Here is a 57,671-nt window from a genome sequence, read left to right as displayed (position 1 = left end):
GCGGACCTGCGGGCCGACCTGGGCGTCAGGGACGCGGCGGGCCTGGCGTGGCCGCGCTCCCGCACCGTGGTGGCGGCGCGCGCCGCCGGGGCGGCGCCCCCGGCGCAGTCCGTGTACCCGGACATCAGGGACACCGAGGGCCTGGCGCGTTCCTGCGCGGAGGGGCGCGCCCTCGGCTTCCTGGGCAGGGCCGCCATCCACCCGCGCCAGCTCCCGGTGATCGAGGAGGCGTTCCTGCCGACGGAGGAGGAGGTGGCGGCGGCCCGCGAGGTCGTCAGGGCCGGCGCCACCGAGGCCGGGGCGCTGGCGCTGCCCGACGGCCGCTTCGTCGACGCGGCGGTCCTGGCCGGCGCCCACCGCACCCTGGCACTGGCCCGCGAACGCTAGGGCCGCGGGGCCCGAGCCCCACGAGGGCCGGGCACCGGGGGACCCGAGCCGCACAGAGACCGAACCACCCGGGGACCGGGTCCGGGGCGGGGGGCGGTCAGGCCGGAGGCTCCTCCAGGCGGGGGAAGAGGACCTTGCCCTTGGTGACGGTGGAACCGGCGGGCAGGCGGCCCCAGGTGCCCGCGTCCTGGACGCGCTGGTCGGCCAGCTCTCCCAGCGCGGGGGCCGCGCCCAGCGACTCCCACAGCGCCTGGGACGTCGACGGCATCACCGGGTGGAGCAGGACGGCGATCGCCCGCAGGGACTCGGCCGCCGTGTACAGGATCGTCGCCAGCCGGTCCCGGGCCTCGGGGGAGGTGTCCTTGGCGACCTTCCAGGGCTCCTGCTCCGTGAGGTAGCCGTTGACCTGCTTCACGAAGTCGAAGACCGCCGCGATCCCGCCCGCGAAGTCCAGCTCCTCGCCGACGCGCCGGTCGGCCTCGGCGACGGCCGTGGCCAGGCCCTCGTGCAGGGCGCGCTCCGCGTCGCCGACCGTGCCCGCCTCCGGCAGCGTGCCGCCGAAGTACCGGCCGACCATGGCCGCCACGCGCGAGGCGAGGTTGCCGTAGTCGTTGGCGAGCTCGGAGGTGTACCGGGCGGTGAAGTCCTCCCAGGAGAACGAGCCGTCGCTGCCGAACGCGATGGCGCGCAGGAAGTACCAGCGGTAGGCGTCCACGCCGAAGTGGGAGGTGAGGTCCTGCGGCTTGATGCCCGTCAGGTTCGACTTGGACATCTTCTCGCCGCCGACCATCAGCCAGCCGTTGGCGGCGATCTTGCCGGGCAGCGGCAGCCCGTTCGCCATGAGCATCGCGGGCCAGATCACCGCGTGGAAACGGAGGATGTCCTTGCCGACCAGGTGCACGTCGGCGGGGAACGTCCCCTCGAACCGCTCGGCGTCCGCGCCGTAGCCCACGGCCGTCGCGTAGTTCAGCAGGGCGTCGACCCACACGTAGATGACGTGCCGCTCGTCCCAGGGCACCGGGATGCCCCAGTCGAAGGTGGAGCGGGAGATCGACAGGTCCGTGAGGCCCTGGCGGACGAAGCTGACCACCTCGTTCCGCGCGGACTCCGGCTGGATGAACTCCGGGTGGGCCTCGTAGTGCTCCAGCAGCCGGGGGCCGTATTCGGAGAGGCGGAAGAAGTAGTTCTCCTCCTTCAGCAGCTCCACCGGCCGCTTGTGGATCGGGCAGAGCTTCTCGCCGCCCTCGCCCTCCAGCAGCTCGCCGGGGAGCTTGTACTCCTCGCAGCCGACGCAGTAGGGCCCCTCGTACCCGCCGGGGTAGATCTCGCCCTTGTCGTAGAGGGCCTGCACGAACTCCCGCACCCGGTCGGTGTGCCGCCGCTCGGTGGTGCGGATGAAGTCGTCGTTGGCGATGCCGAGGTGCTCCCACAGGGGCTTCCACGCGTCGGCCACCAGCCGGTCGCACCACTCCTGCGGGGAGACGCCGTTGGCCTCGGCCGTGCGCATGATCTTCTGACCGTGCTCGTCCGTGCCCGTGAGGTACCACACCTTCTCGCCGCGCTGGCGGTGCCAGCGCGTGAGCACGTCGCCCGCGACGGTCGTGTAGGCGTGGCCCAGATGAGGAGCGTCGTTGACGTAGTAGATGGGAGTCGAGACGTAGTACGCCTTCGCCCCCGCCGTGGATCCGGTGGCCGCCATGCCCGGGATCCTATCCGCGCGCCGCGGACAGGCGGAAACGGGCCGGGCGCCGGCGCCGCCCCCCGGCGGCGCCGACGCCCGGCGGGGACCGCCGGGGGTCAGCCCCGCGCGGCGTCTTCGAGGGCCTGGACGTCGATCTTCCTCATGCCGAGCATCGCCCGCATCACCCGCTGCGAGGCGGCGGCGTCCTCGCCGCCCAGCAGTTCGGGCAGCGCGCGCGGGACGATCTGCCAGGACAGGCCGTACCTGTCCTTCAGCCAGCCGCACTGGCTCTCCTCGCCGCCGTCGGCGGTGAGCCTGGCCCACAGCTCGTCCACCTCGGCCTGGTCCTCGCAGTCGACGTAGAGCGAGATCGCCTCGGTGAACGAGAAGTGCGGGCCGCCGTTGAGCGCGGTGTACCGCTGGCCCGCCAGCTCGAACGACACGGTCATCGCCGATCCCTCGGGACCCGGTCCCGCCTCGCCGTAGCGCTGGACCTCCAGGATGCGCGAGTCCTTGAACAGCGAGGTGTAGAAGGCCGCGGCCTCCTCGGCCTGGTGGTCGAACCACAGGAAGGTCGTGATCTTCTGCATGGTGGCCCCCTCGGGCGTCGGCGTCGGCGTCGGCGTCGGTCGGTCGGTGGGTCGGTGGGTCGCGTACAGAAGGGACCGGCCGAGGAGCGGAAACTCATCGGCCGGTCCGCTCGTGCCCGACGTCACTCGCTGGCGATGGCGCGCAGCACGTCCAGGCGCGCGGCCCGCCGCGCCGGCCGCCAGCCCGCCAGCGCCCCGGCCACCAGGGCGACCGCCGCGATGACGGCGAGCTGCGTGGGCGGCACGGTGAAGGCGCCGGTGCCCGCCGAGTCGGTGGCCCGCACCACGGCCCAGCCGAGGAACGCGCCGAGCGCCAGGCCCCCGGCGGTGCCGAACGCCGCCACCAGCACCGACTCCCAGCGGACCATGGCCCGCAGCTGGGAACGGGTCTGGCCGACCGCCCGCAGCATGCCCAGCTCCCTGGTGCGCTCGTGCACGGCCAGGGTCAGGGTGTTGGCGATGCCGAGCAGCGCGATGAGCACGGCGAGGCCGAGCAGGGCGTAGACCAGGGTGAGCATCATGTCGACACCGGCCGCCGAGGCGTCGGCGAACTCGTCCCTGGTCTGCACCTCCGGGTTGCCGTAGGCGGCCGCGGCCTCGGCGACGGCGTTCTCGCCGTCCTCCAGGGCCACGCCGTCCGCGAAGGCGACGGCGACCAGCGTGTCGGAGTCCTGGGCCGCGTGCGGGGCCCAGCCCTCGCGGGACATCACGTAGTCGCCCGCGATGTCGTCCTGCGCGTACACGGCACGGACGGTGAACGGCGCCGACTCGCCGCCGGCGAAGGTGAGTTCGGCGGTGGTGCCGAGCTCCCAGCCCCTCTCCCCGGCCGCGTCCGAGGAGACGGCGATGCCGTCGGTGCCCAGGCCGCCCAGGTCGCCGTCCACCGCGCCGAGGTCGAGGACGGTGCTCATCGCCTCCGGGTCGGTGACGGTCAGCCGCTGCCCGTCGCCCTCGATCTCGAACACGCCGCCGCCCAGGCCGAGCGCGTGCTCCACCTCGGGCAGCGCGCCCACGGCGGGGGCCAGCGCGGGGCTGAGGGCGCCGCCCTCCATGGCGAAGCCGGGCGCGCGCACCGCGACATCGCCGGCGAAGGCCCGGGAGACCGACTCGTCGAACGAGGTCTTCAGCGACGCGCCGAGCACCGTGAACAGCGAGACCACGGTCACCCCGATCATCAGCGCGGTCGCGGTGGCCGCCGTCCGCTTGGGGCTGCGCAGCGCGTTCCGCCGGGCGAGGTTCGCGGTGACGCCGCGCAGCCGTGCCGCCGGGGCGCCCAGCGCGCGGACGGCGAAGGAGGAGGCGACCGGGCCGAGCACGACGAACGCGCCGAGGGAGAGCACCGCGCCCGTCACCGTCAGCGTCAGGGAGGGACCCGAGGTGGCGCCCGCGACCGTCAGCGCGACCCCGGCCGCGGCGAGGACCGCCCCGGTGACGGCCCTGGCGCGGGAGGCGTCCGCGGTGTCGACCGCGGTCTCGCGCAGCGCCGCCAGCGGCACGGTCCTGCCGGCCCGGACGGCGGGCGCCAGCGCCGAGCCGAGGCAGACCAGCAGGCCCACCGCGAACGGCAGGACCAGCGAGGTCGTGGTGATCACCAGGTCGCCGTCGGGGAACGGGAAGCCGACCGCGGGGAAGAGCGCCTGGAGCCCGGCCGCGATGCCGAGGCCGCCCGCGAGCCCGGCCAGTGCCGCGACGGTGCCGACGGCCAGCGCCTCGGCCAGCGTCTGCGCGAGGACCTGCCGCCGGGTGGCGCCCAGGGCGCGCAGCAGGGCGTTCTCCCTGGTGCGCTGGGTGACCACGATGGCGAAGGTGTTGTAGATGCTGAAGGTGGCGACCAGCATGGCGATGCCCGCGAACGCGGTCAGTCCGGTGGTGAAGCCGCCGAGGAACTGCCCGGTGACGTCCTCCTCGCTCTCCTGGGTGAACTCCTCGCCGGTGACCGCCTCGACGCCCTCGGGCAGCACGGGCTCCAGCGCCTCGACCAGGTCGGCCTGGCCCGTTCCCCCGTCGGCGCGGATGAGGATGGACTGCGCCTGGCCGGGCTCGGGGGTGAGGTACCGCTCGGCGTCCTCGCGGGTCAGCCCGGTGAACGTGACCTGGCCCATGCCGTCCTCGCCCGCGAAGGTCGCGATGCCGGTGATGGTCACCGGGAGCGGGTCGGGGGTCAGCAGGGTGGTGGTGTCGCCGATCTCCAGGTCGCCCGACTCGGCGACGCCGCGGTTGATGACGGCCTCGCCGGAGCGTTCGGGCGCGCGGCCCTCGGCGAGGCTGTAGCCGTTGAGCTCGGGGTCCTCTATCCAGTTGCCGGCCAGGGTGGGCGGTCCGTTGGTGCCGGTCGCCTCCCCGTCGCTGCCGAGCAGGCGGCCGGAGCCCTCGATGCTGGGCGCGGCCGAGGCCACGCCGGGCAGCGCCTCGATCTCCGCCAGCAGCGCGGTGTCGACCGGCGGCCGGCTGTCCTGCCCGTCCACGGTGATGGCCTGGTCGGCGCGGACGACGGCGTCGGTGCCTCCGGTCGCGTTGCCGAACATGGTGTCGAACGCGGCGCGCAGGGTGTCGCCCATGACGAGCGTCCCGGCGAGGAACGAGACGCCGAGCAGCACGGCCACGAACGTTCCGGCGAAGCGCCGCTTGTGTCCCCGCAGGGAGGCGAGGCCGATGCGCAGACCGGCGCGGTTGCCGCTCATGACCGCGCCGCCGAGGGGCCCGTCACGAATCCGTGCATCCGCTCCAGCACGCGCTCGGCCGTCGGCTCGGCCATGCGGTCCACGAGGCGGCCGTCGGCCAGGAAGACCACCTCGTCGGCGTGGGCGGCGGCCACCGGGTCGTGCGTGACCATCACCACGGTGCGGCCCATCTCGCGGGCGGTGCGCCCGAGCAGCCGCAGCACCTCGTCGCCCGCGCGGGAGTCGAGGTTGCCCGTGGGCTCGTCGGCGAAGACCACGTCGGGGCGCCCGGCGAAGGCGCGGGCCACCGCGACGCGCTGCTGCTGGCCGCCGGAGAGCTCGCTCGGCCGGTGCGCGAGCCGGTCGCGCAGGCCGACGGTGTCGATCAGCGCGTCGATCCAGCCGGCGTCGGGGCGGGTGCCCGCGAGGTCCATGGGGAGCGTGATGTTCTCGGCGACGGTCAGCGTCGGCAGCAGGTTGAACGCCTGGAAGACGAAGCCGACGCGGTCGCGGCGCAGCAGGGTGAGGCGGCGGTCGTCCAGGCCCGTCAGCTCGGTGTCGCCGATGAACGCGCTCCCCCGGCTGAGGGTGTCGAGCCCCGCCGCGCAGTGCATGAGGGTGGACTTGCCCGAGCCGGAGGGGCCCATGATGGCGGTGAAGCGCCCGGCGGCGAACTCCACGCTGACGCCGTCGAGCGCGGTCACCTCCGTGTCGCCCGTGCCGTAGATCTTGACGGCGTCGACCACGCGGGCCGCCGCTGCGGTGCGGGGGGTCGGGGTGGTTCTCATCGAGCGGTCAGCTCCTCGGTAGCGACGAAAGTCCCATCGCTGCGAGACTCCCGTGCCCCGGCCGCCGGGTCGTCGTACGCGCAGCGGCACCCGCGCTGCTCCCCCTGGCGTACCGGGGGCGGGTCCCGGCTACTCCCCGGGTCCGCGAGGCGGCGCGGTCGCCGCGAGGGGGAGGGCGCGCAGCAGCAGGACCGAGCGTTCGGGAACGGTGATCGTCGCGCCCCCGTGGTGCACGGTCCCGGGGGGCGTCCGCTGGTCCTCGCGCGAGGTGTCCACCAGCAGCGCGTAGGCGTCGGCCCAGGGCTGCGCGGGGAGCGGGAAGTCCAGGGGCTCCGCTCCGGCGTGCAGGATCACCAGGAAGCTGTCGTCGGTCACCGGCCGGCCCTTGGCGTCACGCTGCGGGATGTCCCTGCCCGACAGGAACATGCCCAGCGTGGCGCTGGGGGCGTACCAGTCCCCCTCGGTCATCTCCTGGCCCGTCGCGGTGAACCAGCCCAGGTCCCTTATCCCTTCGGGCCCCTGGCGGCGGCCGGAGAAGAACGCGCGCCTGCGCAGGACCGGATGGTCGCCGCGCAGGGCGATCAGGCGCCGGACGAGGTCGAGCAGGGACGCCCAGGCGGGGTCCTCGCGCAGGGACCAGTCGATCCAGCTGATCTCGTTGTCCTGGCAGTAGGCGTTGTTGTTGCCGCCCTGGGTGCGGCCCATCTCGTCGCCCGCGACCAGCATGGGGACGCCGGTGGACACCAGCAGCGTGGTGAGCATGTTGCGCAGCTGGCGGCGGCGCAGGGCGTTCACCTGCTCGTCGTCGGTCTCGCCCTCCGCGCCGCAGTTCCAGGAGCGGTTGTCGTTGGTGCCGTCGCGGTTGTCCTCGCCGTTGGCCTCGTTGTGCTTGCGCTCGAAGGAGACCAGGTCGCGCAGGGTGAACCCGTCGTGCGCGGTGATGAAGTTGACCGAGGCGTAGGGGCGGCGCCCGCCCCAGGCGTAGAGGTCGCTCGACCCCGACAGCCGGTACCCGAGGTCGCGCACGTCCGGCAGGGCGCCGCGCCAGTAGTCGCGGGCGGCGTCGCGGTAACGGTCGTTCCACTCCGTCCACAGCGGGGGGAACGCGCCGACCTGGTAGCCGCCGCTGCCGATGTCCCACGGCTCGGCGATGAGCTTGACCCCGCGCAGCACCGGGTCCTGGGCGATGACGGCGAGGAACGGGGAGAGCATGTCCACGTCGTGGAAGGAGCGCGCGAGCGCCGCCGCCAGGTCGAAGCGGAAGCCGTCGACGCCCATCTCCTGGACCCAGTAGCGCAGCGAGTCGGTGATCAGCCGCAGCGCCTGCGGCTGGACGACGTGGAGCGTGTTGCCGCAGCCGGTGTAGTCGGCGTAGCGGCGCGGGTCCTGGGCCAGCCGGTAGTAGCCGGGGTTGGCGATGCCGCGCAGGGAGAGGGTGGGGCCGAACTCGCCGGCCTCGGCGGTGTGGTTGTAGACGACGTCGAGGATGACCTCGATGCCGGCCGCGTGCAGGGCGCGGACCATGCGCTTGAACTCACCGACCTGCTGGCCGCGGGTGCCCGAGGCGCTGTAGGCGGCGTGCGGCGCGAAGTACCCGATGGAGTTGTAGCCCCAGTAGTCGCGCAGGCCGCGGCGGAGCAGGTGGTCCTCGTGGGCGAACTGGTGGACCGGCAGCAGCTCGACCGCGGTGATCCCGAGGCCGGCGAGGTGCTCGACGGCGGCGGGGTGGCCGAGGCCCGCGTAGGTGCCGCGCAGCTCGGGCGGGACGCCGGGGTGGCGGGTGGTGAAGCCGCGGACGTGCAGCTCGTAGATGACCGAGTCCGCCCACGGCGTCTTGGGCCGCCGGTCGTCCGCCCAGCTCTCGGTGTCGTGGACCACCACGCCCTTGGGGACGAACGGCGCGGAGTCGCGGTCGTCGCGGACGGTGTCGGCGATGTCCTGGCGGTGGTGGTCGCGCTGGTGCCCGTAGACCTCGGGGGGCAGGCGCCCGTAGTCGCCGTCGACGGCCTGGGCGTAGGGGTCGAGCAGGAGCTTCGCCGCGTTCCACCGGGCACCCCCGGCCGGGTCCCACGGGCCGTGGACCCGGTACCCGTACCGCTGTCCCGGACGAATACCGGGCAGGAAGCCGTGGAAGATCTCATGGGTGAGCTCTTCGAGGGAACAGCGGGTCTCGCGCCCCTCGTCGTCGAAGAGGCACAGCTCGACCAGATCGGCGCCGCCCGCCCAGAGGGCGAAGTTGGTCCCCTCGATCCCGTCGGGCCCGGCGCGGAAGCGGGCGCCGAGCGGCTGCGGGCGGCCGGGCCAGACGTCGGTCCTCACACGCTCAGGTGCCTGGGACACGCGTGCCCTCCAATGGTCGCTCGCCCTGATTCTTCCCGCGGGCGGGCCCGCCCTCACGCGCTGTCGCGCGACGGTGCGGGGCCACAGACGGCATTCAATCAGTTTGGCCCGGTCGAGAGCGTTTTGTTCTGTTGCCACGGTGTCACGCGTCCGGCGGGCGGCCGTGCACCGCGACGCAACGGTGACACGGCACGGTCCTCCGCGCACCCGCGCGGTGTGATGATATGGCCCCATCAGGGGTGTGAGGGGAGAGGGACGATCGTGAGGACGCGACCGGTCTCGGTGATGGTGGGCGTGCTGATGCTGCTGGCGGTGACGGCGTGCAGCGGGAGCGGCGAGGCGGAGGAGCCGGGGGGCGAGGGCGATCCGTCGCCGAGCGCCGCCCCCGCGGTGGAGATAACCATCGCGCCCGAGGACGGGGCCACCGGCGTGGCCACCTCGGGCGCGCTGGCGGTGAGCGCCGAGCACGGCACGCTCACCGAGGTGAAGGTGACCGGGCCCGAGGGCGCCGAGGTGCCGGGCGAGCTGGCGGAGGACGGCACCGGCTGGCAGCCGGAGGAGCACCTGGCCAACGACACGGAGTACACCGTGACCGCCGTCGGCGAGAACGCCGAGGGCCGGGCGGCCACGGCGGAGGCCGGGTTCACCACGGTGCCCGCGGACGCCACGTTCACCAGCAACTGGAACCTCTCGGACGGCGCCACCGTCGGGGTGGGGATGATCCTGTCGATGACGTTCGACACGCCCATCGAGGACACGGCGGCCGTGCGGGACGCCGTCTCGGTCACCACGGAGTCGGGCACGGAGGTCCGCGGCCACTGGTTCGGCACCCAGCGGCTCGACTTCAGGCCCGAGTCGTACTGGGAGGCGGGTACCGAGGTCGACGTGCGGTTCCGCGTCCGCGGCGTGGAGGGCGCGCCCGGCGTCTACGGCACGCTGCATGAGGACCTGAGCTTCACCATCGGCCGCTCCCAGGTGACCACCGTGGACGCGGGCGCCAAGACGATGAAGGTCGTGCGCGACGGCGAGACCCTCAGGACCATCCCGGTCACCACCGGGGCCGCCGCCACGCCGACGTGGAACGGCAGGATGGTGATCACCGAGAAGCACCGCGAGACGCGGATGGACGGCGCCACGGTGGGCTTCGGCGGCGAGTACGACATCCCCGACGTCCCGCACGCCATGCGGCTGAGCACCTCGGGCACGTTCATCCACGGCAACTACTGGGCGGGCGGCGCCACGTTCGGCAGCCAGAACGTCAGCCACGGCTGCATCGGCCTCAAGGACGCCCGGGGAGCGGGCGACTCGTCCACTCCCGGAGCCTGGTTCTACGACAACTCGATCATCGGCGACGTGGTCGAGGTCATCAACTCCGACGACGACATCATCGCCCCGGACAACGGCATCAACGGCTGGAACATGGACTGGGACGAGTGGGGCGCCGGGCAGTGAACACCCGGGCCACGCACGGTCGCTAGCCTGACCCGCATGACTGTGCATCTGGAAGTGGCGGACGGCGTCGGCACGATCCGCCTCGACCGTCCGCCCATGAACGCGCTCGACGTCGCCACGCAGGACCGGCTGCGCGCACTGGCCGAGGAGGTCACCGGCCGGGACGACGTGCGGGCCGTGGTGCTGTGGGGCGGGGAGAAGGTGTTCGCGGCCGGGGCGGACATCAAGGAGATGCGGGCCATGGACCACGAGGCGATGATCGCCAGGGCCCGCGGCCTCCAGGACGCGTTCACCGCCGTGGCGAACATCCCCAAGCCGGTCGTCGCCGCCATCACCGGCTACGCGCTCGGGGGCGGCTGCGAGTTGGCGCTCTGCGCGGATGTCCGGTTCGCGGCGGACGACGCCAGGCTGGGCCAGCCGGAGATCCTGCTGGGCGTCATCCCGGGCGCCGGCGGCACCCAGCGGCTCCCCCGGCTGATCGGCCCCGGCCGGGCCAAGGACCTCATCTTCACCGGCCGGATGGTGAAGGCCGACGAGGCGCTCGCCATCGGCCTCGTGGACCGGGTCGTCCCGGCCGCCGACGTCCACGCGGAGGCCCACGCCTGGGCGGCCCGGCTCGCCGCCGGCCCCGCCACCGCCCTGCGCGCCGCCAAGGAGGCGGTGGACGCGGGACTGGAGACCGACCTCGCGACGGGCCTGACGGTCGAACGCGCCTGGTTCGCGCAGCTGTTCGCCACCGAGGACCGGGAGTACGGCATGCGCAGCTTCGTGGAGGAGGGGCCGGGCAAGGCGCGGTACTGGCCACGCGGCTGACGCTGCCGTGGGCATATGTGGACGACCGCGTCAGGAACACTCACCCCACACGGGTCAGTTACCCCGGAACCGCCCCCGAGCCAGGCATATGCGCGCCATCATGGGGGCATGCCGGATGTCGTGGAAGTGGCGGAGGACGCGCTGTCCGCGGATCCCTCCGCCGGTGAGATCCGCCTGCCCTCCCAGCCGAGCTCGGCCCGCATCGCCAGACGCCTGACGCAGCGGCAGCTCCAGCACCGGTGGATGCTGCCGCCCGAGCTGACGCAGGACGCGGTCCTGCTGGTCTCCGAGCTGGTGGGGAACGCGGTGCTGCACGCCGGGGCGCCGGCATTCGGCCTCCGGATCCGCCGCCGCCGTGGCTGGATCCGCATCGAGGTCCGCGACCCGTCCCGGGCGCTGCCCTGCCAGCTCCCGGTCTGCGCGATGGACGTCACCAGCGGACGGGGCCTCTTCCTGGTGGACACCCTGGCCGACCGGTGGGGCGTGGACCTGCTCCCCCACGGCAAGCGGACGTGGTTCGACATGCGGATCGCGCACCGCGAGCTCCGCCCCTAGGGACCGGCCGTCATGGGCGCCTGCCCGCCAGGCCCCGGCCGGCCCTGCGGCGGCGGTCGTTGCACAGGAGGCACTTGCCCCAGCCGGGAGGCAGGGGATCCTCCTGGTCCCCGTACAGCGGATCCACCGCTCCCCGCGGATGCTCGCGGCACCCCGTCGCCCCCGGCCCGCCGCTGAGGGACTGCGCCGAGGCCAGCGCCCTCCGCAACGCGTCCACCAGCACCTCGGCCTGCTCCCCCGAGGGCGGCTCCTGGTCGAAGGCGATGTCGGTCGCGGTCCGCAGGGCCGCCTGCACATCCCGCAACTGTGACTGCTGACTCATGGCCGCCAGCGTAGAAGAGGCCACTGACAGTGGCATACGACGGCGTCCGACGCGGGTCCTAGGACCGGCCCGGGACCAAAAACCCATGGGCACCGTCAGACCGGGATCGTAGGCTCGATCTGATGTCTGCCTCAGCCGGTCCCCCAGCGTCCCCTGCCCGAAAACGTTCCGTCGTCCGCTCTCTCCTCCGGCTGTGGCCTTACGTCCGCCCCGTCCGGGCCCCCGTCTTCGGCGCCGCCGGTGTGGCGATCGTAGCCGCCTCCATGGGCCTGATCATGCCCCTGATCCTCAAGTGGATCGTGGACGGCCCCGTCGCCGACGGCGACACCACCGGGCTGTGGCTGGGCGGTGGCCTGCTCCTCCTCATCGGCTACGTGGAGGCCGTCCTCTTCTGGCTGCGGCGCCGGCTGGTCGCCCGTCCCCTCGCGGGCGTCGAGGCCGGCATGCGCGCCGCGCTGTACGGGCACCTCCAGCGGCTCCCGGTCACCTTCCACGACCGCTGGCCCACCGGACAGCTCCTCTCCCGCGGCACGGGCGACCTCCAGCTGCTGCGCATGTTCCTCGCGTTCGGGCTGACGTTCCTCATCGTCAACACCGCCACCATCGTCATCGGCTTCGGCGTGCTGATGGCCCAGGACTGGCTGCTCGGGCTGGTGCTCATCGTCCCCGTGGTGCCGCTGATCGCGCTGTGCTGGCTCTTCGAGACCCGCTTCACCGTCGTGGCCCGCCGCGCGCAGGACCAGATGGGCGACCTCACCACCGTGATCGAGGAGTCGATCCTCGGCATCCGCATCATCAAGGGCTTCGGCAGGCACCGCAGCCAGGCCAGGGCGTTCCGGGCGCTCTCCCGGCAGCTCATGGAGACCGAGCTGCACAAGACGCGCCTGCTCTCCCTGATCTGGCTGGTCATCCTGGCCCTCCCCGAGCTCTTCCTCGGCATCGCCCTGGTCATCGGCGTGAACCAGGTGGCCGACGGCTCCCTCACCGCGGGCACGCTGGTGGCGTTCACCACCACCGCCATGGCGCTGCGCTGGCCGATCGAGTCGATCGGCTTCCTGCTCGCCATGTGCAACGAGTCGGCCACCGCCGCCGACCGCTTCTTCGAGGTGATGGACGCCGAGGTCACCCCCGAGACCGGCCGGGAGACGGGCGCCGCGGGCGCCGGCGGCGCCGGTGACGCGGCCCCCGACGGCCTCCGCTTCGAGAACGTGGTCTTCCGCTTCCCCGACAGCCCGCCCGGCAGCCCGCCCGTGCTCGACGGGGTCGACCTGCACGTCAGGCCGGGCGAGACCCTGGCCCTGGTCGGCGGCACGGGCAGCGGGAAGACGACGCTCATCGGCCTGGTGCCCCGGCTGCACGAGCTCACCTCGGGCCGCATCCTGCTCGACGGCACCGACATCGCCACGCTCACACGGCAGGAGGTGCGCGCCCGGGTCGCCGTCGCGTTCGAGGAGCCGACGCTGTTCTCCGCGTCGGTCAGGGAGAACGTGCTGATGGGCTCGGACGGCGCCGGCCAGGACGACCTGGCGCGCGCCCTGCGCGTCAGCCAGGCCGACGGCTTCGTCCGCGCCCTGCCGCAGGGCGTGGAGACCGAGGTCGGCGAGCAGGGCCTGAGCCTGTCCGGCGGCCAGCGCCAGCGGCTCGCGCTGGCCCGCGCGGTCGTCGGCAGGCCGGGCTTCCTGGTGCTCGACGACCCGCTCTCCGCGCTCGACGTGCACACCGAGGCGCGGGTCGAGGCGGCGCTGCGCGACGTGCTGAGCGAGACCACCGCGCTGGTCATCGCCCACCGCCCCTCCACCGTGCAGCTCGCCGACCGGGTGGCGCTGCTGTCCGGCGGACGCGTCGCCGCCATCGGCACCCACACCGAACTGCTGCACACCAACGCCGAGTACCGGCACCTGATGACAGGCGAGCAGACCGAGGTGTCCGTGTCATGACCACCACCACCCCCAAGAAGCCGAAGGACGCGGCCACGGCCCCCGGCACCGGCGCGGCGAGGGGACGGCCCGCCGCCGGGCCCGACCCCGTCACCCAGGACAGGCTGCCCGCCCCGAAGAACTCCTCGCGCACGCTCCTCTTCTCGCTGCTCCGCCCGCACCGCGGCAAGGTCGCGCTGGGCGCGCTGCTGCTGCTCACCCAGCAGGCGGCGGTGCAGGCCGTTCCGCTGCTGGTGGCGTACGCCATCGACAGCGGCGTGCCCGCCCTGCGCGACGACGACAGCGGCCCGCTGACCGCCGTGGCCATCGCCTACGTGATCTGCGCGCTGGGCGCCGGGCTGCTCCAGTTCACGTTCATCAGGGTGGCCGCCCGGATCAACCAGTCGATCCTGCTGGAGCTGCGCGGTCGCATCTACCGGCACGCGCAGGCGCTCAGCCTGGACTTCCACGACCGGTTCACCTCGGGCCGGCTGATATCCCGCTCGACCAGCGACGTCCAGTCGCTGCGCGAGCTGCTCAACGAGGGCCTCCAGGAGCTGCTGATCATCCTGGTCTCCATCGTCTACATCGGCGCGCTCCTCTTCTACCTGGACGTGGGCCTCGGCCTCGGCGCGCTGCTGTCGTTCATCCCGCTCTACTTCCTGGTGCGCAACTACCGGCGGCGGGCGGCCGAGCGGTTCGCCAGGAAGTCCACGGCGATCGCCGCGGTCATCGTGAAGTTCGCCGAGACGCTCAACGGCATCCGCCCCGTGAAGGCGTTCCGCCGCGAGAAGGCGAACGACGAGGCGTTCGGCGCGCTCAACCGGCGGCACGAGCTGGTCAACGCGGACACCAACCTGGAGATGGGCCGCTTCGTGGTGCTCTCCCGGCTGATCGCCAGCACCGCGGTCGCCGGGATCGTGCTGTGGGGCGCGCACCGGGTGACCGCGGGCGCGATGGAGATCGGCGCGCTCGCCGCCGGCGCGCTGTACATCCGGCGGCTGTACGACCCGCTGGACCGCTTCGCCATGATGCTGAACAACTACCAGTCCGCCGGCGCCTCGCTGGACAAGATCTCGGGGCTGCTCTACCAGCGGCCCGACGTGCCGGAGCCGGAGCGGCCGGTGGAGCTGCCGCCGCGCCCCGAGGCGCTTCCTGGGCGCGAGGTCGTCTTCGACGACGTGCGGTTCGCCTACCGGACGGGCGGCGAGGTGCTGCCGCGGTTCCGGCTGACGCTGGCCGCCGGCGAGACGACGGCGCTGGTCGGCGCGACGGGCGCGGGCAAGTCGACGCTGGCCAAGCTGCTGGCGCGGTTCTACGACCCGACCGAGGGCCGGGTGCTGATGGACGGCACCGACCTGCGCGAGCTGACCACCGCCGAGCTGCGGCGCGGCGTGGTGATGGTGACGCAGGAGGCGTTCCTCTTCTCCGGCACCGTCGCGGAGAACATCGCGATCGGCAGGCCGGACGCCTCCCGCGACGCGATCGAACGGGCGGCGAAGGCGATTGGCGCCCACGACTTCATCGCCTCGCTGCCTGCCGGGTACGACACGGACGTCCGCAAGCGCGGCGGCCGGATCTCGGCCGGGCAGCGGCAGCTCGTCGCGTTCGCCCGCGTGCTGCTCGCCGACCCGGCGGTGGTGCTGCTGGACGAGGCGACGTCCTCGCTGGACATCCCGGGCGAGAAGGCCGTGCAGGACGCCATGGTCACGGTGCTGCGCGGGCGCACGGCCCTGCTGATCGCGCACCGGCTCTCCACGGTCGAGATCGCCGACCGGGTGCTGGTGATGGAGGGCGGGCGCATCGTCGAGGACGGCCCGCCGGCCGAACTGATCGCGGGCACGGGCCGGTTCTCCGACCTCCACCGGGCCTGGCGCGAGAGCCTGGCCTGACGGCGGGCCCGGCGGCGCCCTCCGGCGGGCAGCGCGAGGCCCCGCCCCGATCCCGGGGCGGGGCCTCGCGCTCTCTCACCGGCAGCCCTTTCTCAACGGCTGCCCCTTCTCAACGGCTGCCCCTTCTCAACGGCTGCCCCTTCTCAACGGCTGCCCCTTCTCAACGGCTGCCCCTTCTCAACGGCTGCCCCTTCTCAACGGCTGCCCCTTCTCAACGAAAGAGCACCCCCGAGGTGTCGGCGGACTCCTCGCCCGGCAGGGCCATCAGGCCCAGCTCCGCGCGGTGGGCCAGCAGCGGGTGGGAGGGCAGCACCCGGACGGTGTAGCCGAACGGTCCCGGCCGCTGGAGCGTCAGCTCGCCGGTGAACGTCCAGCGCCCGGCCAGGTCGGGCCCGCCGTCGGGCTTGAGCTGCACATGGCCCTGGTCGGCCAGCGTGTCGTCGCTGTCCACCCGCCCGGTGACCGCCTGCACCTCGACGCCCCCGGGGTCCAGGTCGCCCAGGGCCACCCTGACCTTGAGCGAGACGGTGCCGCCCAGCGTCGGCGGCTCGGTGCCCGGCTCCACGTGCTCCACGGCGACCCGCGGCCACGCCTGCCGCACGCGGGAGGTGAACTCCGCCAGCTCGGCCGCCGCCTCCGCGGTCATCGCCCGGTGGGAGGCCGCGGCGGGGGCGTAGTAGCCGGTGACGTACTCGCGGAGCATCCGGTCGGCGAGCACCCGGGGCCCGAGCCGGTCGAGCGTGGCCCTGACCATCTCCAGCCAGCGGATGGGCAGCCCCGACCGGCTCATCCCGCGGTCGTAGAAGCAGGGCGCCACCTGCTCGTCCAGCAGCGTGTAGAGGGCGGCGGCCTCGATGCCGTCGCGGCGGTCCGGCGCGGCGGCGGCCAGCCCGTCGGCCGTGGGGATCTCCCAGCCGAAGTCCGGGTCGAACCACTCGTCCCACCAGCCGTCCCGCACCGACAGGTTGAGGCAGCCGTTGAGCGCGGCCTTCATCCCCGAGGTGCCGCACGCCTCCAGCGGGCGCAGCGGGTTGTTCAGCCAGACGTCGCACCCCGCGTACAGCGAGCGGGCCATGCCCATGCCGTAGTCGGGGAGGAAGACGATGCGGCGGCGGACCGAGGCGTCATCGGCGAAGCGCACCAGCTCCTGGATGAGCCGCTTGCCGCCGTCGTCCGCCGGGTGCGCCTTGCCCGCGACGACGATCTGCACGGGCCGCTCCGGGTGGAGCAGCAGGGCGCGCAGGCGCTCGGGGTCGTGGAGCATCAGGGTGAGCCGCTTGTAGGAGGGGACGCGGCGGGCGAACCCGATGGTCAGCACCTCCGGGTCGAGGACGTCGTCCACCCAGCCCAGCTCGGCCTGGCCCGCGCCGCGCTGCCGCCACGAGGCGCGGAGCCTGGCCCGCACCTCGTGGACCAGCTGCTCGCGCAGGGTGCGGCGCAGGTCCCACAGCTCCGCGTCGGACAGGGTCGCCGACCTGGCGCGCCGCATCGCGTCGGCGGTCCAGGTGGGGGCGTGGACGCCGTTGGTGACGGACCCGATGGGGGCCTCCTCGGCGTCGAACCCCGGCCAGAGGCCGGAGAACATGCTGCGGCTGACGTGGCCGTGGAGGACCGAGACGCCGTTGGCGCGCTGCGCGGTGCGCAGGCCGAGGACGGCCATGTTGAACTGCGTGGGCTCGCCCTCGGCCGTGGTCTCGCGGCCGAGGGCGAGCAGCGCCTCGGTGCCGAGACCGGCCAGCTCGCCGCCGTCGCCGAAATGGCGGGCCACCAGCTCCTCGGGGAACCGGTCGATGCCCGCGGGGACGGGGGTGTGGGTGGTGAAGACGGTGCCGGAGCGCACGGACCACAGGGCCGCGTCGAAGCCGACGCCCATCTCGCCCAGCTCGCGGATGCGCTCGGGGCCGAGGAACCCGGCGTGTCCCTCGTTCATGTGGCAGACCTCGGGCTCCGCGTGCCCGGTGATCCGGCAGAACGAGCGGACCGCGCGCATCCCGCCGATGCCGAGCAGCATCTCCTGGAGGAGCCGGTGCTCGCTGCCGCCGCCGTAGAGCCGGTCGGTGACGTCGCGTTCGGCCGGGCCGTTCTCCGGGTGGGAGGAGTCGAGGAGGAGCAGCGGCACCCTGCCGACCTTGACCTGCCAGACCTGCGCGGTGAGGGCGCGCCCGCCGGGGAGCGCGATCTGCACCAGGGCGCGCGAGCCGTCGGACTCGGTGAGCGGGGTGAGCGGCAGCTCGTGCGGGTCGATCACCGGGTAGTGCTCCTGCTGCCAGCCGTCGGGCGACAGGCTCTGCCGGAAGTACCCGTGCCGGTAGAGGAGGCCGACGCCGATCAGCGGCACGCCCAGGTCGCTCGCGGCCTTCAGGTGGTCGCCCGCCAGGATGCCCAGGCCCCCCGAGTACTGCGGGAGGGCGGCGGTGATGCCGAACTCCGGGGAGAAGTAGGCGATGGCGCGCGGCAGTTCGCCGCCGGCCCTGGCGTCGGCCTGCTGGTACCAGCGGGGCTCGGTCAGGTAGTCACGCAGATCGCCGATGGCCACGCCGAGGCGGCGCAGGAACCCCCGGTCGGCGGCCAGCGCGGCCAGCCGGCCGGCGGAGACGGAGCCCAGCAGCCGGACCGGGTCCTCGCCCGCGGCCTGCCAGTCGTCGGGGGCGACGGAGCGCAGCAGCTCACGGGTCTCGGGATGCCAGGACCAGCGGAGGTTGAACGCGAGCTCCTGGAGGGGACGGAGGGGGTCGGGAAGGACGGGGCGCACGGAGAATCGACGGATGGCCTTCACGTTCCGACCGTAGCCGGGGCCCGGGGGCGGGAGCGGGGGATTCCGGCCGATTCGGCTGGAATGGGCCCGCGAAACCACCCCCGGGGACTATGCGCGCCGGTGGCCGCCGCCGTCAGGGCAGCGCCGCCTCCTGCTCGGGGTCGGGCTCGTCCGCCGCGGGAGCCTGCTCGCCCAGCAGCTTCGGGGCCAGCTCCCGGGTGGGCCGGAGGGTGCCGTCGGCGATCTCGGCCGCGTAGTGGCAGGCCACCCGGTGGCCGTCGCCCATGTCCGTCAGCTCGGGGCGCTCCGTGTCGCAGCGCTCCGCCTGCCGCCAGGGGCAGCGGGTGTGGAAGCGGCAGCCGGCCGGCGGGTTCGCCGGGGACGGCAGGTCGCCGCGGAGCAGGATGCGCTCGCGGCTGTCCTCCAGCTCCGGGTCGGGAACGGGCACGGCCGACATCAGGGCCCGGGTGTAGGGGTGCCGGGGCTCGGCGTACAGGGCGTCGCTGGGGGCCTCCTCGACCAGCGAGCCGAGGTACATCACGCCGATGACGTCGGAGATGTGCCGCACCACGGCCAGGTCGTGGGCGATGACCACATAGGTCAGGCCCAGGGATTCCTGGAGCTCCTCCAGCAGGTTGAGGACCTGGGCCTGGATGGAGACGTCGAGGGCGGAGACCGGCTCGTCGCAGATGATGAGGTCGGGTTCGAGGACCAGCGCGCGGGCTATGCCGATGCGCTGCCGCTGCCCGCCGGAGAACTCGTGCGGGTAGCGGGACAGCGCGTTCGAGGGCAGGCCGACGCGGTCCAGGATCTCCAGGATCTTGGCGCGGCGCTCCTCGCGGGAGGCGCCGATGCCGTGCGCGGCCATGCCCTCGGCGAGGATCGACTCGATGTTCTGCCGGGGGTTGAGGCTGCCCAGGGGGTCCTGGAAGACCATCTGGAGGCGGCGGCGCGAGCGGCGCATCTCCTCGTCGGGCAGCGCCGCCAGGTCGGTGCCGTCGAAGACGACACGGCCCGCGGTGATGTCGTTGAGCCGCAGGATGGCGCGGCCCAGGGTCGTCTTGCCGCAGCCGGACTCCCCGACCAGGCCGTAGGTCTGGCCCGCCGTCACGGCCAGCGAGACCCCGTCGACGGCGTAGACATGGCCGACCGTGCGGTCGAACAGCACGCCGCGCTTGACCGGGAAGTGGACCTTGATGTCGTCCAGTTCGAGCAGGCTCATGCGGACGCCTCCGTCTGTGTGTCGGGCACCGCGTTCAGCACCGGGTTGACGCAGCGGACCTGGTGCGCGTCCCCGCCGTGGGGCAGGGCGGCCAGGTCGGGGGGTCCCTGGAGGCACTCCATGGTGTAGAAGTCGCAGCGGGGCGCGAAGGCGCAGCCGTCGTTCCAGGCGATGGTGTCGTTGATGGACCCGCGGATCGGGTTCAGGGGCTCGCCGCGGGGCGCGTCGAGCCGGGGGATGGACCCCAGCAGCCCGTGCGCGTAGGGGTGGGCGGGGGCGGCGAACAGCGGGCGCCGCCCGGCCGCCTCGACGACCTTGCCCGCGTAGAGCACGTTGACCTCGTCGCACAGGCCCGCGACCACGCCCAGGTCGTGGGTGATCATCAGCAGCGCGGTGCCCTGGTCGTCCACGAGCTCCTTCAGCAGTTCGAGTATCTGCGCCTGGATGGTGACGTCGAGGGCCGTGGTCGGCTCGTCGGCGATCAGCAGCCGGGGGGCGCAGGCGACGGCCATCGCGATCAGCGCGCGCTGCCGCATGCCGCCGGAGAGCTGGTGCGGGTACTCCTTGAGGCGCCGCGTCGGGTCGGGGATGCCGACCCGCTCCAGCAGGTGGGCGGCCTCGTCGCGGGCCGCCTTGCCCCGCATCCCGCGGTGCCGGGTGAGGATCTCGGTGACCTGGACGCCGATCGACACCACGGGGTTGAGGGAGGACAGCGGGTCCTGGAAGATCATCGCCATCTGGGGGCCGCGCAGGTCCCGGAGGGCCGAGCGGCCGAGTGAGAGCAGGTCGACGGGCTCGGCGTCGGCGCCCTTGGAGCGGAACAGCGCCCGCCCGCCGACGCGCACCCCGCGCCCCGGGAGCAGCCCCATCAGCGCCAGCGAGGTGACGCTCTTGCCGCAGCCCGACTCGCCGACCAGGCCGACCACCTGGCCCTCGTCCACGGAGAAGGAGACCCCGGAGACGGCGTTGACATCGCGGGTGCCACGCCCGGTGAAGGTGACCGTCAGTTCATCAACGGACAGCAGGGACATGGCGCATCAGCTCCGCAGTTTCGGGTCGAGTGCTTCCCGCATGGCCTCGCCGAGGAGGGTGAAGCCGAGGGCGGTGATGATGATGCCCAGCGCCGGGTAGACGGCCATCATCGGTTCCTGGTCGAAGAACCGCTGGGCCTGGGCGAGCATCACGCCCCACTCCGGCTGGGAGGCGTCGGGGTTGCCGAGGCCCAGGTAGGACAGCGCCGCCGCCTCGATGATGGCGGTGGCCAGGGCCAGGGTGGTCTGCACGATCACCGGGCCCAGGGAGTTGGGCAGCACGTGACCCAGCACGATGCGCCGCCGCTTGACGCCCAGGGCGCGGGCGGCCAGGACGTAGTCCGCCCCCGACTGGGCCAGCATGGAACCGCGCAGCAGCCGGGCGAAGATGGGGATCTGCACCACGCCCACCGCGATCATGACGGTGGTGAGGCTCTGCCCCAGGACGGCGGCGATGCTGACGGCCAGCAGCAGCGAGGGCAGGGCGAGGGCCATGTCGATGACGCGCATCAGCACGGTGTCCACCCGGCGGCCGGTCTTGCCGCCGAAGGCGAGGGCGGCGCCGGACAGGCCGCCGATGAGGACGCCCGTGACGAAGCCGAGCAGGGTGGCGACGACGCCGACCAGCAGCGTCTGCCGCGCGCCGACGAGCATGCGGGAGAGCTGGTCACGGCCGAGGTGGTCCAGGCCCAGCCAGTTCTCGCCGCGGGGGCCCACGAAGAGGGACTGGTTGACGCGGACCTCGTCGCGCCAGAGCTGGCCGGTGGGGTCGTGGGGGGCGATCCACGGGCCGATGATGGCCAGCAGGAGGAAGACGGCCATCACGCCGCCGCCGATCATGGCCATCTTGCTGGAACGCAGCCGGCGCAGCGCCTCCACCCACAGGCTGCCGCCGCTGGCGGTCTCCCGCTGGGCGGTGAGCTCGGCGAGGCGGTCGATCTTGTTCGCCTTGGATTTCGAGAGGTTGGTGGACATCAGTTCACCCGCACCCTGGGGTCGATGAGGCTGTAGGCGAGGTCCACCAGCAGATTGATGAGGACGTAGATGACCGCGATGAAGATGATGAAGCCCATCAGCACCGGGTAGTCGCGGCCGTCGATGGCGGTGCGGATGAACGAGCCGATGCCGTTGAACGAGAAGACCGACTCGGTGAGCACCGCGCCCGAGAGCAGGCTGCCGGTGAGCAGGCCCACGGTGGTGACGACGGGCAGCAGGGCGTTGCGCATCACGTGCCGGCCGCGGACCACGCGCTGGCGCAGGCCCTTGGACTCGGCGGTGCGCACGTAGTCCTCGTCGAGGACGTCGAGGACGCTGGCCCGGGTGATGCGGACGATGACGGCCAGCGGGATGGAGGCCAGGGCGACGCCGGGCAGGATCAGGTGCTCGATGGCGTCCAGGGAGGCGTCCCACTCGCCGGTGAGGATCCCGTCGAGGACGAAGAACCCCGTGACCTCGGTGGCGTCGATGCCGGTGGACTGCCTGCCGACGCTGGGCAGCCAGCCGAGGTTGACGGCGAAGAGCGCGCGGAGCAGGAAGGCGAGGAAGAAGACCGGGATGCAGACGCCGACCAGGGAGGCGGAGACCGCGGTGACATCCAGCCAGCCGCCCCGCCTGCGGGCGGCGAAGTAGCCCAGCGGGATGCCGACGACGATGGCGATGAGGATGCCGGTGAGGGCCAGTTCGACGGTGGCGGGGAAGCGGAGGGTGAACTCCTCCCACACCGGCTGGCCCGTGCGGACCGAGTTGCCCAGGTCCAGCTGGACGAGCCGCTCCATCCAGCGGCCGTACTGGACCCACATCGGCTGGTCGAGGCCGAGGGCCTCCTCCATCTGCCGGCGGTCGGCCTCGGTGGCGCGCTCACCGAGCAGTGCCGAGGCGGGACCACCGGGCAACCGGTGGATCCAGAGGAACAGAAGCACCGTCAAGCCCAGCAGCGTTGGTATCAGCTGGAGGAGCCGGCGCATGATGAGACGGAGCACCGAAGGGCTCCCCTTTCTCTCTTACCCTGGGCGTGTCCTCGCGTTGCACGATCGCCCGGCCACGGGGTGCCGTGGCCGGGCGGATCGATCCAGGGCCTGCTCTGTAGCGGTTACTTGAAGGAGACCTCGGCGAAGTTCTCCTGCGTCAGCGGGGAGACGGTCGGCGGGTTGACGTCGTCCGAGAAGGCGATGGACGGGGGCGAGCTGGAGATCGGCACGCCGGGCAGGTAGTCCATGACCAGCTCGTTGACCTGCTGGTACAGGGCGGTGCGGGCGGCCTCGTCGGGCTCGACCTGGGCCTGGGCCATCAGGTCGAAGAGCTCCTCGTTCTCGAAGCCCCACTCCTTGCTGTAGTCGGCGAACCAGGTGCCGAGGAAGTTGAAGCCGTCGTTGAAGTCCCCGGTCCAGCCGAGCAGGTAGATGTTGCAGCCGCCGTCGCGGGTGGTCTCGGTGTAGTCCGGGTTCCACTTGAGCGGGACGGGGTTGACCGAGATGCCCACCTCTTCGAGGTCGGCGCGCAGGAGCTCGTAGATGTCGGCCGGGGCCGGCATGTACGGCCGCGTGACCTCGGTCGGGTAGCAGAAGTTGAGCGACAGGTCCTCTTCCCCGGCGTCGGCCAGCAACTGCCTGGCGCGGTCGGGGTCGTAGTCGTAGGTCGTGACGTCCTCGGAGTACCCGGCCACCGTGTCGGGCATGAACTGGGTGGCCACGACGCCGCCCTCGGGCAGCTGGGCGTCGACGATGTTCCCGCGGTCCATGGCGTGGGCGATGGCCTGGCGGACCTCGATGTTCTCCAGCGCGGGGTTGCTCTCCTGGGTGATGCCCAGGTAGAGGATGTTGAAGACGTCGCGGACCGGGACCTCGAAGCCCTCGCCCTCCAGCGTGGAGACGTCCGCGGGCGCGACCAGGTCGTAGCCCTGGATGTCACCGGCCTGGAGTGCCTGGCGGCGGGCGCTCTCGTCGGGGATGGTGCGGAAGACCAGCTCGTCGACCCCGGGCTTCGTCTCGCCCCAGTAGTCGTCGAACGCGGCGAGGGTGACCTCGCCGTTGCCCTTGTTCCACTCGGTGATCTCGAAGGGGCCGGTGCCGGCGACCGTGCCGGCTTCCTGGCTGTAGTTGGGGAAGGTGATGTTCTCACCCTCGCCGCTGGCCGTCTCCTCCTCGTACGCCTCGATGGCGTTGGGCGAGCTGATGCCGAACGCCTGGAGCGAGAAGCCGCCGGGGTAGTTGGCCGAGGGCTCGGCCACCTCGATGACGGCGGTCAGCTCGTCGGGGGCGGAGCAGCCGACGTAGTTGGGATCGGGCGTCTCCTCGCTCTCGTTCTCCGCGAAGCCGCCGAACACCGACTGCCAGTAGTAGGAGATCGTGGTGTTCTGGTACGTGCCCGACCAGTTGTACCAGCGGTCGAAGTTCTGGCAGACGACCTCGGCCGTGAGCTCGGCGCCGTCATGGAAGGTGACGCCCTCCTCCAGCTCGAACGTCCACTCGGTGCCCGCCTCGTTGCTGCTCCAGGTGTGGGCCAGGCCGCCGGTCAGCTCGGTGCCGCCGGGCTCGTGCTCAAGGAGCGTCTCGAACGCCTGCCGGGTGACCCGGAACGTCTCACCGTCGCTGGCGAGGGAGGGGTCGAGGGACGCGGGGTCGCCGGGGGCGCCGAAGACGAACGGCTGGCCGTCGCCGGAGTCGCCCTCGTCGTCGCGCTCGCTGGCGCAGCCGGTCGCGATCAGGCCGATCGCGAGGACGGCCGCGAACATCTTCGCGGCCCGGGGTCTTGCTATGCGCATCGTCCACCTCAATGGGTCGGCGGTGGTAGGCGTTTCGGTGGACGGCACATTACTGCGCAGGTACATAGCTGTGAACCGGATACCGGACGGCGATACCGAGCTGAGACGTGCCCCATAAATAGGGATAGAACGGGCGCTACCCGTCGCTCTCGCAACGTATCCACGGACTGGGAACACCGCGGCAACCTCTCCGACCCCCTGCGGCAACAGGCAGGTGACAACCCCCACATGGACGGGAGGATCGCTGTGCGATCCGGACATCGCAAACGAATCGGGCGCCGCCCCCGCAGGCTGCTGGCCGCCGCGCTCGCCGGGGTGGTGACGGCCGCCGGGCTGACCGCCCTCGGCACCGCGTCCGCTGAGGAGACATCGCACGAGGCCCCCGCGGCCACCGCCCGGGCCGCGCCCGGCGCCTACCAGATGGACGCGCTGGGCCGCGGTCTGGTGAGCGTCGGCACCGGCGAGGGGAACCTGGTGAGCTGGCGGCTGCTGGCCACCGACCCGGACGATGTGGCGTTCCACGTCTACCGCGAGGGGACGCGGATCACCGAGGAGCCGCTCACCGGCGTCACCAACCTCCTCGACGAGGGCGCCCCCGCGGACGCCGCCTACACCGTCTCCACGGTGGCCGGCGGCGCCGAGACCCTGGACGCCGCCGAGGCGCTCCAGCTGCCCAACGCCCAGACGGACATCCCGATCGACTCGCCGGGCGGCGACTACGCCGCCAACGACGCCTCCGTCGGCGACCTCGACGGGGACGGCGAGCTGGAGATCGTGCTCAAGTGGGACCCGGCCAACGCGAAGGACAACTCGCAGGCGGGCACCACGGGGAACGTCTATCTGGACGCCTACACGCTCGGCGGCGACCGGCTGTGGCGCATCGACCTGGGCCGCAACATCCGCGCCGGCGCGCACTACACGCAGTTCCAGGTGTTCGACTACGACGGCGACGGCTCGGCCGAGGTCGCGGCCAAGACCGCGGACGGCACGGTGGACGGCACGGGCGCGGTCATCGGTAACGCGGGCGCCGACCACCGCAACGGCGACGGCTACGTCCTCGAAGGCCCCGAGTTCCTCACGATGTTCGACGGGGCGACCGGCGCCGCGGTCGACACGGTGGACTACGTGCCGGGGCGCGGCGACGTCTGCTCCTGGGGCGACTGCTACGGCAACCGCGTGGACCGCTTCCTGGCGGGCACGGCGTATCTCGACGGCCAGTCGCCCTCGTTGATCATGGCCCGTGGCTACTACACCCGCGCGGTCGTCGCCGCCTGGGACTTCGACGGCAGCTCGCTGACCCAGCGCTGGGTGTTCGACAGCGACGACGCGGGCGGCCAGTACGAGGAGCAGGGCTCCCACAGCCTGTCGGTCGGCGACGTGGACGGCGACGGCCGCGACGAGATCGTGTACGGGGCGATGGCCGTGGACGACGACGGCGACCCGCTGTGGAACGCCGACACCCGCCACGGGGACGCCCAGCACCTGGGCGACTTCGACCCCGGCAACGAGGGCCTGGAGTACTTCAAGGTCTCCGAGCGCACCGACATGCCGAGCTCCGTCTACATCGACCCGTCGAACGGCGAGGTCCTGTGGGAGACCGCGGGCGGCAGCGACAACGGCCGCGGCGTGGCGGGCGACATCTGGGACGGCAACCCGGGCGGCGAGTTCTGGTCGAACGCCGACGGCTCGCTGCGGAACACCGAGGGCGACGCCGTCGGCCGCAAGCCGGGCAGCGCCAACTTCCTCAGCTGGTGGGACGGTGACCTCACCCGGGAGCTGCTGGACGGCACGCACATCGACAAGTACGGCCCGAACGGCGACACGAGACTGCTGACCGGCTCGGGCGTGGCGTCGAACAACGGCACCAAGGCCACCCCCGCGCTCTCCGCCGACATCCTCGGCGACTGGCGCGAGGAGGTCATCTGGCGCACCTCGGACAACAGCGCGCTGCGGATCCATGCCACCGACATACCGACGGAGCACGCGATCCCGGCTCTCTTGCAGGACCGCCAATACCGCACGGCGGTCGCCTGGCAGAACACGGCATACAACCAGCCCCCGCACCCGAGCTTCGCCATCGGCCCCGGCATGGCGCCGGTCAGCCCGTCGGACCTGCGCGGCATCCCGGCGGGAGGTGCCGCGGACCAGTGAGCCCGGCGGGCGCGCCACGCCCGCCACGCCCAACGACCGGCCCCCCGTGCGACGTGTGCGCGGGGGGTCGGTCGGTGTGTTCGGTCAGGTCCCGGAAAGCCTTCAGATACGTACACGTGACAGTGAACGCCTAGCGTTGGCGCACCCCCCACCCGAGTGAACGCGGACTGGAGCGGCCATGCACGGAACGAGCCACTCAGCAGCGAAACCGATACAAAGGACGAAGCCCCTCAGTTCGAGGGAAAACCCTCGCGCCGAGGGAGACGGCCCGTCCCCGATGTTCTCAGGTGATCCCCACATGATCGGTCGAATCCCCGTTCTTGATGTCCAGCCGCGCGTTGACTGCGGGCGCCGCCCGGTCAAGGCCGTGCCGGGCGAAACGTTCCAGGTGAGTGCCACCGTCTTCCGCGAGGGCGCGGAGGCCGTCGGCGCCAATGTGGTGCTGCGCGACCCCGGCGGGCGCAGCGGGCCGTGGACCCCGATGCGCGAACTTGCGCCCGGCAGCGACCGCTGGGGCGCCGAGGTCACCCCGGACAGCGAGGGGCGGTGGACCTTCGCCGTCGAGGCGTGGGGCGACCCGGTGGCCTCCTGGCGGCGGGTGGCGCAGATCAAGATCCCGGCGGGCACCGACACCGAGGTGACCCTCGCGGAGGGCGCCGAACTGCTGCGCCAGGCCGCCGCCGGAGTCCCCAAGAGCCGGGGCAAGGAGACCGTCCTGGCCGCGGCCGGGGCCCTCGCCGACCGGACGCTCCCCGGCACCGCCCGGCTGGCCGCCGCCCTCACCACCGAGGTACGGGAGATCCTCGACGGCTTCCCGCTGCGCGAACTCCTCACCTGCTCCCGGCCGGTGCCGCTCGTCGTGGAGCGCGAACGCGCGCTGTTCGGCTCGTGGTACGAGATGTTCCCGCGCTCCGAGGGCGCCGTGGTGCGCCCCGGCGCCGCGCCCGTCTCCGGCACGCTGCGCACCGCGGCCGAGCGCCTGCCCGCGATCGCCTCCATGGGGTTCGACGTCGTCTACCTGCCGCCGGTCCACCCCATCGGCTCGGCCTTCAGGAAGGGCCCGAACGGCGGGCCGAGCGCCCGTTCCGACGACGTCGGCTCGCCGTGGGCCATCGGCTCCGAGGAGGGCGGCCACGACGCGGTCCACCCGGACCTGGGGACCGTGGACGACTTCGACGCGTTCGTCGCGGCGGCCTCCGAGGCCGGGCTGGAGGTGGCGCTCGACTTCGCCCTCCAGTGCAGCCCGGACCACCCCTGGGTCAAGAGCCACCCCGAGTGGTTCGTCCGGCGCGCGGACGGCAGCATCGCCCACGCCGAGAACCCGCCGAAGAAGTACCAGGACATCTACCCGATCTCGTTCGAGCAGGACTTCAGGGGCCTGGTCACCGAGACGCTGCGGATCCTGCGGTTCTGGATGGCGCACGGGGTGCGGATCTTCCGCGTCGACAACCCCCACACCAAGCCGGTGGTCTTCTGGGAGAAGGTCATCGCCGAGGTCAACCGCGCCGACCCGGACGTCATCTTCCTCGCCGAGGCGTTCACCAGGCCCGCGATGATGCACACCCTCGCGCAGATCGGCTTCCAGCAGTCCTACACCTATTTCACCTGGCGCAACAGCAAGGCCGAGCTCACGGAGTACCTGACGGAGCTGTCGGGGGACGCGGCCTCGTACATGCGCCCCAACTTCTTCGTCAACACGCCCGACATCCTCCACGCCTATCTCCAGCACGGCGGCAGGCCGGCGTTCGAGACCCGTGCGGTGCTGGCCTCGACGCTCTCGCCGACCTGGGGCATGTATGCGGGCTACGAGCTGTGCGAGAACCAGCCGGCGGCCCCGGGCAGCGAGGAGTACCTGGACTCCGAGAAGTACCAGCTGAGGCCCCGTGACTGGGCGGCGGCCGACGCGGCGGGGGCCGGAATCGCCCCCCTGGTGACCACGCTGAACGCACTGCGGCGCCGCCACCCCGCGCTGCGCCAGCTTCGCGATCTGCACTTTCACCGCACGGACAACGACCACATCCTGGCTTACTCCAAGCGCGCGCGGACACCTCACGCCGACTGCGTGCTGATCGTGGTCAACCTCGATCCTCACCACACCCACGAAGCGACGGTCTCGTTGGACATGGAGCAACTCACGGGGTACGGCCTCACACCCGCCCAGGAGGGCGGTGCCGAGCCCTTCCCGGTGCGCGACGAGCTCACCGGAGAGACCTACTACTGGGGCAGGGACAACTATGTACGGCTTGAGCCGGGCCGTGCGGATGCGTACGCCTCCTCGGCCCACATCTTGGCCCTGCGACCGTCCTCACAGACCGGAGGGTCACCCAACCATGAGCGTCAATGAGCCGGTCCCCGACACATTCGAGGACACGCCCGACCGCGACCGCGACCCCGAGTGGTTCAAGCGCGCGGTCTTCTACGAGGTCCTCGTCCGTTCGTTCCAGGACAGCAACGGCGACGGAATCGGCGACCTGAAAGGACTGACCGCCCGGCTGGACTATCTCCAGTGGCTGGGCGTCGACTGCCTGTGGCTGCCACCGTTCTTCAAGTCCCCGATGCGTGACGGTGGTTACGACGTATCGGACTACGCCGACGTGCACCCCCAGTTCGGGGACCTCGCCGACTTCGTCGAGTTCACGGACGCCGCGCACCAGCGCGGCATGCGGGTCATCATCGACTTCGTCATGAACCACACCAGCGATCAGCACCGCTGGTTCCAGGAGTCGCGCCAGGACCCGGACGGACCCTACGGCGACTACTACATGTGGGCGGACGACGACAAGCAGTACGCGGACGCGCGGATCATCTTCGTGGACACCGAGTCGTCCAACTGGTCCTTCGACCCCGTCCGCAAGCAGTACTACTTCCACCGCTTCTTCTCCCATCAGCCGGACCTGAACTACCGCAGTCCCGCCGTCCAGGAGGAGATCCTGTCCGCCCTGCGGTTCTGGCTCGACCTGGGCATCGACGGCTTCCGCCTGGACGCCGTGCCCTACCTCTACGCCGAGGAGGGCACGGTCTGCGAAAACCTTCCTGCGACGCACGCCCTCCTCAAACGGGTCCGCGCGGAGATCGACGCGCACTACCCCGACACGGTGCTGCTGGCCGAGGCCAACCAGTGGCCGGAGGACGTCGTCGACTACTTCGGCGACTACGAGAAGGGGGGCGACGAGTGCCACATGGCGTTCCACTTCCCCGTCATGCCGCGCATCTTCATGGCGGTGCGGCGCGAGTCCCGCTACCCCGTCTCGGAAATCCTCGCCAAGACGCCCCAGATCCCCTCGGGCTGCCAGTGGGGGATCTTCCTGCGCAACCACGACGAGCTGACCCTGGAGATGGTCACCGACGAGGAGCGCGACTACATGTACGCGGAGTACGCCAAGGATCCGCGGATGCGCGCCAACATCGGCATCCGCAGACGGCTCGCCCCGCTGCTCGACAACGACCGCAACCAGATCGAGCTCTTCACCGCGCTGCTGCTGTCGCTGCCCGGCTCCCCGATCCTCTACTACGGGGACGAGATCGGCATGGGCGACAACATCTGGCTCGGTGACCGCGACGCGGTCCGCACCCCGATGCAGTGGACCCCCGACCGGAACGCGGGCTTCTCCTCCTGCGACCCGGGCCGGCTGTTCCTGCCGACCATCATGGACCCCGTCTACGGGTACCAGGTGACCAACGTCGAGGCGGCGATGAGCTCGCCCGCCGCGCTGCTGCACTGGACGCGGCGCATGGTCGAGATCCGCAAGCAGAACCGGGCCTTCGGGCTCGGCTCCTACACGGAGCTCCCCTCGTCCAACCCGTCGGTGCTCGCGTTCCTGCGGGAACGCGGGGACGACCTGGTCATGTGCGTGAACAACTTCTCCCGGTTCTCGCAGCCGACCGAGCTGGATCTGCGCCCCTGGGCGGAACGGGTCCCGGTGGAGCTGATCGGCGGGGTGCGCTTCCCGCCCATCGGCGAACTGCCGTATCTCCTGACCCTGGCGGGACACGGCTTCTACTGGTTCCGGCTGCGTAAAGGTTCCGAGTCGTAGGGGCGCGCGCGGTGCCGACGAGGCTTACCCCCAGCCCGCTGGGGGAAGCCTCCCCTTATCCCCAAGCACTACCCAAAGCCCCCCATATGCGTTACGGGCCTCACCCGCACGGTCGTTCCTGCACGACACGTCCCGTACCGCCGGGCAACCCTCGTCTCCATCCGGGACACTTCGTCACATAATTCGTGCCCGGGGAAAGGACGCCATGTCGGACAGCTCCTCGCCCCGTACGACCCAGGTCCGGGTCCCCCTGGCCGCGGCTCCGCACGGCGGCGCCCTGCTCCGTTCCCTCACGGGCCTGCTGGCCCGCTGGCTCCCCAGGCAGCGCTGGTTCGCGGGCAAGGGCCGACCGCTCAGCGGCCTCTCCCTGACCTCGGCGACCGAGCTGCTGCCCTGCTCCGCCGCCGGCACCACTCCGGGCCTGCTGCACCTCCTCATCCGCGCCCGGCAGAGCCCGGCCTCCGGCACCCATGTGCCGCCCGCGGGCGACTGCTACCAGCTCCTCCTCGGCGTGCGGCGCGGGCTGCCGCCCTCGCTCGCCCCGGCCCTGGTCGGCCGCCCGAGCGAGGGCCCGCTGCGCGGCGCGTCCGTCTACGAGGCGCTGCACGACCCGCGGCTGGCCGGGCTGCTGCTGGAGCGGCTGCGCTCCCCCGGCCGCCTCGGCACGCTGAACTTCGACCGCGCCCCCGGCGCGAGCATCCCCTCCGGGCTGACCGCGCGCCTGCTGACCAGCGAGCAGTCCAACTCCTCCGTCATCTACGGCGACAGCCTCATCCTCAAGCTGTTCCGCAGGGTCAGCCCCGGCATCAACCCCGACCTGGAGCTGCCGATGGCCCTGGCGGCCGCCCGCTGCTCCCGGGTGCCCGCGCCCTCCGCCTGGTTCGAGGCGGTCTGGCCCGGCACCGTGACCGAGCCGCTGACGCTGGGCGTGCTCGCCCCCTTCCTCCCCGGCTCGACCGACGGCTGGCAGCTCGCCCTCCAATACCTGGGCCGCCGCGCCGACTTCACCTCCGCCGCGCACGGGCTCGGGCGCGCCACCGCCGAGGTGCACACCACGCTGGCCGCCGCCCTCCCCACCTCCGTGATGGGCCGCGCCCAGCTGGAACAGGCCGCCACCGGCATGACCGACCGGCTGGCCGAGGCGGCCGCCGCCGTTCCCGCGCTGCGCCCGTACCGCGCCGGGCTGCGCCGCTCGTTCGAGGCCCTGGCCGACTTCGCGCGGCGCGGCGGCACCTGCCCGGTGCAGCGGCTCCACGGCGACCTGCACCTCGGCCAGGTGCTGCTGACCCCGGACCCCAGGGGCCGCGGGACGCACTGGTCGGTGATCGACTTCGAGGGCGAGCCCGCCAGGCCGCTGAGCGACCGGCGCCGCCCCGGTCCCCCGGTGCGCGACATCGCCGGGATGCTCCGGTCGTTCGACTACGCGGCCGCCCAGCACCGCGCCAGCGGCTCGTGGGTCGAGGGCTGGTCGCGCGCCAGCAGGACCGCCTACTGCCGCGGCTACGCCGAGGCGTCGGGCCACGACCCCATGGACCAGCCCGAACTGCTGCGCGCCCACGAGACGGACAAGGCCGTGTACGAAGTGCTGTACGAGGCGCGGCACCGCCCCGCCTGGCTGCATGTGCCCATGGCGGCGATCCGCCGCCTGGCGGCCGCACCGGACTGACTCCGAGCCCGGACTGACTCGGACTCCCCCGATTGCCGGACCGAAAGGAAACGTTCCGTCGTGCACTCGCCCCTTCCCCCCGCAGACCGCGCCCAGTTGCTTGCCGGGGCGCACCATGATCCGCACGCGCTGCTAGGGGCGCGCGAGGTCTCCGGCGCCGTGCTGGTCCGCGTGCTGCGCCCCAACGCGCGCCGGGTCAGCGCCTCCGACCACGAGCTGACGCCGGAGGGCGACGGGTTCTTCGCCGCCACGCTGCCGCCGGGCGAGGCCGCCGACCGGCGGCTGACCGTCAGCTACCCCGACGGGACGGTGCTGGAGACGCACGACCCGTACCGTTTCCTGCCCGCGCTGGGCGAACTGGACGCGCACCTGCTCGGGGAGGGGCGGCACGAGCGGCTGTGGGAGGCGCTCGGCGCGCGGCCGATGATCCACGAGGGCGTGCCGGGGACGCGCTTCACCGTGTGGGCGCCGGGCGCGCGCGGCGTGCGCGTGGCGGGCGACTTCAACCACTGGGACGGCACCGGGCACCCGATGCGCACGCTGGGCGCGTGCGGGGTGTGGGAGCTGTTCGTCCCGGGCCTCGACCCGGGCGAGCGGTACAAGTTCGACATCTGCCGCCCGGACGGCAGCCACACGCTGCGGGCCGACCCGCTGGCCCTCCGGGCCGAGTGCCCCCCCGCCACGGCCTCGGTGGTCCACCGCAGCGAGTACACCTGGGGCGACCAGGCGTGGATGGCCAGCCGGGCCAAGCGCCCCGCGCACGCCGCGCCGATGTCCGCGTACGAGGTCCACCTGCCGTCCTGGCGCCCCGGGCTCGACTACCGGGGCCTGGCCGAGGAGCTGCCGGCGTACGTGAGTGAACTCGGCTTCACGCACGTCGAGCTGATGCCGCCGGCCGAGCACCCCTACGGCGGCTCCTGGGGGTACCAGGTCACCGGCTACTACGCGCCCACGGCGCGGCTGGGCACCCCCGACGACTTCAAGTACCTGGTCGACTCCCTGCACCGGGCGGGGATCGGCGTCCTGATGGACTGGGTGCCCGCCCACTTCCCGAAGGACGAGTGGGCGCTGGCGAAGTTCGACGGGACGGCCTGCTACGAGCACCCCGACCCGCGACGGGCCGAGCATCCGGACTGGGGGACGCTGGAGTTCGACTACGGGCGCCGCGAGGTGCGGAACTTCCTGGTCGCCAACGCCGTGTTCTGGTGCGAGGAGTACCACATCGACGGGCTGCGCGTGGACGCCGTGGCCTCGATGCTCTACCTGGACTACTCGCGGCCCGAGGGGCAGTGGACGCCCAACGCGGAGGGCGGCCGGGAGAACTGGGACGCGGTGGCGTTCCTCCAGGAGATGAACGCCACCGTCTACCGGCGCTGCCCCGGCGCGGTCACCATCGCCGAGGAGTCGACGGCCTGGGACGGTGTCACGCGGTCCACCGACCACGGCGGTCTCGGCTTCGGCTTCAAGTGGAACATGGGCTGGATGCACGACTCGCTCGACTACGCGGCCAAGGACCCGGTGCACCGGGCCTGGCACCACGGCGAGATGACGTTCTCGATGGTGTACGCCTACTCGGAGAACTACGTGCTGCCCATCTCCCACGACGAGGTGGTGCACGGCAAGCGGGCGCTGGTGTCGAAGATGCCGGGCGACTGGTGGCAGCAGCGCGCCAACCACCGGGCGTATCTGGGCTTCATGTGGTCCCACCCGGGCAAGCAACTGCTGTTCATGGGCCAGGAGTTCGCCCAGGGCGCGGAGTGGTCGGAGGAGACCGGGCCGCAGTGGTGGGTGCTCGACCCGGAGTACTCGGCGGCCGGGGACCACCGGGGGGTGCGGGACCTGGTGCGCGACCTGAACGCCCGCTACCGCTCGATCCCGGCGCTGTGGGAGCGGGACACCGACCCGTCGGGCTTCGCGTGGGTGGACGCGGACGCGGCGGCGGACAACGTCTTCGCGTTCCTGCGGTTCGCCGCCGACGGCTCCCCGCTGCTGGCCGTCAGCAACTTCTCGCCCCTCGCCCGCCACGACTACCGGCTCGGCGTGCCGGGGGACGCGCCGGACTGGGTGGAGGTCCTGAACACCGACGCCTCGGTGTACGGCGGGAGCGGCATCGTGAACCGGGAGCCGCTGAAGTCGGACCCGGCGCCCAGCCACGGCCGCGACACGAGCATCTGCCCGACGCTGCCCCCGCTGGCGACGATCTGGCTGCGCCCGGCCTGACCGCGGAACGGGGAGGGCCCCCGCCGCCCGCCCGGCCGAGGGGACGCGGGCGGCCGGGGGCGGCCGGGGGTCAGCCGACGGGCTCGCGGTAGTAGGGGTCGAGCACGTGGCCCTCGCCGCGCGCCGTGTCCCAGGTGTAGACCTCGCGGCCCTCGATGTAGACGCGCAGGGCGCGGCTCATCACGTCGAGCGGGTCGCCGGACCAGATCACCACGTCGCCGTCCAGGCCGGGCCGCAGGGCGCCGACCCGGTCGTGGAGGCCGAGGATCTCGGCCGGGTTGGCGGTGATGGTGCGCAGCGCGTGGTCGCGGTCCAGGCCCTCCTTGACGCAGAGGGTGACCTGGTGGACCAGGAAGTTGATCGGCACGACGGGGTGATCGGTGGTGATGGCCACCTTGACGCCCGCGCGGTGGAGGATGCCGGGGTTGGCCAGGGTCCGCTGCCGCAGCTCGACCTTGGAGCGGGTGGTGAACAGCGGCCCGCTGATCACCGGGACGTCGCGGCGGGCGATCTCGTCGGCGAGCAGGTGGGCCTCGGTGCCGTGGTTGATGACGACGCGGTAGCCGAACTCGTCGGCCAGCCGCAGCGCGGTGGCGATGTCGTCGGCGCGGTGGGTGTGCTGGCACCAGGGCAGCTCGCGGCTGAGGACCTTCACCAGCACCTCCATGCCGGCGTCGCGCTCGAACGGCTTGCCCTCGGCGGCGGCGTGGTCCCGCTTGGCCAGGTAGTCCTGGGCCTTGGTGAACAGGTCGCGGATCACGGCCGCCACGCCCTGGCGGGTGGAGGGGAGCTGCTTCTTCTCGCCGTAGACGCGCTTGGGGTTCTCGCCCAGCGCGCTCTTGACGCTCACCGGCTGGCGGATCAGCATCTCGTCGACCGTGCGACCCCAGCACTTGACGGCGACGGTCTGGCCGCCGACCGGGTTCCCCGAGCCCGGCTTGATGACCGCGCTGGTGACGCCGCCGGCGAGGGCGTCGGCGAAGCCGGTGTCGGCGGGGTTGATGGCGTCCAGCGCGCGCATCCTGGCGCCGTTGGGGTCGGTCATCTCGTTGGTGTCCTGGCCCGCCCAGCCCTCGGCCTCCTCGTGGACGCCGATGTGGCCGTGGGACTCGACGAAGCCGGGCAGCACCCACGCGCCTCCGGCGTCCACGACGCGGACGTCGTCCGGCACGGAGACCTCGGCGTCGGGGCCCACGGCGGCGATCGTGCCGTCGATGACGAGGACGGTGCCGCCGTCGATGGGCTCGCCGTCCATGGGAACGACATGACCGGATCTGATCGCAATGTTCATGGTCGTTGAACCTATCTCACCGTTCAGGCCCGAGCCCCGGGCGTACGCTGCGTCGATGAGCGGTGAGGCGATGATCGGCAGGGCCATGGCGCGCGAGGGCGTGGTGGGCGGCGAGGACGTCCGGGCGGCGCGGGAGCGGATCGGCGACCGGGTGCGGCCCGTGGTGCTGGCCCCGGCGGGCGAACGGCTGTGGTTCGCCCTGGAGTTCCTCCAGCACACCGGGACGTTCAAGGCGAGGGGCGCGCTGAACTTCACGACGGCGGCGCTGGAGGCGGGCGCCATGCCGGAGGCGGGCATCGCGATCGCCTCCGGCGGGAACGCGGGGCTGGCGTGCGCGTGGGCCGCGGGGCAGCGCGGGATCCCCGCGACGGTGTTCGTCCCGGAGAACGCGCCGCCCGTGAAGGTGGCGCGGCTGCGGGAACTGGGCGCCGACGTCCGGCCGGTGGGGCGCGAGTACGCGGAGGCGGCCGAGGCGTGCGACGCGTTCGTCGCCGAGCGCGGGGCGCTGGCCTCGCACGCCTACGACCACCCGCTGATCGCGGCCGGGGCGGGCACGCTGCTGGACGAGATCGTCGCGGCGCGCCCCTCGGTGACCACCGTGGTCGTCGCGGTGGGCGGCGGCGGGCTGTTCGCGGGGGTCGCGGCGGCGGCGGCAGCGCACGGCGTGCGGGTGGTGGCCGTGGAGCCCGAGCACTGCCGCGCGCTGAACGCGGCGGTGGAGGCGGGGGAGCCCGTGGACGTTCCGGTGGACTCGCTCGCGGCGGACGCGCTGGGCGCCCGCCGCGCCTCGGCCGATGCCCTGGCCTGGGCCCTGCGCCCGGGCACCCGCTCGGTCCTGGTGCCGGACGCGGCCATCGCCGCGGCCCGCCGCTCGCTGTGGAACGAGCACCGCGTCGCGGTGGAGGCGGGCGCGGCGACGGCCCTGGCGGCGCTGGAAACGGGCGCCTACGCACCGTCCCCCGAGGAGGAGGTCTGCGTGGTCCTGTGCGGGGCCAACACCGACCCCTCGGACCTCGCGGCCTGAGCGGAGGACCCGGGGCCGGGCCCGGCGGACCAGGCGAGGTGGCAGGCAGGCGGCCGGTCACGAGGAAGGCGTTGACACGGCACCCGACGCGGTCGGAGCCGCACGGCCGGCCGCGGTCGGCGGCCCGCCGCGTCCCAGCGCCGGGCGCCTACGCGCCGTCCCCCGAGGAGGAGGTCTGCGTGGTCCTGTGTGGAGCCAACACCGACCCCACGGACCTCGCGGCCTGAGCCGGGGGCCCGGGGCCGGGCCCGGCGGACCAGGCGAGGTGGCAGGCAGGCGGCCGGTGGCGAGCAAGGCGTCGACGCGGTCCGAGCCGCAGGGCCGGCCGCGGCCCGGTGACCCGCCGCGCCCGGCGCGATGCCGGGATCGGCGTGGTCGCGCCGCGCGGTCACGTCGTGGGGTCCGAGGTCTCGCCGGTGCCGGCCCCCGTGCGACGCGGGAGGCCGGCACCGGTGCCGGTGGGTGGTCAGGCCGTCCGGTAGGCGTCCAGAACGGTCAGCGACGAGGCGTTGCCCTGCCCGTCGGTGACCTCCGCGCGGAGCGAGACGCTGCCGCCCGCGGCCGGGTTCTCGACCGTCACCCCGCCGTCGGCGACGGGGAGTTCGGACCAGGTCCCGCCGCGGTCGTGGGAGACCGAGACGGTCAGCGACCCCGGGTTCTCCCCGGCGGCGCCCTGCACGGTGACCGGGACGAACGTGCTCTCCCCCGCCGGCGCGGTGCTGTCCGGCGCGAGTTCGGGCGTGAACCGGACCACGCTCGTGGGCAGCGGCGTGAACTCGCCCTCGGGCGTGGTGGCGGAGGTGAAGGTGAACGAGGCGCTGATCTCCGTGGAGACCGAGGCGACGGGCTCGCCGCGGCGGACCGTGGTGACCAGCTCGTACTCCCCCTCCTCGGGCGGGAGATCGAACGAGGTGCCGTCCACGAAGTCCTCCGCCGTGGCGTACTCCTCGCCGTTCAGGTACAGGGTGGTGGACCCGCTCTCGGCGCGGCCGGTGCCGATGTGGCCCCCGCCGTCGGAGAAGGGGTTGAGCCACCCGTAGAGGACGTCGCCCTCGCGGAAGAGCCCGTCCCCGTTAGAGATGTCCGGGCCGAACACCCCGGTGTTCCAGGTCGCCTCGTACTCCTGGCCCGCGGTGTAGGGCCGCGGGAAGGTCGTGGCGTACGCCAGCTCCTCCTCCTGCCCGCCGAGCTGCCAGAAGTCCTGCTGCCACTGCCCGGCGTCCGCGCGGACGTAGATGTCGGTGATCCGCGGGAGGCTGTGCACCGGGCTGACGGACGTCATGCGCCACCCCCCGGAGGTGGCGTAGGTGGCCAGCGCCCCCTCGGCGCCGGGCACGGACGCGAGGGCGAGCGGATCAGCAACAGCCCCAACGAACTCGTCGTCTGGGACGACTACGCGGCCATCCACGTCCCCTGTGTCCAGTCGTCCATCGACAACACAGGCATGAACCTCGCCATAAGCCTTGAGTGGGCCGACGACGGCGAGGATCACAGCGACGCGCTCGCCGCCGCCATCGGGCCGTTCATGGAGGCGTACCTGGCCCGGCTCTCGGATGGAATCTGCGTGACAGCGTGACGCGGCTCAGAAGACCGCTTCGGTCTCATCCATCCGGTACTGCGGCACCCGCTTCAGCTCCATCGTCGCCGTCGCCAGCGGCGTCATCGTGATCTCGGTGCCCCGAAGCGCCGTCATCATGCCGAACTCGCCGTGGTGGGCCGCCTCCACCGCGTGCCAGCCGAAGCGGGTGGCCAGGACCCGGTCGTACGCCGTGGGTGTGCCGCCGCGCTGGATGTGGCCCAGGACGATCGCGCGGGCCTCCTTGCCGAGGCGGTTCTCCAGCTCGGCGGCCAGCCGCTGCCCGATGCCCGCGAAGCGCTCGTGCCCGTACGGGTCGATCTCGCCGCGCTCGTACGGCATGGACCCCTCCGCCGGGCGGGCGCCCTCGGCGACGCAGATCACCGCGAACTTCTTGCCCCGCGCGAACCGCTCCTCGACCATCTTGCAGAGGTCGTCCAGCTGGAAGGGCCGCTCGGGGATGCAGATGCCGTGCGCGCCGCCCGCCATGCCCGCCTCCAGGGCGATCCAGCCCGCGTGGCGCCCCATGACCTCCACGACCATCACCCGCTGGTGCGACTCGGCCGTCGTCTTCAGCCGGTCGATGGCCTCCGTCGCGACGCCCACCGCCGTGTCGAAGCCGAAGGTGCGGTCGGTGGCCGAGATGTCGTTGTCGATGGTCTTCGGCACGCCGACCACCGGGATGCCCGCGTCCGACAGCATCCGGGCCGCCGTGAGGGTGCCCTCGCCGCCGATCGGGATCAGCGCGTCCAGGCTCAGCTTGTGGCGGAACGCCTCCGCGTTGTCGCACGCCTCGCGCAGCCGGGCGCGCTCCAGGCGGCTGGAACCCAGGATGGTGCCGCCGCGGGCCAGGATGCCGCTGACCTCGTTGATGTCGAGCTCGCGGTAGCGGCCTTCGAGGAGGCCCTTGAAGCCGTCCTCGAAGCCGATCACCCGGTCTCCGCGGTCCACCACCGCCCGATGTACGACCGAGCGGATCACAGCGTTGAGACCAGGGCAGTCACCGCCCGCGGTGAGAACTCCGATTCGCATGGCTGATCTCTCCTGCTCGCTATGGACGACAAGGACGTCGCGCGTGGTCGCGGGCCGCGCCCTCGGGGCCACTGGAATTCTTCCACGCTCACGGGTCGCCCTCGAACGGCGCTCGGCAACCCGACGCGCGCCCTGCCGTGCGCCGTGGGTACGGTCGGTAGGAGTGATGCTGCCCAGGCCGCCTCAAGGCAAGCTTGCGGCAGGACGACGGGGACGGGACGGAACAGTGGCGCGCAGCGTATATGTGGCCGGTGTCGGCCGGGGCGACGGCCGGCAGGTCGTCGAGCTCGGGGTGATGGAGCTGCTGACGCGGCAGGTGGACCGGGTGGGGGTGTTCCGGCCGCTGGCCCACGAGGGAGTCGACCTCGTGTTCGATCTGCTGCGCAGCCGATACCGGCTCACGCAGACGGAGACGGAGGCCAGGGGGATGACCTACGCCGAGGCCGCCGAGCTCCAGGCGGAGCACGGGATGGACGAGCTGGTGACCCGGCTGGTGGAGCGGTACCACGCGGTGGCAGTGGCCTACGAGGTGGTGCTCGTCCTCGGCACCGACTACGCCGACACGCAGCTGCCCGCCGAGCTGACGCTCAACGCGCGGCTGGCCAACGAGTTCGGCGCCGCGGTGCTGCCCGTGGTGGCCGGGGTCGGCCAGGACGCGGACTCGGTGGTCGCGGAGGTGCGCAACGCGCACCACGCCTTCGCCTCGCTCGGCTGCCAGGTGGTCGCCATGATCGCCAACCGGGTGCGGGGCACGGACGCGTCGCGGGCCGCCCGCACGCCGGACCGCCACCTGCCGGTGCCGGTGTGGGTGCTGCCCGAGGAGCCCGCGCTGGCGGCGCCCACCGTGGCGCAGGTCGTCACGGCCCTGAACGCCGAGGTGCTGCTCGGCGACGCGGCGGGCCTCGGCCGGGACATCCGGGACTTCGTCTTCGGCGGCGCGATGCTGCCGGTCTTCCTGACCGCGCTGACCGAGGGCTGCCTCGTGATCACGCCGGGCGACCGGGCGGATCTGGTGGTCGGCGCGCTGGCGGCGCACTCCGCGAGCGCCCCGCCCATCGCCGGGATCCTGCTCACCCTCGGCGAGCGCCCCGGCGAGGAGACCATGGGGCTGGCCGCCCGGCTGGCCCCCGGCACGCCGGTGCTCTCGGCGGCGGGGGGCTCGTTCCGCACCGCCACCGAGCTGTCGGGCCTGGAGGGGAAGCTGACCGCGACCGCGCCGCGCAAGGCGGAGATCGCGCTCGGGCTCTTCGAGTCGCACGTGGACACCGCCGCGCTGACCGAGCGGATCTCGCTGGTGCGGGGCGACCGCGTGACGCCGATGATGTTCGAGCACCAGCTGATCGAACGGGCCAGGGGCGACCGCCGCCATCTCGTGCTCCCCGAGGGCACCGAGGAGCGCGTGCTGCGCGCCGCCGAGGTGCTGCTGCGGCGGAACGTGTGCGACCTGACCGTGCTCGGCGACGAGACGGCCGTCCGCAGGCGGATCGCGGAGCTGGGCCTCGACCTGCCGTCGGTCGAGCAGGGCGGCGCGCTGCGCGTGGTGGACCCGGTGACCTCGCCGCTTCGGGAGCGCTTCGCCGAGGTCTACGCGCGCCTGCGCGCGCACCGGGGCGTGAGCTTCGAGCTGGCGCACGACGTGGTCGCCGACGTGTCGTACTTCGGCACGCTGATGGTGGAGGAGGGCCTGGCGGACGGCATGGTGTCGGGCGCCGCCCACTCGACGGCGGCGACGATCCGCCCGGCGTTCGAGGTGATCAAGACGAGCCCCGGCGCCTCCATCGTCTCCTCGGTCTTCTTCATGTGCCTGGCCGACCAGGTGCTCGTCTACGGCGACTGCGCGGTCAACCCGGACCCGGACGCGGCGCAGCTGGCGGACATCGCGATCCAGTCGGCCGCCACCGCCGCCCGGTTCGGGGTGGTCCCCCGGATCGCGATGCTGTCGTACTCGACCGGCACCTCGGGCTCGGGCGCGGACGTGGACAAGGTGCGGGAGGCGACCGAGCTGGTGCGGCGCCTCCGCCCGGACCTCGAGGTGGAGGGCCCGATCCAGTACGACGCGGCGGTCGAGCCCTCGGTGGCCGCGACCAAGCTGCCGGGGTCGACGGTGGCGGGGCAGGCGACGGTCCTGATCTTCCCGGACCTGAACACGGGCAACAACACGTACAAGGCGGTCCAGCGCTCCGCGGGCGCGGTGGCCGTCGGCCCGGTGCTCCAGGGGCTGCGCAAGCCGGTGAACGACCTCTCCCGCGGCGCGCTGGTGCAGGACATCGTCAACACGGTCGCGATCACCGCCGTCCAGGCGCGGCGGCGGGGGCAGGAGGAGCAGGTGCCGCAGGAGGTGCCCGGATGACGCGGGCGAGCAGGGTGCTGGTGCTGAACTCCGGCTCCTCGTCGGTCAAGTACCAGCTGCTCGACATGGACGACCGCTCCCGCCTGGCGACCGGCCTGGTGGAGCGGATCGGGGAGCGCTCGGGGCGGCTGACGCACACCCCGGCGGGCGGCGGCCGGCGCGAGCGGGAGGGGCGCGTGCCGGACCACGGCGCGGCGCTGAGGGCGGCGGCCGAGGAGCTGGCGGCCGACGGCGTCGGCCTCGACTCCCCCGGCCTGGCCGCCGTGGGGCACCGGGTGGTGCACGGCGGGCGCCGGTTCACCGAGCCGACGGTCGTGGACGAGGCGGTGGAGGCGGAGATCGAACGCCTGGCGCCGCTCGCCCCGCTGCACAATCCGGCCAATCTGGAGGGCATCAGAACGGCCAGGGCGCTCAATCCGCGGGTGCCTCAGGTGGCGGTGTTCGACACGGCGTTCCACGCGACCATGCCCGAGTACGCGGCGCTCTACGCGATCGACGCGGAGACGGCGGAGAGGCACCGGGTGCGCCGCTACGGATTCCACGGCACCTCCCACGCGCATGTGTCCCGGCGCGCCGCCGCGCTGCTCGGCCGCGCTCCCGGGGATGTGAACGTCATCGTGCTGCACCTGGGCAACGGGGCCTCCGCCTCCGCGGTGGCCGGCGGCCGGTGCGTGGACACCTCGATGGGGATGACGCCGCTGGAGGGCCTGGTCATGGGCACCAGGTCGGGCGACGTGGACCCGGCGGTGGTCTTCCACCTGGCGCGGACCGCGGGCCTGGAGCTGGACGAGATCGACCGGCTGCTGAACGAGCGCTCCGGGCTCGCCGGGCTCTGCGGCGAGAACGACATGCGGGAGGTCCTGGCGCGCAGGGAGGCGGGCGACGGGCGGGCGCGGCTGGCGTTCGACGTCTACATCCACCGGCTGCGCAAGTACATCGGGGCGTACTGCGCGGTGCTGGGCCGGGTGGACGCGCTGGTCTTCACCGCCGGGGTCGGGGAGAACGCGGCCCCGGTGCGGGCGGCGGCGGTCGCCGGTCTCGACGGCCTCGGGCTCGCGGTCGACGAGCGGCTGAACGCCGCCCGTACGGCAGGGCCCCGCCTCATCTCGCCGGAGTACGCTCGGGTGGCGGTCGCCGTGGTGCCGACCGACGAGGAACTGGAGATCGCCACCCAGGCGTTCGCGGTGGTCGGGTCCTGAGCTCGGATAGCCTGACCCCGCCGAAAATTCAGCCACGGAACAAATCGATAGGATCCGCCACCATGCGCCGTTCCAAAATCGTCTGCACCCTGGGCCCCGCCGTCGATTCCTTCGAACAGCTGAAGGCCATGATCGACGCCGGCATGAACGTGGCCCGTTTCAACTTCAGCCACGGTTCCCACGAGGAGCACGAGGAGCGGTACCACCGCCTCCGCAAGGCGACCGAGGACACGGGCCGGGCGGTGGGCGTGCTGGCCGACCTCCAGGGGCCCAAGATCCGGCTGGAGACCTTCGTGGACGGGCCGGTGGAGCTCAGGCGCGGCGACGAGTTCACCATCACCACCGAGGACGTGCAGGGCGACCGGTCGATCTGCGGCACCACCTACAAGGGGCTGCCGGGCGATGTGACCAAGGGCGAGGCGATCCTGATCAACGACGGGAACGTCGCGCTCCAGGTCACCGAGGTCGACGGGGCGCGGGTGCGGACCATCGTGATCGAGGGCGGCGTGGTCTCCGATCACAAGGGGATCAACCTGCCGGGCGTCGCCGTGAACGTGCCCGCGCTCTCCGAGAAGGACGTCGAGGACCTGGAGTTCGCGCTGCGGCTCGGCGCCGACATGGTGGCGCTGTCCTTCGTGCGGAACGCGGACGACGTGCGGGACGTGCACCGGGTGATGGACCGGGTGGGCCGCCGGGTGCCGGTGATCGCCAAGGTCGAGAAGCCCCAGGCCGTGGAGAACATGACGGAGGTCGTCATGGCCTTCGACGGCGTCATGGTGGCGCGCGGCGACCTGGCGGTCGAATACCCGCTGGAGAAGGTTCCGATGGTGCAGAAGCGGCTGATCGAGCTCTGCCGCAGGAACGCCAAGCCGGTGATCGTGGCGACCCAGATGATGGAGTCGATGATCACCAACTCCCGCCCGACGCGCGCCGAGGCGTCCGACGTGGCCAACGCCATCCTGGACGGCGCGGACGCGGTGATGCTCTCCGCCGAGTCCTCGGTGGGCCGGTATCCGATCGAGACGGTCAGGACGATGTCGAAGATCGTCGTCGCGGCGGAGACCGAGCTGCTCTCGCGCGGGCTCCAGCCGCTGGTCCCGGGCAAGAAGCCGCGCACGCAGGGCGGTTCGGTCGCCCGTGCCGCGGCCGAGATGGCGGACTTCCTCGGCGGCAAGGCGCTGGTCGCGTTCACCAAGTCCGGGGACACCGCCCGACGCCTGTCCCGTTACCGCGCCGTGCAGCCGATCCTGGCGTTCACCTCGGAGCCCGCCACGAGGAACCAGCTCACCCTGAGCTGGGGCGTGGAGACGTTCGTCGTGCCGCATGTGAACCACACCGACGAGATGGTCGAGCTGTGCGACGCCGAGCTGTCGAAGCTGAACCGCTTCGCCCCCGGCGACACCATGATCATCACCGCCGGCTCCCCTCCCGGCGTCCCCGGGACGACCAACATGGTCCGCGTCCACCACATCGGCGGCCACCCGGGCGTCTGACCGCCCACGCCCGCGGGGCCGGCCGGGGTCAGGGCACGGTCGGCCCGTCGTCGGTGGTGTAGATGTGCATGCCCTGCATGGTCAGCGTCCCGCCGAACTGGCCCGCCTGCGTGACGGACACGTCCGTGAAGTGCGCGAACGGGAGGTCGAGCGGCGGCTGGTTCTCGGGGTCGTAGACGGTCGGGATGAGGCCGAACAGGTTCCCCTCCAGGCGCTCGGTGTACATCGTCACCGTGCCGCCGCGGAAGGTCGAGACGGTCCCGGGGTCGGTGGCCACATGGTGCCGCGCCCCGCTCCCGGCGTCGACGATCTGGTGCAGGTCGCCGATGTCCAGCGCGTCCGCGGTGAACTTGAGCGCCTGCTTGACCGTGCCGTTGGGCGTGGTGACGTTGACGACCCCCTCGTAGCTCAGGCCGTGGAGGGTCAGCGAGGTCGCCTCCAGGTACCAGGCGGCGTTGGGCAGCGGCAGCGGCGTCCGCTCGTCGGTGCCCTCGACCAGGCCCTGGATCGGGCAGGGCAGCGGCACCCGGCCGTCCTCCTCCGGCGCCGCCGGGTCGGCGTCCGCCGCCTCCCGCTCCTCCTCGGAGCCCCGCCCCCCGTCCCCGGCTCCGGCCTCGTCCTGGCCGTCGTCCTCGCCCTCGTCCTCGGGGTCCTGCTCCTCCGGCGCCTCGTCCCCGGCGCCGCCTTCCGGCTCCTCGGGCTCCGCCGGCGCCTCGGGCGCATCGGGCTCCTCCGGCGCCTGGGGCGGTGCCTCGGGCTCCTCCGGCTGCTGCTCGTCGGCGTCGTCACCGCGGGGGTCGAGCAGGTCTCCCAGCCCGTCGCCCAGGTCCTCCAGGCCCTGTCCGAGGCCCAGCGGATCCCGCGGGTCGAGCCCCTCCTCGGCGCCCTCGGCGTCGGGGGCCCCGGCGTCGTCGCCCTCGGGTTCGGTCGGGCTCGCCGCCTCGGGGGCCGCGTCCTGGTCCTCGGGCTCCTCCTCGGTCCGGCCGCCCTCCTGGCGCGGATCCTCGGTCTCGCCCTCCGGGGCCCGCTCGGACTCCTCCGGGGCCTCCGGCCGCTCGGACTCCTCCGGCTCCTCCGGCTCCTCCGGCTCTTCGGATTCCTCCGGCTCCTCCGGGGCCTCCCGCTCCCCGGCGGGGGCCTCCTCCTCCAGCTCCGCGTCGGGGACCTCCTCCTCCAGCTCCGCGTCGGGGACCTCCACGCACGAGTCGCCGAGGAACGGACTCTCCGGCTGCTGGTCGGCCTTGGCCAGGGGCGAGGTGAACCCCATCCCCAGCAGCGCGGCCGAGGGCATCGCCGCCAATGCGATGGCCTTCCCGACGGGCATCTGGAGCCGCCTCAGGAGCGATCTACTCGCGGAGCCGTGCCGGGGCCCCCCGTCATCCGCCGTCGCCAGCGTGGATATCTCGTCACTCGGCACGTTGAATCCCCTTCTCCGGGTCCTTCCCTCGCTCGGGAGCGGCCCCCTCGAAGCCGGCCAGCGCACTGCCCGTCCCAGGCGTCGCGGCCGGCGGCTCGATATCCCCCGCACGCTCCCCGGCGGTGTCGGACATCGCGGTCTCTGACTTCGCGGTTCCGGCCTCCGCCGCCGCGGCGGTGTTGTCCCCCGGCATCCACGCGACGCTCATGGCGCCGCCGATCAGACCGAACAGGTATCCCACGACGAACCCGCCGAAGTTCGACACGATGAGGGAGACCAGGGCCAGCAGGATCGCCGCGACACCGGCGAATATCCGCACATGCGGCTGGAACCACATGGTCAGGCCCAGCACGCAGAGCAGGACGCCGATGACCAGCGACCCGGCGCCCGCCGTGGTGGCCATGCGGATGGTGAGGTCGCCGAGGGTGACGTTCCGATAGGGGATGTAGCCGATGGGCAGCCCGGCGATCATGGTGAAGAGACCGGCCCAGAACGGCCGCCGCCACCGGAAGTGCCGGAAGGCGACGCGTCCTCTGGTGAGGAGCGAACTGATGGACAAACCCTCGGTGTTGGTGCTCACGGCACGTACTCCCCTGATGGCGCGGTTCATTGGCGGGATGCACGATACGGCTGCCTGCCGCGGCGGTGGCGCGGTGTTCGGCTCCCTGGGGCGGAGACGGCGAGCGGCTCCGCCCCAGGGAAACCACTCATGCCGTCAGAAGCATTCGTTCTCGCCTCTGTGCAGGCTCAGGCTGAGATCAGTGAGCTTGAACGTGCCGGCGGATGTGGCCCACGCGGTCTGCTCGATACCCTCGAGCACCGCCCGGTCGGCCTGCTGCGCGAAGGAGCCGGGCAGCGTATCGCCCGACGGGGCGGGGCCCTTGGTGGTGTCGTCCACGCTGACGCCGATGTCGATGTTGGTGAACTCGGCATCCGCGTTGAGCTGTTCGAGATCGATGAAGAGGTTCTCCGCCAGCACCGGATCGCCCGGGTCCGTCCCGGCCGCGATCCTGACGGTCATCTCACCGAGGAACGGAACCCCGGGGATCACCACCGACTGGCAGAGGTCGGTGATCGTGGCGCTGTCGAACGCCGAGACCGCGACCGCCCGGTGATCGCCACCGGCGGGTCTGATGACCGTGCCGTACTGGACGAACCCCTCGCCGACCAACCGGTCGGCGCTGACCTTGAACTCCTGCCCCGATACCGCGAACGAAGCGGCCAGCGCCCCCTGGGAGAGGGCGATGCCTATGACTGCCGTCGCGGCCACGCTCGGCACCATGACCAGCCCGAAACGCCGCCATCTGGTGCCGCCGCGAGCCTGTGACTCCATGACTTTCCTCCTTCTCGGACGAACATCTCCGTACGGCGTGCGAACTGTGGTCAGCAGGCGTTCGGCGCATGGAGAGGAGAAGCGCGTTGCCCCCGGGCTGCACCCCGGCGACAGCCACTGGCCGCCGTGGGGTCTGCGCGGCTCGCTGCGGACCAGGTCCCGCCGGCTGACGGGAACCCCCCTGATCCGAGGCCGACGCGTGGCTCCATCGGCTTGAGCGATCGTGGTGCATCTCACGGACACGCACAAGGGGTTCGTTACTTGCCGGTAATACCCATGTGGCCATTCCGTGGAGAACGTCCCCGGTCGCGCACGGAGCGTGCACGGCAACGAAAGGCGCACGGGCGCACCAATCGGGCAGAAACGACCGCGGGAACGCGCAGGGGCGTCACGGAAGGTGACAGCGGCCACGTTTGCCAAGTTTTGGTAAAGCGCGGCCGCTGTTCGCAGATGAGAAGGGGTCAGCTCGGAAGGAAGGGTGCCATCAGAAGAGGACGCGCGCCAGGGCGCCGCGGGCGGCGATCACCCGCGGGTCGTCGGCGCCGACGACCTCGAACAGTTCGAGCAGCCGGAGCCGCGCGGCGTCCCGCTCCTCGCCGACGGTCCGCTGCACGGTGCCGACCAGCCTGCCGAACGCGTCCTCGACGTGGCCACCGAGCAGGTCCAGGTCGGCGACGGCCAGTTGAGCGGTGACGTCGTCGGGCCGCTCGGCCGCGTCCTTGCGCACGCGGTCGGCGTCCACGTCCTGCACCCGGCCGAGCAACTGGGCTTGGGCGAGGCCGAGTTGAGCCTCCAGGTTCCCCGGCTCCTCGGTCAGCACATTCTCGTAGGCCCGGACCGCGCCGCTCAGGTCCCCGGCGTCGAGCGCGGCGTGGGCCGCGGCGAGCGTGGGGTTGACGGGCGGCTCGGGCTCGGCCTGCGGCTGGGGCTCGACCCCGTCGGCCTCGGGGTCGACCGGGGCGCCGACGATGCCGAAGCGCTGCTCGGCCGCCGCGATCAGCTGGTCGAGCACCTGGCGGACCTGCGGCTCGGGCGCCGCGCCCTGGAAGAGGGGGAGCGCCTGCCCGGCGATCACGGCGAAGACCGCCGGGATGCCCTGCACGCCGAACTGCTGGAAGAGCATCTGGTTGGCATCGACGTCGATTCTGGCGAGCACGAACCGCCCGGCGTACTCCTGGGCCAGCCGTTCGATGATGGGGCTCAGCTGCTTGCAGGGCTGGCACCACTCGGCCCAGAAGTCGATGACGACGGGCACCTCGGTGCTGCGTTGCAGCACCTCCTGCTCGAAGCCCGCCTCGTCGACGTCGATGACCAGCGAGGCCGCGGCGCCCGCCTGCTGCCCACCCTCCGGTCCGGCCGCCGCCCGCTGAGCGCGGGCCTGCTCGGCCTTCTGCTTGGCCTCGGCGGCCGCCTTCACCGCGGAGAGGTCAACGGCTCCGCTCATGGACATATTGCGTGGCTGCATGGGACCAGTCTCCCCCCTTCCGGAGCCGTTCGGGTACGGGCCCCGGACGCGTCGGGCGGAAGGCCGCCCCTCCGCGGTGCCGCCGCTCAGAAGCCGGCCGGCTCCGTCCAGGTGCCCCACTCCTCGCGCAGGACCCCGCAGATCTCGCCGAGCGTCGCCTCGGCCCGCGCCGCGACCAGCATGGGCGGGACCATGTTCTCCCCGGAGCGGGCCGCCGCCAGCAGGGCGTCCAGCGCGGCGCGCACCGCCGAGTCGTCGCGGGCGCCCCGGCGCTCGGCCAGCGCGCGGACCTGCTCACGCTCGACCTCGTGGCTGACGCGCAGGATCTCCAGGTCGCCGGTGACCGACCCGGTGTGGGCGTTGACGCCGACGACGCGCTTGTCCCCCTTCTCCAGCGACTGCTGGTAGCGGAAGGCCGACTCGGCGATCTGCCCGGTGAACCAGCCGTCCTCGATGCCGCTGAGCAGCCCGGAGGTGACGGGCCCCACGGGGAAGTTCCCCTCGGGGACGGCCCGCCTGCCGCGTTCGACGATCTCGGCGAAGACCTTCTCGGCCTCGGCCTCGATCCGGTCGGTCAGCTGCTCGACGTACCAGGAGCCGCCCAGCGGATCGGCGACGTTGGTGACGCCGGTCTCCTCCATCAGCACCTGCTGGGTGCGGAGCGCGATCTCGGCGGCGCGCTCGCTGGGCAGGGCCAGGGTCTCGTCCAGCGCGTTGGTGTGCAGGGAGTTCGTCCCGCCGAGGATGGCGGACAGGGCCTCGACGGCGGTGCGGACCACGTTGTTGTAGGGCTGCTGCGCGGTGAGGGAGACCCCCGCGGTCTGGGTGTGGAAGCGCAGCCACTGCGCGCGCTCGCTGGTGGCGCCGTACTCGTCGCGCATCCAGCGCGCCCAGATCCGCCGGGCGGCGCGGAACTTGGCGATCTCCTCGAAGAAGTCGAGGTGCGCGTCGAAGAAGAAGGAGAGGCCGGGGGCGAACGTGTTGACGTCGAGGCCGCGGCTGAGGCCGAGCTCCACGTATCCGAAGCCGTCGGCCAGGGTGTACGCGAGCTCCTGGGCGGCCGTGGAGCCCGCCTCCCTGATGTGGTACCCGGAGACGGAGAGCGGCTTGTAGGTCGGGACGTTCCCGGCGCAGAACTCCATGAGGTCGCCGATGAGCCGCAGGTGGGGCTCCGGGCCGAAGAGCCACTCCTTCTGCGCGATGTACTCCTTGAAGATGTCGGTCTGGAGCGTGCCGTCCAGCGCGGAGGTGTCGGCGCCCTGGCGCTCGGCGGCGACCAGGTACATGCAGAAGAGGGGGACGGCCGGGCCGCTGATCGTCATCGAGGTGGTGACCTCGCCCAGCGGAATCCCCCGGAAGAGGACATCCATGTCGGCGGCCGAGTCGATCGCGACGCCGCAGTGGCCGACCTCGCCGAGCGAGCGGGGGTCGTCGGAGTCGCGGCCCATCAGCGTGGGCATGTCGAACGCGACGGAGAGCCCGCCGCCGCCCGCGTCCAGGATCATGCGGTACCGCTCGTTGGTCTGCTCCGCGTTCCCGAAGCCGGCGAACTGGCGGATCGTCCACGTCCTGCCGCGGTACCCGGTGGGGTAGAGGCCGCGGGTGAAGGGGAACTCCCCCGGCCAGCCGATGCGGTCGAAGCCCTCGTACCTGTCGGCGGGGCGCGGTCCGTACACGGGCTCAACGGGGTCCCCGGAGAGCGTGGTGAAGTCGGCGTCCCGGGTGCGGGCCGCGTCGTAGCGGGCCTGCCAGCGTCGGCGGCCCGCCGTGATGTCGTGTGCGTCCATGCGGCCAATTTACTTGGACGTCCAACTATCTGTCGAGCGCGATGCCCCTCCCGGTTCACCCGGAAGGGGCGGGGCACGGGCCGGTTACGCCCCGACCTGCTTGACCGGCTCGGCGGGGTTGCCCTCGTCCTCGCCCTCGACCAGCGGCGCGACCTCGACCGAGACCCGCCGCTCGACCACGAAGGCGGCGAACGGGATGGTGCCCGAGAGCAGCACCCACAGCAGCTTGCCGAACGGCCAGCGCGCCTTGTGACCCAGGTCGAACGCGAAGACCAGGTAGATCATGAACAGCAGCCCGTGCACCTGCGAGACCATCAGGGTGAGGTCCTCGCCCTGATCGAACCCGTACTTGAAGACCATGCAGGTACACAGGACCAGCAGCATCACGGCGGTGACATAGGCCATGACGCGGTACCGCGTGAGCACACTCCGCTTCATGCGGGCGAGCCTATCGGGTCATTCGGGGCGTTCCTCCCCTGCCCCCTCGTTCCCGGAGGCGGGGACCAGCACCTCGGGGGCCGCCTCGAAGTCCTTCGCGGCCACCCGCAGCGGGCGCAGCAGCGCGAAGATCTCCCGGCACTCCTCGTCGTCGTAGGCGCCGAGCCCGAAGTCCATCGCCATCAGGTCCCGGGTGGCCGCCTCGCAGACCCGGCGCCCCTCCTCGGTGATCGAGGCCAGGATGCCGCGGCCGTCGTGCGGGTTGGGCCGCTTGGTGACCAGGCCCGAGCGCACCAGCCGGTCCACCGTGTTGGTCACCGAGGTGGGGTGCACCATGAGCCGCTCGCCGATCTTGGACATGGCCAGCTCCCCGGCCCTGCTGAAGCTCAGCAGCACCAGCGCCTCGTACCGCGCGAAGGTGAGCCCGTACGGCTTGACCACCGCGTCGACCTCGGCGAGCAGGATCTGGTGGGCCCGCATGACCGAGGTGATGGCGGCCATCGACGGCACCGTCCCCCAGCGTCTCTGCCACAGGTCGTCGGCGCGGGCGATGGGGTCGAAGGGAAGGCTGAGCGGCTTGGGCACGTCGGCGACCCTACCGGCTTAGTCATACCGGCGTGGTGGCGCTGCCCGGCGGCAACGCTCCGTCATGGCACGATGACGCCATGTGCGGCCCTCTCCGTTCCCCCCGCCCGCTCGGCGTCGCGGCGTTCCTCCTGCTGACCGTCTTCGTCCTCGGCTGCTCCTCCGGCGACGGCAGGGCGGGGGCCCCGGCCGGGGACTCCACCGAACCCGCCGCGGGTGGCGGGGAGTTCTGGGTGGACCCGGACAGCCCGGCGGCGCGGCAGGTCGCCACCTGGGAACGGGCCGGGCGCGAGGAGGACGCGGAGCTGCTGCGCCGGATCTCCGAGCGGCCGATGGCGACCTGGCCGCCCGGCGAGGAGGACCCCGGCCCCCGCGTGCGGACGGTCACCGAGGCGGCCACCGAGGCGGGCAGGACCGCCGTGCTGGTCGCGTACAACATCCCGCACCGCGACTGCGGCCAGTATTCGCAGGGCGGCGCGGCCGGCGCGGAGGCGTACGAGCGGTGGATCGGGTCGTTCGCCGAGGCCATCGGGACGGCGCGCGCCATCGTGGTCCTGGAGCCCGACGCGGTGCCGCACACCGCCGACGGCTGCACGGACCGCATGTACCTGACCGAGCGCTTCGACCTGCTGGCCTCCGCCGTGGAGGCCCTCACGGCCCAGCCGAACACCCGGGTGTACCTCGACGCGGGCAACCCCAGCTGGATCGCCGACCCCGACCGCCTCGCCGACGCCCTGACCCGCTCCGGCGTCGCGCGGGCGGACGGCTTCGCCCTGAACGTCGCCAACTTCCAGACGCTGGACGCCAGCGCCGCGTACGGCCGCGACCTCTCCTCGCTGCTGGGCGGGGCGCACTTCGTCATCGACACCAGCCGCAACGGGAACGGGCCCTACGAGGGCGACGCGGAACCCTGGTGCAACCCGCCGGGCCGGGCGCTGGGCACCCCCCCGACGACGGAGACCGGCGACCCGCTGGTGGACGCGTACCTGTGGATCAAGCGGCCGGGGGAGTCCGACGGCGAGTGCCGCGGCGGCCCCCGGGCCGGCCGCTGGTGGCCGGAGTACGCCCTGGACCTGGCCCGCAACGCCGACGCGTGATCCCAGAGGCCCTACTCTCCGGGGCTCTACTCTCCAAGGACCTGGATCCACCTGGCCTCCGAGGGCGTGCCCTCGGCGTCCGTCACGAAGAGCATGTACCAGCCGGGGGGCACCAGCGAGGGGTCGTCGGGGAGGGTGAACGTCGCCCGGCCCTCGCCGCGTTCGACCTCCAGCTGGATGGAGCGCTGCTCCACGTCCGTGGTGTGCGTGACGGCGCTCGGCCGCATCAGGCGGGCCGTCTCGATCCGCTCGGGGTGCTCGGTCGCGAAGGTCGCCGTCCCGCCGAGCCCGGCGCTCTCGGGTCCCTCACCGAGCACGGGCCGCGTCTCCTCCCGGCCGCCCTTGAGGTAGGGCGGGGTGTAGACCTCGATGCGCTTCTCGAACTCACCCATCCGCGTGTTCGCCGCGTCCCCGAAGAGCGGGTCGGAGCCGAAGGTGGCGACCCGCCCGTCGGGCAGCAGCAGCGCCTCGGAGTGGTAGTTGCGGCCCACGGTGGGCGCCGCGGCCGGGCGGAACGCGTTCGCCGCGGGGTCGTAGAACTGGGCCTTGAGGATGTCGCTCAGGCCGCGCCCCCGGTAGTCCTCGGAGCCGCCCGAGGTGAAGACGGTGTCGTCGGGGAGGATCACGCTGCTGAGGTACCGCGTGCCCTGCGGCAGCGAGGGGCCGTCCGCGAACGCGGGGGCCTCCTCGTTCAGGTCGATGATCGCGGTCCGGCCGGTCGCCTTCTCCGACTCCCCGACCCCGCCGCCGCCCAGCACCATGAACCGCTGGTCCTGGGCCGGGGGCAGCAGCAGCGAGGCCGAGGTCTCCAGCTGGTCGGGGTCGGTGAGGCCGCCCACCTCGGTGAACGTGTTCGTCTCCAGATCCCACAGGCCCGGGTCCCGGCCCTCGTCGGCGGGGCCGTAGCCCGCGTTGGAGCCGGTGTAGAAGATCTCGCCGCCCTGGGTGAGGAAGAGCGCCGGGTAGGTGGGGAAGTACCGCTCGGGCCCCTCGGACCAGGTCTTGGTCACCGGGTCGTAGATCTCGTTGATGCCGGGCACCACCTCGCCGACCTCGTCCAGGCCCGAGACGGTCAGCACCCGGCCGTCGGGCAGGGTGGTCAGCGTGGGGTACCAGCGGGCCTCGCCCATCGGGTCCACCGGGACATAGCGCTCCGCCTCGGGGTCGAACTCGTAGGCGGCGTCGATGCCCTGGAAGTCCTGGTCGTCCAGCGTGATCTCCCCGGCCAGGCCGTAGAGGTTGTCGGCGTCCTCGCCGGTGAGGCCGGCGATCTCGTACTGCGCCGGGTCCTTCGCCACGCCCTCCTCGCCCTCGTCGGCCGCCACCACGAACACCCGCACCTCGCCCGCGGTGATCTCCACCTCGCCGCCGGACTCCTCCTTGGCCGCGGCGGGCACGGTGACCGCCGTCTCGGTGACGTACTCGCGTCCGGAGGGCGAACGGAGGCGGGTGCCCCTGGGGAACGCGTGTTCCCGGTCGGGGTTCTCGTTCTTCAGGAGCATCCCCCCGCCCGCGTGGGTGACGTCGTCGCCCAACACCTCGTAACGGGCCGTACCGCCGGCGACCAGCAGCCGGCCGTCGGGCAGCGCGGCATGGCCCGCGCAGAACAGGTCCTCGGGCGTGGGCACCTCGCTGAACGTGTTCTCCTCCGGATCCCACAGGATCGTGCGGAAGGTCCCGGCGTCGAACTCCTCCTCCTTGTTGCCCGAGCCGGCGATCAGCAGGACCTTGCCGGTGCGCAGCAGGGCCGCGTGGATGGCGCTGGTGCGGAACTCCTCGGGCACGTCGACGACGTCCCAGACGCCGTACTCGGCCATGTACTCGGGCCGCGAGATGCGGTACTCGTGCAGCCGGTCCTGGGCGAAGCTCAGCGCGGCGGGCACGTTGAGCGCGGCCAGCAGCAGGGTGGCTCCGGTGCCGATGGCGGTCTTCTTCGTCCGGCTGCTCGGGCGGTACCTCATGCGTCAGCTCCCACGGGTCGTCGTGGCGTGTCCTCGGTGCTTCCTGTGCTTCCTGTGCTTCCTGCGGTCTCCGGGCTCTCCGTGGGCTCCGTGGTCTCCGCGGCGGGGGGCTCGGTGGCCGCCCGGTCCGCGGCGTTCCCCGCGTGCACGTCGGTCAGCCACCAGGCGACGGCCGGGGCCAGCGCCACGGCCAGGGCGATCAGCGCCCAGATCCGCATGGCGGCGTGGGTGTTCCCCAGGACGACCGAGGCCAGCAGCGCGGCGGCCAGCACGCCCGCCCAGAACAGGTGCAGGCGGAACGTCGCCGCCCGGTCGGGGCTGGCCGCGCCGCCCTTGGGGGTGACGACGAACCCGCTGCGGCGACGCAGCAGGGCGTCCAGCAGCGAGCGGGTGTAGACGGGCGCGGAGAGCGCGGACATGACCATGCCCGCGGCGCCGGAGGAACCGGCCGGCTCGTGCGGGGAGACGTTGTGGCGCCTGTTCCACATGTACAGGCCGATCTGGAGCGCGGCCACGTCGCTGTAGAGCATCATCCACACGGACGAGGCGACCTGCGTTCCCGAGGCGCCGAGCACCAGGTAGAGCGCGCACCCCAGGGCGCCGAGCGCCCAGGTGACGGCCGCCATCGGGTAGAAGGCGAGCATCAGCGAGTAGTGGAACGCCGGCCCCACCCGGTGGCGGCGCGGCCCCCGCCCGTACTGGCGCAGGATGGTCTCGTAGGTGCCGCGCGACCAGCGGTGCTGCTGGGAGAAGAAGTCGGTCCAGGAGGAGGGCCCCTCGCCGACCGCGAGCACGTCGGGGGTGTAGACGGAGCGCCAGCGGTTGCCGGTGTCCGGGTTGACGGCGCGGTGCAGCTCGAAGCCGGTGGCCATGTCCTCGGTGACGGAGTCGACCAGGCCGCCGATGCCCTGCACCGCGCTGATCCGCACGGCGTTGTTGGTGCCCACGAACATCGGCGAGCCGTAGCGGTTGCCCGCCCGCTGGATGAGCGCGTGGAACAGGAACTGCTGGCTCTCCGCGGCCTTGGTGACGGCGGCCGTGTAGTTCCCGTAGACCTGGGGGCCGACGACGAAGGCCACGTCGGGGTCGCGGAAGTAGCCGAGCATCCGCTCCAGGTAGTCGGGCAGCGGCACGTGGTCGGTGTCGACCGAGGCGAAGAAGTCGTACTCGTCGCCGTGCGCGTCGAGCCAGGAGTTGTAGTTGCCGTGCTTGGTGCGGGCGCGGTGCGGTCCGCTGGGGCGGTTCCAGGCGGCGACGCCCTTGCGGCTGAAGTGGCGCACGCCGAGGTCGGCGCACAGGGCGCGCGCCTCGGGGTCGTCGCCCTCGTCCAGCAGCCAGACGTCGAACGGGCCGCGGTGCCGCAGCCCGGCGGCGCCCTCCAGGGTGGCGCGCACCATGGCCAGCGGCTCCTTGCCCGGCACATAGGTCGTGAGGAACGCGACGCGCGTGCCGGTCTCGGGGACCACGGGCACCGGGTCGCGGGCCACCAGCGTGGCGTGCGCGACGGAGACCACGTTGACCAGGCGGAACAGCTCGACCAGCCCGACGCTCACCAGCATCACCGCGTCGGCGGCCAGCAGCCACCAGGACGCGTGGTCCCGGTCCGTCCAGTGGCTGGGGTGCACCAGCCAGACCAGCAGCACCGCGGAGAGCAGCGGCGCCAGGGTCATCAGCAGCGTGGCCCGTATTCGGTGGGGCTCGCGGGAGATCAGGGTGCGGTAGCGCACCCGGTACCCCGGTCCGGGCTCGGCGAGAGGGCCGGCAAGACAGCTGTAGGTCTCGTAGTCGTAGCCCGCACGCCGCACAACGCCCTCCTCAGGTACAAAAGCCGCAGAACCGACGTATCCAACGACACGTCAGGCCGCGGCCCCTGTCGAACCAGGAGGGTCCGAGTGAGCGATGAAGGGCGGCGTCCGGGGGAGGCCGGGCCCGTCAGGTGTTGACGACGCCCTCGCGGCGGGCGCGGGCGGCGATCACCGCGGCGTCCTGCTCCCGGCGCAGCCGCCGCTCGGCGAAGAAGCCGCCGGTGGGCAGGACGGACATCAGGAAGTACCAGGCGGCGGTGGGCAGCGGCCACTTGGCGCGGTTCCACGCGTCGGCCCAGAAGAGCACGTAGCCGATGAACAGGATGCCGTGGATGGCTCCCATCACCGGCACCGCGTCGAAGTCGGTGGTCCGCTTGAGCACGGAGCAGACCAGCAGCACGAGGAAGGAGACCGCCTCGGGGGCGGACACCAGCCGGAGCCTGCGCAGGGCGGATGCGGTCTTGAGGTCCATGGGACCCGATTCTCTCAGTCCGCGAACCGATCGATCCGGCCGGGCCCCGGCCTTTGGTTAGAGTGCCCGTTATGGACACGGAAAGCGGCACTCGCTGGCTCAGTGACGCCGAGCAGCGCGCCTGGCGCACCCATCTGGAGGTCAGCAGGCTGCTCACGCACCGGCTGGAACGGGACCTCCAGCCGTTCGGCCTGACCATCAACGACTACGAGATCCTGGTCAACCTCTCCGAGTCCGCCGAGCACCGGATGCGCATGAGCGACCTGGCCGCCGCGACGCTCCAGTCCAAGAGCAGGCTCTCCCACCAGATCACCCGCATGGAGCGGAGCGGCCTCGTCCGCCGCGAGAACTGCGACTCCGACAAGCGCGGCCTGTTCGCGGTGCTCACCGAGCGGGGCTGGGGCACCATGCGCGAGGTCGCCCCCCACCACGTGGCGTCCGTCCGCCGCCACTTCGTGGACCTGCTCACCCCCGAGGGTCTCGAAAGCCTGTACCACGCGCTGGTCCCGGTCGCCGAGCACCTGCACGCCGAGCGCGGCCGGCCCCAGTGAGTCCGGCGAGCTGAGTCACCGGCCGCCCGCATCACCGGCCGCCGCTCCCGCTCGGCTCCGTGCCCCGCTCCTCGTTCCCCCGCTCCTCGTCGCCCGACTCCTCGACGCCCGACTCCTCGGGCTCGGCGGGGTCGCCGCCCTCGACGACCGGAAGGCGCAGGGCGAAGAGGGCCCCGCCCTCGGGGGCCGCGCCCACCGTGAGGCTGCCGCCGTGGCGGGCGGCCACGTCCCTGGCGATCGCCAGGCCGAGCCCCGCGCCGCCGTCGTCCCTGCTGCGGGCGTCGTCGAGCCGCACGAACCGCTGGAAGATCCGCTCCCGGTCCGCCTCGGGCACGCCCGTCCCGTCGTCCGCGACCTCAAGCACCGCCTCGCCGCCCTCCCGCCGCAGCGAGACGCGCACGGCCGAGGCGGCGTGCCGCTGCCCGTTGTCCACCAGGTTCCCCAGGATCCGGCAGAGCTGGCCGTGCGAGCCGGTGACGGTGGCCTCGGAGAGCTCGGCCAGCCGCACCGGGTGCGGGTCCCCCACCCGCCCCTCGACGTCCTCGGCGACCAGCGAGGCC

The 57,671-nt window shown here is 72.6% G+C and carries 44 protein-coding genes (1 of these 44 running past the window's edge); 18 read left to right on the top strand and 26 right to left on the bottom strand.

The annotated features are described in order from the left end of the window. On the top strand, positions 1-387 hold the 3' end of the coding sequence (locus tag ADY01_RS01460; protein WP_049564372.1) for an HpcH/HpaI aldolase/citrate lyase family protein. It extends 447 nt beyond the left edge of the window; only the last 387 of its 834 coding nucleotides appear in the window; the start codon falls outside the window, past its left edge; the stop codon is at positions 385-387. Positions 388-484: 97 nt separating this feature from the next. Here the strand turns inward: ADY01_RS01460 and metG are convergent, their stop codons facing one another. The 5 genes from metG to glgX all read right to left on the bottom strand — a co-directional run bounded on the left by metG (position 485) and on the right by glgX (position 8,446). Continuing rightward, complete coding sequence (gene metG, locus ADY01_RS01455) at positions 485-2,086, bottom strand: methionine--tRNA ligase (RefSeq protein ID WP_049564370.1); 1,602 nt, start codon at positions 2,084-2,086, stop codon at positions 485-487. A gap of 98 nt (positions 2,087-2,184) precedes the next feature. Beyond that, complete coding sequence (locus ADY01_RS01450; protein WP_049564368.1) at positions 2,185-2,658, bottom strand: VOC family protein; 474 nt, start codon at positions 2,656-2,658, stop codon at positions 2,185-2,187. A gap of 122 nt (positions 2,659-2,780) precedes the next feature. Continuing rightward, positions 2,781-5,339: an ABC transporter permease gene (locus tag ADY01_RS01445; RefSeq protein WP_049564366.1), complete on the bottom strand. Its 2,559-nt coding sequence runs from the start codon at positions 5,337-5,339 to the stop codon at positions 2,781-2,783. Continuing rightward, positions 5,336-6,106 (bottom strand): ABC transporter ATP-binding protein, encoded by a 771-nt coding sequence (locus ADY01_RS01440; RefSeq protein WP_049564364.1) that lies wholly within the window; start codon positions 6,104-6,106, stop codon positions 5,336-5,338. Before ADY01_RS01440 ends, ADY01_RS01445 begins: the two co-directional genes overlap by 4 nt. Before the next feature lie 129 nt (positions 6,107-6,235). Further along, complete coding sequence (gene glgX / locus ADY01_RS01435; protein WP_049564361.1) at positions 6,236-8,446, bottom strand: glycogen debranching protein GlgX; 2,211 nt, start codon at positions 8,444-8,446, stop codon at positions 6,236-6,238. 285 nt (positions 8,447-8,731) lie between these two features. On the opposite strand from glgX, the gene ADY01_RS01430 reads away from it, so the two are divergent. The 3 genes from ADY01_RS01430 (at position 8,732) to ADY01_RS01420 (ending at position 11,266) form a co-directional block, all read left to right on the top strand. Continuing rightward, positions 8,732-9,898 carry a L,D-transpeptidase family protein gene (locus ADY01_RS01430; RefSeq protein ID WP_078899904.1) on the top strand — a complete coding sequence of 389 codons (1,167 nt, stop codon included), beginning with the start codon at positions 8,732-8,734 and terminating at the stop codon, positions 9,896-9,898. A gap of 36 nt (positions 9,899-9,934) precedes the next feature. Further along, positions 9,935-10,711, top strand: a complete 777-nt coding sequence (locus ADY01_RS01425; protein ID WP_049564359.1) for an enoyl-CoA hydratase/isomerase family protein — start codon at positions 9,935-9,937, stop codon at positions 10,709-10,711. A 108-nt stretch (positions 10,712-10,819) separates the two neighbouring features. After that, entirely contained in the window at positions 10,820-11,266 is a 447-nt protein-coding gene (locus ADY01_RS01420; protein ID WP_049564356.1) for an ATP-binding protein, read from the top strand. A 10-nt stretch (positions 11,267-11,276) separates the two neighbouring features. On the opposite strand, the gene ADY01_RS01415 is transcribed toward ADY01_RS01420, so the two are convergent. Continuing rightward, a complete protein-coding gene (locus ADY01_RS01415) occupies positions 11,277-11,588 on the bottom strand; it encodes a hypothetical protein (RefSeq protein ID WP_049564381.1) in 312 nt (103 codons plus the stop codon). A 122-nt stretch (positions 11,589-11,710) separates the two neighbouring features. On the opposite strand from ADY01_RS01415, the gene ADY01_RS01410 reads away from it, so the two are divergent. Together ADY01_RS01410 and ADY01_RS01405 are read left to right on the top strand one after the other, a co-directional pair. Beyond that, a complete protein-coding gene (locus ADY01_RS01410; RefSeq protein WP_049564354.1) occupies positions 11,711-13,525 on the top strand; it encodes an ABC transporter ATP-binding protein in 1,815 nt (604 codons plus the stop codon). Next, positions 13,522-15,396 (top strand): ABC transporter ATP-binding protein, encoded by a 1,875-nt coding sequence (locus ADY01_RS01405; protein ID WP_049564352.1) that lies wholly within the window; start codon positions 13,522-13,524, stop codon positions 15,394-15,396. Before ADY01_RS01410 ends, ADY01_RS01405 begins: the two co-directional genes overlap by 4 nt. Before the next feature lie 211 nt (positions 15,397-15,607). Here ADY01_RS01405 and glgP read toward each other — a convergent pair whose 3' ends face one another. The 6 genes from glgP to ADY01_RS01375 form a co-directional block, all read right to left on the bottom strand. Continuing rightward, positions 15,608-18,172: an alpha-glucan family phosphorylase gene (glgP, locus tag ADY01_RS01400; protein WP_049564350.1), complete on the bottom strand. Its 2,565-nt coding sequence runs from the start codon at positions 18,170-18,172 to the stop codon at positions 15,608-15,610. A 112-nt stretch (positions 18,173-18,284) separates the two neighbouring features. Further along, a complete protein-coding gene (locus tag ADY01_RS01395) occupies positions 18,285-19,373 on the bottom strand; it encodes an ABC transporter ATP-binding protein (RefSeq protein WP_049564348.1) in 1,089 nt (362 codons plus the stop codon). Then, complete coding sequence (locus ADY01_RS01390; RefSeq protein ID WP_049564346.1) at positions 19,370-20,404, bottom strand: ABC transporter ATP-binding protein; 1,035 nt, start codon at positions 20,402-20,404, stop codon at positions 19,370-19,372. The genes ADY01_RS01395 and ADY01_RS01390 overlap by 4 nt, the downstream gene beginning before the upstream one ends. A 6-nt stretch (positions 20,405-20,410) precedes the next feature. Then, positions 20,411-21,379, bottom strand: a complete 969-nt coding sequence (locus ADY01_RS01385; RefSeq protein WP_049564343.1) for an ABC transporter permease — start codon at positions 21,377-21,379, stop codon at positions 20,411-20,413. Further along, positions 21,379-22,383, bottom strand: coding sequence for an ABC transporter permease (locus ADY01_RS01380; RefSeq protein ID WP_049564341.1), 1,005 nt, complete (start codon positions 22,381-22,383; stop codon positions 21,379-21,381). The genes ADY01_RS01385 and ADY01_RS01380 overlap by 1 nt, the downstream gene beginning before the upstream one ends. 110 nt (positions 22,384-22,493) lie before the next feature. Then, positions 22,494-24,164: an ABC transporter substrate-binding protein gene (locus ADY01_RS01375; RefSeq protein ID WP_049564339.1), complete on the bottom strand. Its 1,671-nt coding sequence runs from the start codon at positions 24,162-24,164 to the stop codon at positions 22,494-22,496. Positions 24,165-24,392: 228 nt separating this feature from the next. On the opposite strand from ADY01_RS01375, the gene ADY01_RS01370 reads away from it, so the two are divergent. From ADY01_RS01370 to glgB, 5 genes are all read left to right on the top strand, one after another. Then, entirely contained in the window at positions 24,393-26,315 is a 1,923-nt protein-coding gene (locus ADY01_RS01370; RefSeq protein ID WP_159000884.1) for a rhamnogalacturonan lyase, read from the top strand. Positions 26,316-26,613: 298 nt separating this feature from the next. Further along, positions 26,614-28,659, top strand: a complete 2,046-nt coding sequence (locus tag ADY01_RS01365; protein ID WP_049564334.1) for an alpha-1,4-glucan--maltose-1-phosphate maltosyltransferase — start codon at positions 26,614-26,616, stop codon at positions 28,657-28,659. Continuing rightward, positions 28,646-30,349 carry a maltose alpha-D-glucosyltransferase gene (gene treS / locus ADY01_RS01360; protein ID WP_049564332.1) on the top strand — a complete coding sequence of 568 codons (1,704 nt, stop codon included), beginning with the start codon at positions 28,646-28,648 and terminating at the stop codon, positions 30,347-30,349. Before ADY01_RS01365 ends, treS begins: the two co-directional genes overlap by 14 nt. 205 nt (positions 30,350-30,554) lie before the next feature. Then, entirely contained in the window at positions 30,555-32,015 is a 1,461-nt protein-coding gene (locus ADY01_RS01355; RefSeq protein WP_049564330.1) for a maltokinase N-terminal cap-like domain-containing protein, read from the top strand. Positions 32,016-32,075: 60 nt separating this feature from the next. Then, positions 32,076-34,235, top strand: a complete 2,160-nt coding sequence (gene glgB, locus ADY01_RS01350) for a 1,4-alpha-glucan branching enzyme (RefSeq protein ID WP_049564328.1) — start codon at positions 32,076-32,078, stop codon at positions 34,233-34,235. A gap of 70 nt (positions 34,236-34,305) precedes the next feature. On the opposite strand, the gene ADY01_RS01345 is transcribed toward glgB, so the two are convergent. Then, positions 34,306-35,526, bottom strand: a complete 1,221-nt coding sequence (locus ADY01_RS01345) for an amidohydrolase (protein WP_049564379.1) — start codon at positions 35,524-35,526, stop codon at positions 34,306-34,308. A gap of 55 nt (positions 35,527-35,581) precedes the next feature. Between ADY01_RS01345 and ADY01_RS01340 the strand changes: the two genes are divergently transcribed. Beyond that, positions 35,582-36,550 carry a serine/threonine dehydratase gene (locus tag ADY01_RS01340; RefSeq protein ID WP_234319988.1) on the top strand — a complete coding sequence of 323 codons (969 nt, stop codon included), beginning with the start codon at positions 35,582-35,584 and terminating at the stop codon, positions 36,548-36,550. A 466-nt stretch (positions 36,551-37,016) separates the two neighbouring features. Here the strand turns inward: ADY01_RS01340 and ADY01_RS01335 are convergent, their stop codons facing one another. Then, entirely contained in the window at positions 37,017-37,886 is an 870-nt protein-coding gene (locus tag ADY01_RS01335; protein WP_049564324.1) for a hypothetical protein, read from the bottom strand. A 108-nt stretch (positions 37,887-37,994) separates the two neighbouring features. Between ADY01_RS01335 and ADY01_RS41220 the strand changes: the two genes are divergently transcribed. Continuing rightward, positions 37,995-38,126: a hypothetical protein gene (locus ADY01_RS41220; RefSeq protein WP_267888405.1), complete on the top strand. Its 132-nt coding sequence runs from the start codon at positions 37,995-37,997 to the stop codon at positions 38,124-38,126. Positions 38,127-38,132: 6 nt separating this feature from the next. On the opposite strand, the gene ADY01_RS01330 is transcribed toward ADY01_RS41220, so the two are convergent. Beyond that, positions 38,133-39,158, bottom strand: coding sequence for an ATP-dependent 6-phosphofructokinase (locus ADY01_RS01330; protein WP_049564322.1), 1,026 nt, complete (start codon positions 39,156-39,158; stop codon positions 38,133-38,135). Between the two features lie 226 nt (positions 39,159-39,384). Between ADY01_RS01330 and pta the strand changes: the two genes are divergently transcribed. The 3 genes from pta to pyk all read left to right on the top strand — a co-directional run bounded on the left by pta (position 39,385) and on the right by pyk (position 44,200). Continuing rightward, on the top strand, positions 39,385-41,508 hold the full coding sequence (gene pta / locus ADY01_RS01325) for a phosphate acetyltransferase (protein ID WP_049564320.1): 2,124 nt from the start codon (positions 39,385-39,387) through the stop codon (positions 41,506-41,508). After that, a complete protein-coding gene (locus ADY01_RS01320) occupies positions 41,505-42,707 on the top strand; it encodes an acetate kinase (protein ID WP_049564317.1) in 1,203 nt (400 codons plus the stop codon). The genes pta and ADY01_RS01320 overlap by 4 nt, the downstream gene beginning before the upstream one ends. Before the next feature lie 62 nt (positions 42,708-42,769). After that, entirely contained in the window at positions 42,770-44,200 is a 1,431-nt protein-coding gene (gene pyk / locus ADY01_RS01315) for a pyruvate kinase (RefSeq protein WP_049564315.1), read from the top strand. A 28-nt stretch (positions 44,201-44,228) separates the two neighbouring features. Here pyk and ADY01_RS01310 read toward each other — a convergent pair whose 3' ends face one another. The 7 genes from ADY01_RS01310 to ADY01_RS01280 all read right to left on the bottom strand — a co-directional run bounded on the left by ADY01_RS01310 (position 44,229) and on the right by ADY01_RS01280 (position 51,225). Then, complete coding sequence (locus ADY01_RS01310) at positions 44,229-45,524, bottom strand: hypothetical protein (protein ID WP_049564312.1); 1,296 nt, start codon at positions 45,522-45,524, stop codon at positions 44,229-44,231. Positions 45,525-45,606: 82 nt separating this feature from the next. Next, on the bottom strand, positions 45,607-46,197 hold the full coding sequence (locus ADY01_RS01305) for a DUF6114 domain-containing protein (RefSeq protein WP_049564309.1): 591 nt from the start codon (positions 46,195-46,197) through the stop codon (positions 45,607-45,609). 135 nt (positions 46,198-46,332) lie between these two features. Continuing rightward, complete coding sequence (locus tag ADY01_RS01300; protein ID WP_049564307.1) at positions 46,333-46,950, bottom strand: DUF6230 family protein; 618 nt, start codon at positions 46,948-46,950, stop codon at positions 46,333-46,335. 484 nt (positions 46,951-47,434) lie between these two features. Further along, complete coding sequence (locus ADY01_RS01295; protein ID WP_049564305.1) at positions 47,435-48,415, bottom strand: tetratricopeptide repeat protein; 981 nt, start codon at positions 48,413-48,415, stop codon at positions 47,435-47,437. An 86-nt stretch (positions 48,416-48,501) separates the two neighbouring features. Continuing rightward, on the bottom strand, positions 48,502-50,202 hold the full coding sequence (locus tag ADY01_RS01290) for an acyl-CoA mutase large subunit family protein (RefSeq protein ID WP_049564302.1): 1,701 nt from the start codon (positions 50,200-50,202) through the stop codon (positions 48,502-48,504). Between the two features lie 84 nt (positions 50,203-50,286). Further along, a complete protein-coding gene (locus ADY01_RS01285; RefSeq protein ID WP_049564300.1) occupies positions 50,287-50,640 on the bottom strand; it encodes a DUF3817 domain-containing protein in 354 nt (117 codons plus the stop codon). An 18-nt stretch (positions 50,641-50,658) separates the two neighbouring features. Continuing rightward, positions 50,659-51,225 carry a MarR family winged helix-turn-helix transcriptional regulator gene (locus tag ADY01_RS01280; protein ID WP_049564297.1) on the bottom strand — a complete coding sequence of 189 codons (567 nt, stop codon included), beginning with the start codon at positions 51,223-51,225 and terminating at the stop codon, positions 50,659-50,661. A gap of 80 nt (positions 51,226-51,305) precedes the next feature. Between ADY01_RS01280 and ADY01_RS01275 the strand changes: the two genes are divergently transcribed. Continuing rightward, on the top strand, positions 51,306-52,322 hold the full coding sequence (locus ADY01_RS01275) for a glycoside hydrolase family 6 protein (RefSeq protein WP_049564294.1): 1,017 nt from the start codon (positions 51,306-51,308) through the stop codon (positions 52,320-52,322). Positions 52,323-52,348: 26 nt separating this feature from the next. On the opposite strand, the gene ADY01_RS01270 is transcribed toward ADY01_RS01275, so the two are convergent. From ADY01_RS01270 to ADY01_RS01260, 3 genes are all read right to left on the bottom strand, one after another. Continuing rightward, a complete protein-coding gene (locus tag ADY01_RS01270; protein ID WP_049564292.1) occupies positions 52,349-54,283 on the bottom strand; it encodes a kelch motif-containing protein in 1,935 nt (644 codons plus the stop codon). Beyond that, positions 54,280-56,088 (bottom strand): glycosyltransferase family 2 protein, encoded by a 1,809-nt coding sequence (locus tag ADY01_RS01265; protein WP_078899903.1) that lies wholly within the window; start codon positions 56,086-56,088, stop codon positions 54,280-54,282. Before ADY01_RS01265 ends, ADY01_RS01270 begins: the two co-directional genes overlap by 4 nt. A gap of 127 nt (positions 56,089-56,215) precedes the next feature. Further along, positions 56,216-56,560 (bottom strand): DUF3817 domain-containing protein, encoded by a 345-nt coding sequence (locus ADY01_RS01260; RefSeq protein WP_049564290.1) that lies wholly within the window; start codon positions 56,558-56,560, stop codon positions 56,216-56,218. Between the two features lie 71 nt (positions 56,561-56,631). Here ADY01_RS01260 and ADY01_RS01255 point away from each other — a divergent pair, with 71 nt between their 5' ends. Beyond that, on the top strand, positions 56,632-57,111 hold the full coding sequence (locus ADY01_RS01255) for a MarR family winged helix-turn-helix transcriptional regulator (protein ID WP_049564287.1): 480 nt from the start codon (positions 56,632-56,634) through the stop codon (positions 57,109-57,111). A 31-nt stretch (positions 57,112-57,142) separates the two neighbouring features. Here the strand turns inward: ADY01_RS01255 and ADY01_RS01250 are convergent. Beyond that, positions 57,143-57,671: ATP-binding protein (locus ADY01_RS01250; RefSeq protein ID WP_049564284.1), on the bottom strand; the 529-nt coding region annotated here is incomplete at its 5' end.

Origin of the sequence: Streptomyces sp. SBT349 (genome assembly GCF_001083795.1) — a bacterium.
GTDB lineage: Bacteria > Actinomycetota > Actinomycetes > Streptomycetales > Streptomycetaceae > Streptomyces.
Note: the sequence above shows the minus strand (reverse complement) of the source record. Positions and strands in the feature narration are given on the sequence as shown.

Bases quoted from the DNA above. Each gene is read 5' to 3' on its own strand.
- metG (WP_049564370.1), bottom strand. From the start codon at position 2,086: ATGGCGGCCACCGGATCCACGGCGGGGGCGAAGGCGTACTACGTCTCG.
- ADY01_RS01450 (WP_049564368.1), bottom strand. From the start codon at position 2,658: ATGCAGAAGATCACGACCTTCCTGTGGTTCGACCACCAGGCCGAGGAG.
- ADY01_RS01445 (WP_049564366.1), bottom strand. From the start codon at position 5,339: ATGAGCGGCAACCGCGCCGGTCTGCGCATCGGCCTCGCCTCCCTGCGG.
- ADY01_RS01440 (WP_049564364.1), bottom strand. From the start codon at position 6,106: ATGAGAACCACCCCGACCCCCCGCACCGCAGCGGCGGCCCGCGTGGTC.
- ADY01_RS01430 (WP_078899904.1), top strand. From the start codon at position 8,732: ATGGTGGGCGTGCTGATGCTGCTGGCGGTGACGGCGTGCAGCGGGAGC.
- ADY01_RS01425 (WP_049564359.1), top strand. From the start codon at position 9,935: ATGACTGTGCATCTGGAAGTGGCGGACGGCGTCGGCACGATCCGCCTC.
- ADY01_RS01420 (WP_049564356.1), top strand. From the start codon at position 10,820: ATGCCGGATGTCGTGGAAGTGGCGGAGGACGCGCTGTCCGCGGATCCC.
- ADY01_RS01415 (WP_049564381.1), bottom strand. From the start codon at position 11,588: ATGAGTCAGCAGTCACAGTTGCGGGATGTGCAGGCGGCCCTGCGGACC.
- ADY01_RS01410 (WP_049564354.1), top strand. From the start codon at position 11,711: ATGTCTGCCTCAGCCGGTCCCCCAGCGTCCCCTGCCCGAAAACGTTCC.
- ADY01_RS01405 (WP_049564352.1), top strand. From the start codon at position 13,522: ATGACCACCACCACCCCCAAGAAGCCGAAGGACGCGGCCACGGCCCCC.
- ADY01_RS01395 (WP_049564348.1), bottom strand. From the start codon at position 19,373: ATGAGCCTGCTCGAACTGGACGACATCAAGGTCCACTTCCCGGTCAAG.
- ADY01_RS01390 (WP_049564346.1), bottom strand. From the start codon at position 20,404: ATGTCCCTGCTGTCCGTTGATGAACTGACGGTCACCTTCACCGGGCGT.
- ADY01_RS01385 (WP_049564343.1), bottom strand. From the start codon at position 21,379: ATGTCCACCAACCTCTCGAAATCCAAGGCGAACAAGATCGACCGCCTC.
- ADY01_RS01375 (WP_049564339.1), bottom strand. From the start codon at position 24,164: ATGCGCATAGCAAGACCCCGGGCCGCGAAGATGTTCGCGGCCGTCCTC.
- ADY01_RS01370 (WP_159000884.1), top strand. From the start codon at position 24,393: ATGGACGGGAGGATCGCTGTGCGATCCGGACATCGCAAACGAATCGGG.
- ADY01_RS01365 (WP_049564334.1), top strand. From the start codon at position 26,614: ATGATCGGTCGAATCCCCGTTCTTGATGTCCAGCCGCGCGTTGACTGC.
- treS (WP_049564332.1), top strand. From the start codon at position 28,646: ATGAGCGTCAATGAGCCGGTCCCCGACACATTCGAGGACACGCCCGAC.
- ADY01_RS01355 (WP_049564330.1), top strand. From the start codon at position 30,555: ATGTCGGACAGCTCCTCGCCCCGTACGACCCAGGTCCGGGTCCCCCTG.
- ADY01_RS01345 (WP_049564379.1), bottom strand. From the start codon at position 35,526: ATGAACATTGCGATCAGATCCGGTCATGTCGTTCCCATGGACGGCGAG.
- ADY01_RS01340 (WP_234319988.1), top strand. From the start codon at position 35,582: ATGAGCGGTGAGGCGATGATCGGCAGGGCCATGGCGCGCGAGGGCGTG.
- ADY01_RS41220 (WP_267888405.1), top strand. From the start codon at position 37,995: ATGAACCTCGCCATAAGCCTTGAGTGGGCCGACGACGGCGAGGATCAC.
- ADY01_RS01330 (WP_049564322.1), bottom strand. From the start codon at position 39,158: ATGCGAATCGGAGTTCTCACCGCGGGCGGTGACTGCCCTGGTCTCAAC.
- ADY01_RS01320 (WP_049564317.1), top strand. From the start codon at position 41,505: ATGACGCGGGCGAGCAGGGTGCTGGTGCTGAACTCCGGCTCCTCGTCG.
- pyk (WP_049564315.1), top strand. From the start codon at position 42,770: ATGCGCCGTTCCAAAATCGTCTGCACCCTGGGCCCCGCCGTCGATTCC.
- ADY01_RS01310 (WP_049564312.1), bottom strand. From the start codon at position 45,524: ATGCCCGTCGGGAAGGCCATCGCATTGGCGGCGATGCCCTCGGCCGCG.
- ADY01_RS01300 (WP_049564307.1), bottom strand. From the start codon at position 46,950: ATGGAGTCACAGGCTCGCGGCGGCACCAGATGGCGGCGTTTCGGGCTG.
- ADY01_RS01295 (WP_049564305.1), bottom strand. From the start codon at position 48,415: ATGCAGCCACGCAATATGTCCATGAGCGGAGCCGTTGACCTCTCCGCG.
- ADY01_RS01290 (WP_049564302.1), bottom strand. From the start codon at position 50,202: ATGGACGCACACGACATCACGGCGGGCCGCCGACGCTGGCAGGCCCGC.
- ADY01_RS01285 (WP_049564300.1), bottom strand. From the start codon at position 50,640: ATGAAGCGGAGTGTGCTCACGCGGTACCGCGTCATGGCCTATGTCACC.
- ADY01_RS01275 (WP_049564294.1), top strand. From the start codon at position 51,306: ATGTGCGGCCCTCTCCGTTCCCCCCGCCCGCTCGGCGTCGCGGCGTTC.
- ADY01_RS01270 (WP_049564292.1), bottom strand. From the start codon at position 54,283: ATGAGGTACCGCCCGAGCAGCCGGACGAAGAAGACCGCCATCGGCACC.
- ADY01_RS01260 (WP_049564290.1), bottom strand. From the start codon at position 56,560: ATGGACCTCAAGACCGCATCCGCCCTGCGCAGGCTCCGGCTGGTGTCC.
- ADY01_RS01255 (WP_049564287.1), top strand. From the start codon at position 56,632: ATGGACACGGAAAGCGGCACTCGCTGGCTCAGTGACGCCGAGCAGCGC.